The following is a 56,500-nucleotide window of genomic DNA, read 5'->3' as shown; positions in this document are numbered from 1 at the left end:
CAGCAGCAGTTGCCCGGCCTTGACCTGCTGGCCCGAGTCGAAGTGCAGGGATTTGACGATCCCTTCTACCTCCAGGCTCAGTTCCACACCCTGCAGGGCCTTGAGGCTGCCGACGGCGGGCAGGCGCTCCTGCCACTGGCGCTGTTCGGCCAAGGCTGCCGCTACGGTGATGGGCGGCTTGGGGGCAGTGAACATCTGGATCTGCTGGTAGATGGAGAAAGCCTTGTAGCCCCCCAAGGCCAGCACGATCAGCAGAACCACGGCCAACATGATCAGCATGCGGCGGCGCAGCATAGGTCCGGTTCCCTGGATACGGTTGTTATTAGCCTGGACACGACAACGGGCGATCCTGCCCACGTGTGGATGGGGGAAGTATTGACTGTTTTTTGATTGAAGGGGAGTGAATTGTCTGCACCGGCCCTATCGCCGGCAAGCCAGCTCCCACAGGTACACCGTAGGTTTCAGGACCTGTGGTGTACCTGTGGGAGCTGGCTTGCCGGCGATAGGGCCGGTGCAGGCAGCGGATCAATCAGACAAGATGCAGGTGATTGTCCCAGAAACCGGACGGCAGGTTCATCGGCTGCCCGACCAGCTCGGCCTTGCGGCAATCGTAGAAGCGGCAACGGCCCTGCCCGGAGGTGACGACAAAGCCGTCTTTCACCGCGCCAACCCCCGCGCAATCGGGCATGGGCGCGTCCAGCCGCACCGCGCCGCTGTCCAGGTCCCAGACGAACAGGCGGTTGGCCCTTGGCGCAGTCAGCGCCACCAGTCGCAGTTCGCTGTGGATGGCGACACTGGCAGTGTACTGGGCCATGGCCTGCAACTGGCGTTCCGGCACCGGGAAGGCCTTGAACGGCTCGCCCGGGCGTTTGATCGCCAACAGCTCGGCAGTTTCGTCGGCATCGCCCATGAACTGCTGGCAGGCAGCAATGGTGCCATCGCTGCCCACCGCCAGGTGGCGCACGCTGTTCATCTGCTGGGCCAAGGTTTCCTTGCTCAGCAGGGTACCGTCGCGCTGCATCAGCACCAGGCTTGGCTGCATGGCGTCGAGGTTCATCTCTACCCGGCTTTCGGCTTCGGTACGGATACCGCCATTGGCCACGATCAGTGTTTCACCATCGGGCAGCCAGGCGACCTCATGCGGGCCAATGCCGTGGGTCGGGATCTCGCCGGTGTGCACCAGGCGTTCGCCCTCGAAACGGTATACGCCAAGCACGCCGCGCCCCGGGTCGGTGGTGTCGTTCTCGGTGGCATACAGCCATTCGCCGCCCTTGTGTACCACCGCGTGGCCGTAGAAGTGCCGGTTAGGCTGCGAAACCACCGTTTGCAGCAGGCGCCCGTCGCGCAAGTCGACCAGGTAGCTTTCGGTACCGGGGCGGCGGGCGACGAACAAGGCGATCGGCTGCTCGGGGTGGTGGACGATGGCATGGCAACGCTGGGCGACCTGGGTGCTGAACACCTGGGTGCCGTCCAGGCGAAAACCGACGGCATAGTGCTTGCCGTCGCCATCGTCACGCGCCGAGAGCAGCAAAGGTTCGCTGCCTTTGTTGCGGAACAGGCTCCAGCCGCCCAAGGTGAGGGCGCTGAGCAATACGCTACCGAGTTTGAGTGCCTGGCGTCGCAGCATGATCAGTCACCGTCGTTGGCATTGAAGCCCAGCTGGATGTTCAGCGCCTTGGCCAGCTCGCCTTCGTGCAGGCGATGGACGGCGTTGAGGCTGTCGTAGAGCTGGTTGAGGGTTTGCTGGCCTGCGTCGTTGGCCAGCAGCTCACCGAGCGTTTTCTGGTTGTCGGCCAGCAGTTTGAGCGAGGTAGCGTAGGCGGCGTCGATCTTGTCTGCCAGCGCTTTCTGATCGCTGGGCAGGAGGCCGCGCAGGCCCTGGTTGTCGACCCCGACCCAAACGGTTTCGGCGGCCTTGAGGGTGGCCTCCAGGCTCTTCAGCGAATTGTGGCTGCGCCAGGCTTCGGCTTGCAGCGGCTGCGGGATGCCCTTGCTCTGGCGACCCATCGGCGCACCCAGCTTCTTCTTCAGGGTATCCAGGGCGGTGACCTGGGAGCGCAGCAGGTCTGCGATTGCCTCGTGAGAGTCTGCGTAGCGCTGGTTCGGGAACTTGGTCATCTGCGAAAGCATGCCGTCGGTGCTGTTCCAGCCCTTGAGGATCTCCTCGGCCAGGACCTTCTGGTGTTCACCGATGGCCACCAGCAGCGGGCAGTAGCGGGCTTTCTGCTCGGCAGTGGCGATGTCCGGCTTGCTGTCGAACAGGATGTACTCGTAGGCTGACAAGCCACGTACCACCACGCTGGCCTTGCCCAGAGTCGCGGCATCGACCGGCTTGTCGCCATTGACGAGCTGTTCGACCTGGCGGCCGACCAGGTTCTTCTTGTCGGGCCAGAACTGCACCTGCCAGGCGCGGTTGCCTTCGGCCAACGGGCCGACCAGCAGCGGCTGCAGCTCGGCCCAGGCCTTCTGCGCGTTGAGGAAGTCGGCGCGGGCCTTGGCCAGGTCTTCCTTGCCTTCGCAGTAGGCCAGGGCGCTGGCGGCCAGCGTGCGGTCGGCTTCGACCCAGCGGCTGTAGGTGGGCAGGATCACTTGCTTGGCGATGGCGGCGGAGGTCACGGCTTGCGGGTCCTGCGGCGAGCAGGCGCCGAGGGCGAGTGCGGCGAGGCTGGTGAACAACAGTTTGGGTCGGAACATGCCCGGCTCCTTAGCGCGTTTTAAAGTGAGTTCAGGAACGCCAGCAACGCAGTGCGTTGCTCGGCATTGAAAGTGAGTACGAAGTTGCGTGCCGCCTCGGCTTCACCACCATGCCAGAGCACGGCTTCAAGCAGGTTGCGGGCGCGGCCGTCATGCAGGAACTGGCTGTGGCCTGCCACTGTTTCGCTCAGCCCGATGCCCCACAGTGGCGCGGTACGCCAGTCTTGGCCGTTGGCGGCGAATTCGGTGCGTTCGTCGGCCAGGCCTGGGCCCATGTCATGCAGCAACAGGTCGCTGTAGGGGCGGATGACCTGGTTGGCCAGTTCTGGTTCGGTAGTCTCGGCAGCCGTGGTGAACTGCGGTGTGTGGCAACCCTGGCAGCCAGCCTGGTAGAACAGGTTCTTGCCCGCCAGCACCTGCGGCGCGCCCACATCGCGGCGGGCCGGCACGGCCAGGTTGCGGGTGTAGAAGGTGACCAGGCGCAGGATGTTGTCGCTGACTTCTTTCTCGCCGTTGGCGCCGTCGCCGTTGGGTGCGGCCAGGCAGTCGGCCTGGGCCGGGGTGCAATCATCGTGTGGCTGCAGGGTGCTGGTCAGGCCCATGTCACCGGCAAAGGCATGCACGTTCTGCTGGTTGACGTTGGGCTGACCGGCTTTCCAGCCGAAGCGGCCGATCACGGTCTTGCCCTGGGCATCGTCCCACACCCGGTTGGCCCGCCCGCGGATGCCATCGTGGTTGCGGTCGTCCGGGTCTTCGTTGGCCAGCAGGTCGGCTTCGGGAATGGCTTCGAGCAGGCCCAGGCCGATCATGGGCGGGGCGACCCGCGCCGAAAACCGCGTGTCGGGGTGCATCACGCCATAGCCGAGCTGAGTGATCTGCAGGGCAGGTTTGCGCAGTTCGACCTGGTGGCCGTCCTTGAACGACACGGTTTGCTGTGTATAGCTGACCCGCACCTTGCCTTCAGGCGCCACGCCGGGGATGGCCATGTCCTGCAGCTGGGTGCCGTACACCGGCTCCGGTACCACGCCGAGGCGCTCGATCACTTTGGCCAGGTAGGGCTGGTCGGGGATCGACAGGCGTACCAGCATGCCCACCGCGTTGCTGTCACCCGGCGCTGGCGGGTGGCCACGGCCATCGCGAACATGGCAGTTCTGGCAGGCATTGGTGTTGAACAGCGGGCCCAGCCCGTCGCGGGCGGTGGTGGTGGACGGCGCGATGACCCAGGGGTTGCGGAAGAAACTGTTGCCCACGGCGAAGTCCACGCGGCGCTCGGGCGAGAGGTTGGCCGAAGGCAGGGAATAGGCGTTGCGGTCAGCGCGCTGCACGGTCGCCTTGCCGGCCGACAATGCTTCGCCAGGCTCGGCCTGGGTGAAACGCGGGGCGTCGTCACAGGCGGCGAGGGCAAAGGCCAGCAGCAGAGGAGAGAGTCGGAACAGCGACGAGGACATCAAGGATCCTGGGCGTGAGCGAAAAACCGGCGTGCAAGCTTAGCAGGCCCAGGATCATTGAATAAGAGCAATTTGCGTTTGCTTGATGAAATCGTCGCTGCCGAGGGGGCTCAGGCCATCAACAGTTTGAACTCTCTGTTGACCAGGCTGATGATCAGGTTCTTGCTACCGCCATCACGGTTGTCGCCTGGGACCTCGATGACTTCTTCGCTGGCGTACTCCATGGATGAGGCGGTGAGGCACTTGATTGCATCCTTGTGCGCGGGCTGCCAGTAATCCTGAAATACCCAGATGTTGGTCTCGGCATTCGGGCCGAGGATCAAGCGCAAGGCCTTGTGGTTTTCACTCGATTTGCCGATCCAGGGCACGGCGAGCGAGCCATTCCATGCTTGCTGGGCGCCTATTGCCAGGCTCTGGCTGCGGTTTTCACCGTCGATCAGGGTCAGGGTATAGGGCGTGTTGTTGGCGATGGAGTGCAGGTAGGTGAGGCTGGCCATTTGGCGTTTCCTTCTAGTGTTGGATTTCCGGGCGTGGCAACGGGGCCGTCGGGGTGCGGTAGACGTAGGCTGCGAGCAGGGTGATCTCGTTGAAAGGGGGCGCGAGTTCAGCGGGCACGAAGCGGCCCATTGGCTGCAGCCCCTGGGCGAAGGCAACGGCCTCGAACATTTTGCGGTCGGTTTCGTTGGGGTCGTACAGGTAAACCTTGCCGGGGCGAGCAACGACCCGGCAGATTTCCTCGGCCACATGGTGGGTGATCGGAGCGCCCATCAGCGTTACGTGAGGGACTGCGTGATCGTCGAGGGGAAAGTCCGGAGCATCGTATTCGTATACGACAATCAGGTTGGGAATATGCCTACCCGTAAACGGCCCGTTGGAGATGAGCTGGCCCGCCTTGTTCAGGTTGTAGGCATGGGTGAATCCGGTAACAAGGTTCCTCCCATTTACACGCTGGACGATTCGGCCTTCGCCCCAGACATCAAGAATCTGCAGCACTTTGCCTCCTGTTTGGGTTGCTTGAAGGGCTACAGGATGGGCACTTGCGTGTACCTCAGGCAGCAGGAAGCGCTTTACCAGGCCTACAAATGAAAACGCCCGGCACTAGGCCGGGCGTTTGCGATGAGGCGCTACAGCAGGATCAGAACTCGTGGTCCGCAGTGTCCGGGTTCAGATTGGCAATGCCCAGCTTGCCAGCGGCCTGTTCAATCGAGCCGGTCTGTTTGACCAGGGCCGCGATGGCATCACGCACGATCTGGTTGCCGGCAGCATTGTCAGCTGCAATCAACTGGTCGTAGTGCTCGCCTTTAAGGGCGTGGTCGACCATCACCTGGATCTTGGCTTCAGTGGCTTCCAGGTCGGCCTTCAGGGTGGCGTCGGCAGCAGGATCGGCTTTGGCCACCAGCGACGACAGGCTCGGGCCGCTGACCTTGGTGCCGTCCGGGCGGGTGTACTCGCCCAGGTAGACATTGCGGATGCCCTTGGCGTCGTAGAAGTGCGAGTAGTGAGTGTTGTCGCTGAAGCAGTCCTGCTCGTCTTCCGGCGAGTTGGCTTCCAGCGAAACCTTCATGCGCTCACCCGCCAGTTCACCCAGCGACAGGCTGCCCATGCCGAACAGCATCTTGCGCAGGCCGTCGTTGACAGGCTCGGCTTCCAGCTTGGCGCGGTAGTTGTCGGCCACGTTCGGTGCCCAGTTGCCGACCATCTCTTCGAGGTCGGTGACCAGCAGGTCGGTGACCGCTTTCAGGTAGGTACGGCGGCGGTCGTTGTGGCCACCGGTAGCGCCTTGGCCTTCCAGGTAGTCGGACGCCGGGCGGTTGCCAGCGCCTGGACCGGTACCGTTCAGGTCCTGGCCCCAGAGCAGGAACTCGATGGCGTGATAGCCGGTGGCAACGTTGGCCTCGGAGCCAGCCAGCTCGTTCAGGCTGGCCAGTTTTTCAGGGGTAATGTCCTTGACGTCGACCTTCTCTTCGCCTACCTGGATCTCGGTGTTGGCGATGATGTTGGCACCAGCAGCCGGGTTGCCCAGGGCGTGCTCGTAGCTCTTGTCGACGTAGTCGATCAGGCCTTCGTCCAGCGGCCAGGCGTTCACCTGGCCTTCCCAGTCGTCGATGATGGTGTTACCGAAGCGGAAGGCCTCGGTCTGCAGGTACGGTACGCGCGCGGCGACCCAGGCTTGCTTGGCGGCTTTCAGGGTTTCGTCGTTGGGCTTGGCCAGGAACGCATCGACTGCGCTCTGCAGGGTCTTGGCGGTGCTCAGCGAGTCGCTGTACACGGCGTAGACCATTTCGGCGTAGTGCTTGACCACGGCTTTGCCGGCGGCTTCGTCAACAGCCCCAGGCGCAGCAGCGGTGGTGCTGGCGGCGGCAGGTGCCTGAGCTTGCGGCGCGGCGGCTTTGTCGTCCTTGCCTTCACCGCAACCGGCGAGAGCGATGGCAATGGCCAGCAGACTGGCGGAGGCCAGAGGCATTCGAATCATTGTTGGTTTTCCTGCGTCGTGTGGTTGGACCAAGGGGTGGGCCGTGCGCCGTGGCACGCGAAAGCGCAACATCATGCGAAAGATTTGCATTTGCTGTAAAGGGGCGGGCGCGCAATTCATGTAAATGCGGGTCACAGCCTGTAACCAGGCCTGCCAGCTCAGAGCATCGAAACCTGATTGCGCTGCGCCTGCTTGAGGAAGTGGGTCAGTTCACGGGCTGACAGCGGCTTGCTGTAGTGATAGCCCTGGCCCTCGTGGCAGCCTTGGGCAATGATGTAGGTTTCCTGTTCGGCGGTTTCCACGCCTTCGGCGATCACCTGCATGCCCAGGCTCTTGCCCAGCTGGATGATGGCGCGAACGATGGTGGCGTCGTCATCGTCGTCCAGCAGGTCCTGGACGAAGCTCTTGTCGATCTTGATCTTGTCCAGCGGCAGCGATTTCAGGTAGCTGAGCGACGAATAGCCGGTGCCGAAGTCGTCGATGGCAATCAGCGCCCCGGAGCGGCGCAGGCTCAGCAGGTGCTGGGCGGCAGTGCTGATGTCTTCCATCAGGCCGGTTTCGGTGACTTCCAGCTCCAGGCTGCGTGGCGGCAGACGGTAGGCCTGCAGCAGGTTGTTGACCACCCGTGGCAGTTCACTGTGGTGCAGCTGCACGGTGGACAGGTTGACCGCCATGCGCAGCTCGCTGAAGCCCTGGTCGTGCCATTCGCGCAGTTGCCGGCAAGCCTGGTCCAGTACCCATTCGCCAATGCTGATGATGCTGCCGTTCTGTTCGGCCAGCGGAATGAACTGGTCCGGTGGCACCATGCCCAGCTCTGGATGCTGCCAGCGCAGCAGCGCCTCGACGCCGACCACACGGTGGTCGCGGTAGCTGATCTGTGGTTGGTACACAAGGTACAGCTGGTTGCGCGGAAGGGCTTCGCGCAGGTCCTTTTCCAGCTCGCGGCGGCGGCGCATCTCGCTGTCGACGCTGGCAATGTAGAACTGGTAGCGGTTGCGCGAACGGGCCTTGGCCAGGGTCATGGTCTGTTCGGCTTTCTGCAGCAGCTTCTCGGTGCTGTCGCCGTCTTCGGGGAACAGGGTGATGCCGATGGTGGCGCGCAGACGGATCTGCTGGTGGTGGTCGAGGTCGAACGGCACTTCCAGGTCGTCGAGGATGCTCTGCGCCAGTTCGGCCGCCTCGTAGGGCTGCTCGATATTGGCCTGTACCAGGGCAAACTGGTCACCACCCAGCCGCGCCAGGGCGCCCAGGCGGCCGCTGTGGGCGCGCAGGCGGTCGGCCAAGGCCAGTAGCAGTTGGTCACCAACCTGGTAGCTGAACTGTTCGTTGATGCCCTTGAAATCGTCCAGGCCCACGCACAACACTGCCACACGGTGTTGCAGGCGACCGCCATCGACGAGGATCTTGTCCAGTTGCTGCTGCAGTTGCTGGCGGTTGGGCAGGCCTGTGAGGAAATCGTACTGGGCCATGCGCTGCAGGCTGTTTTCGGCTTCATGGCGTAGGTGAGTGTTGCGCTCGATCGACGCCAGCAACTGGTTGGCCGTGTTGACCCAGAGACCCAGTTCGTTCTTCTCGTGGCCTTTGAGCAGCGGGATCTGGTGCTGGCTCGGGCGGTCGGGGTTGATCTGGGTGAGGTGCTCGATGATCTTGGACAGCGGTTTGGTCAGCAGCCAGTGGTAGACCAGGTACAACACCAGGCCCATGGCCAAGGCCCGCAGTACGCCGGAAATGAAGATGATCACCGCGTTGATCAGGAAGTCTTCGCCGTAGGACGAGGTGTCGAGGGTAATGCTCAGGTCGCCGTAGTATTCGCTATAGGGGCCGCGGCCAACCAGTTGCGTGGTGTAGGTGCGTTCCTGGCCGAGGATCGGGTCGGTCAGCCAGCGCATGGGCATGTCCTGCAGCGGGCGGGACTTTTCGGCCAGCATGGTTTCGTTGGGGTGGCCGATGGACGCCATGCGCACCGATTCGTCCTGGAACAGGCCTTCCATCACCTGCATGCCCATTTCGCGGTCGAGGCTGTATACCGCCTGGGTGGAGGGGTCGCGGAACATGTCGAGGATGCGCTGGGCATCGTTGTTCACGGCCTGGCGGGTCTTGTAGGTGTCGTAGACAATTTGCGCACAGCTGAGCACGACGCCAACCGCCAACGCCGACAGCAGCACGACCCTGAGCAACTTGACCGACAAGCTGTTCCGCAATTCCAGCTTCAATGGGGTTTCCTTAATCCATGCGCATGGCATCATTTTGCCATCAACGATGACGATACACTATCGGCCGATCATGAGCAGTGTATCGGTTGCCTGACCCCGCAACTTGAGTGCGCTGCGTCAATCTTCCAGAGGTTTGATGTTAGCGCGCTATGCAGGCTGAGCAAGCAAAACCGTGCAGGCCTCTTCGCGTCTGATTCAGGCACAAAAAAACCCGGCACATGGCCGGGTTTTTTGATCAAGGCTGGATGACTCAGGCCTTGAAGGTCTTGCCTTCGAACTGCTCGGCAACGAAGGCCCAGTTGACCAGGTTCCAGAACGCCTCGACGTACTTCGGACGCAGGTTGCGGTAGTCGATGTAGTAGGCGTGTTCCCAGACGTCGCAGGTCAGCAGCGGGGTGTCGCCGCTGGTCAGCGGGCAGCCGGCGCCGATGGTGCTGGCCAGGGCCAGGGAACCGTCAGCTTTCTTCACCAGCCAGCCCCAGCCGGAACCGAAGGTGCCAACCGAAGTCTTGGTGAACTCTTCCTTGAACTTGTCGAAGGAACCGAAAGCGGTGTTGATGGCCTCAGCCAGGGCACCGGTAGGCTGGCCGCCGCCGTTTGGCGACAGGCAGTTCCAGTAGAAGGTGTGGTTCCAGACCTGAGCGGCGTTGTTGAAGATGCCGCCCGAAGAGCTCTTGACGATCTCTTCCAGGGTCTTGCCTTCGAATTCGGTGCCTGGGACCAGGTTGTTCAGGTTCACGACATAGGTGTTGTGGTGCTTGTCGTGGTGAAACTCCAGGGTTTCCTTGGAGATGTGCGGCTGCAGGGCATCGTGGGCGTACGGCAGCGGCGGCAATTCAAAAGCCATGGTGGATCTCCTGATTCAGGTCTAGTTCGCGGTTTGCGCAGGGCCGATCACGGGCGGCCCTATGAGCGTCGGCGAGTTTGTACTCTTTGCGACGCAAGGGGCCGATCATAGCACCAGCCCCGGCGCATAACCACGCAACAAAGATAGGGAATAGAGGTTCCAGAGCGGTTACACGATACCGACCGGTGGTGTCTGTTCAGGAAAAGATCAGTTGCGCCGCCACTGCGAACATCATCACCGCCACCATGAGCTCGAGCATGCGCCAGGTCGCCGGCCGTGCCAGCCACGGTGCCAGCCAGGCCGCGCCAATCGCCAGGGTCGAGAACCACAGCAGCGAGGCACTGGCCGCCCCGGCCACATAGGCGCCAGGCTCAGTCTGCTGGGCGCCCAGCGAACCGATCAGCAACACCGTATCGAGGTAGACGTGCGGGTTCAGCAGCGTCACCGCCAGGGCACTGAGCAGCACGGCACGGCGCGAGCGTACGCCCTGGCCCTGCTGATGCTTCAGGCTCTGGCTGGAACAGGCGCTGCGCAGCGCCTTGGCGCCGTACCAGACCAGGAACACGGCGCCGCCCCAACGCGCCACCGCCAGCAAGGTCGGGTTGTGGGCCAGCACCGTGGCCAGGCCGAATACCCCGGCAGCCACCAGGAGGGCATCGCAGACGATGCACAATGCTGCTACCGGCAAGTGATGCTCACGGCGCAGGCTCTGGGCGAGGACGAAGGCGTTCTGTGCGCCAATGGCCATGATAAGGCCGAAGGCCACCAGCATGCCGTTGAGATAGCTTTGCCACATGGCGTGCTCTCCATATAGAAGGAACCTTAAAGATGCTGGCCATTGTGGTGGGTTGCGCTGTATAAGAAAAACAAATAAAGCTGATCCGGCATTAGGAAAATCGATGTTCGACTACAAGTTGCTGGCCGCCCTGGCGGCGGTGATCGAACAGGGTGGTTTCGAGCGTGCCGCGCAAGTGCTGGGCTTGTCGCAGTCGGCCATCTCCCAGCGCATCAAGCTGCTCGAAGCGCGGGTCGGGCAGCCCGTGCTGGTGCGTGCCGCGCCGCCCAGCCCAACCGAAGTCGGCCGTCAGTTGCTCAACCATGTGCAGCAGGTGCGCCTGCTGGAACGTGACTTGCAGCGCCAGGTGCCGGCGCTGGACGAGGAGGGCATGCCGGAACGCCTGCGCATTGCGCTCAACGCCGATAGCCTGGCCACCTGGTGGGCCGGTGCGGTGGGCAACTTCTGTGCGCAGCAGAACGTATTGACCGACCTGGTCGTAGAAGACCAGGAAGTGGGCCTGAAACGCATGCGTGCTGGCGAAGTGGCGGCCTGCCTGTGTGGCAGTGAACGCCCGGTAGCCGGGGCGCGAAGCCTGCTGCTGGGGGCCATGCGCTACCGGGCATTGGCCAGCCCCGGGTTCATGGCGCGGCATTTCCCCCAAGGCTTTGTCGCCAGCCGCCTGGCCCGCACCCCGGCGATCGTGTACGGCCCGGATGATTTCCTGCAGCATCGCTATCTGGCCTCACTGGGCATCGAGGATGGTTTCCTGCACCACCTGTGCCCGTCATCCGAAGGCTTCCTGCGCATGACTGAGGCCGGGCTGGGCTGGGGGCTGGTGCCCGAATTGCAGGCCCGTGAGCAACTGGCCAACGGGCAGTTGGTGGAAATCTGCAGCGATACCCCCATCGACGTGCCGCTGTACTGGCATCATTGGCGCAATGGCGGGCAATTGCTCGCGCAACTGACCGACCACCTGCGGCACACCGCACGGCAATGGCTGGTGCCCTTGTAGCCACGGCTGGCGTCAGTTGCATCTGAAATCTGGCAAGACGGAGTCTTACATGCGAATTCTGGTCACCGGCGCGAGTGGCTTCATTGGCGGGCGCTTTGCGCGCTACGCCCTGGAGCAGGGCCTGGACGTGCGGGTCAGCGGCCGCCGCGCCGAAGGGGTCGAGCACCTGGTCAAGCGCGGCGCCCAGTTCATCCCTGGCGACCTGGGCGACCCCGAGTTGGCCCGCCGCCTGTGCCAAGGCATTGAGGCGGTGGTGCACTGCGCCGGCGCAGTGGGCAACTGGGGGCGCTACCAGGACTTCTACCAAGGCAATGTGGTCGTCACCGAAAACGTGGTCGAGGGCTGCCTGAAGGAACATGTGCGGCGCCTGGTGCACCTGTCGTCGCCTTCGATCTATTTCAATGGCCGTTCGCGCCTGGACATCCGTGAAGAGCAAGTGCCGCGCCGTTTTCACGACCATTATGGGCAAACCAAGCACCTGGCCGAGCAAAAAGTGTTCGGGGCCCAGGAGTTCGGCCTCGAAGTACTGGCGCTGCGCCCGCGCTTTGTCACCGGTGCCGGCGATGCCAGCATTTTTCCGCGGCTGATGCAGATGCAGCGCAAAGGCCGCATGGCGATCATCGGCAACGGTTTGAACAAAGTCGATTTCACCAGCGTGCACAACCTCAACGAAGCACTGCTCAGCGCGTTGTTCGCCGACGAGCGTGCGCTGGGCCAGGCCTACAACATCAGCAACGGCCAGCCGCTGCCGCTGTGGGACGTGGTCAACTACGTGATGCGCCAGATGCAACTGCCACAGGTGACCCGCTACCGCTCCTACGGCCTGGCCTATAGCCTGGCCGCGCTGAATGAGGCCGCTTGCATGTTGTGGCCGGGGCGCCCGCAACCGACCTTGTCGCGCCTGGGGATGCAGGTGATGAGCCGTGACTTCACCCTGGATATCAGCCGCGCCCGGCAGTACCTGGACTACCAGCCCAAGGTCAGCCTGTGGACGGCACTGGATGAATTCTGCGGCTGGTGGAAGCATTTGCCGCCTGGGCAGTGAGGCCGTCTGGCTGACAATGGTCATCAATGCGCCGCGCTTGCGGTTTATACTCGTGCCTCTGTGCGACTACCGCGGTTGAATGTATCCATGCGTAACCATGCTCACGATGACTACGATGATGTGCCTACCTTACGGGCGGGCACCGTTGATGATGACGAACTGATACCGGCGCACGTGGTGCGCAGCCGGCAGAAAGCCGCCCGTGGTGCCAGCACGGGGCCGTTGTGGGCGCTGCTGTGCGCTTCGTTCATCGCGTTGGCGGGCCTGGGCTGGTGGAGCTTCCAGCAGATCTCGCTGATGGAGCAGCAACTGGTGGCGACCCAGGAGAGCTTTGCCCGCATCAGTGAAGAAGCAGCCGGGCGCTTGCAGGCGATCAGTGGCAAGGTTGAGGCCAGCGAGTCCGGTGTTAATACCAGCAGCGAGGCGCTGAAGCTGCAGTTGCGCCAGTTGCAGCAAGGCGTAGCCGGGCAGACCGGCGACCTGGGTAAGCGCCTGGAGCAGGTGCTGGCCGATACCCGTGAACAGCAGAAGGCTGTGACCGAGCTGCAAAGCCAGCTGCAGGCGCAGTTGAAGCTGGTGAATGGCGAGCTGGCCGCGTTGCGTTCAGGGCAAGTTGATGGCGGCAAGCTGGATGCCCAGTTGAAGGGCCTGAACGAGCAGGTTGCCGCGCTGAAGGCCGCGCAGGTGGATGGCGGCACGCTGGACGGGCAGCTCAAGAGCCTGGGCAGCGATGTGGCGGCGCTGAAGAAGCAGGGCAACCCGAGCGCGGCAATCCAGGGCCTGGAACAGGATATTTTGGTGTTGAAGAGCCAGATCGACAACCGCCCGGCTGCGGCAGCGTCCGGTGGTGCGTCGGTGCAGGAATTCGATGCCTTCCGTGCGCAGACGACGCGCAACCTGAATACGCTGCAGAGCCAGATTCAGAACCTGCAGCAGCAGATCAACGCCCGGCCGTAACAGAGCGCGGGAGGGCTTTGCCCTCCTTTCGCGACACAAGGCCGCTCCCACAAGTTCGGCGCTACCTTGAGGGCTGTGCTTATCCCTGTGGGAGCGGCCTTGTGTCGCGATGGGCCGCAAAGCGGCCCCGGCAATCGTGATTACAACCGCGGATAATCGATGTACCCCACCGGCCCCTTGCCATAGAAAGTCTCTGGCCGCGCCTCGTTCAATGGCGCATCCGCCGCCAGCCGCGCCGGCAGGTCGGGGTTGGCGATGAACGGCACGCCAAACGCCACTGCATCGGCTTTGCCACTGGCCAGGGCCGCATTGGCGCTGGCCTTGTCAAACCGCTCGTTGACGATGTACGGGCCGCCGAATGCCTCTTTGATCAATGGGCCGATGCTGTCATCGGCTTCCCGCTCCCGCGAGCAGATAAAGGCAATGCCTCGCTTGCCCAGCTCGCGAGCCACGTAGGTGAAGGTTTCGGCGCGGTCGGCATCACCCATGTCGTGAGCATCGGCACGCGGCGCCAGGTGCACGCCTACGCGGTTTGCGCCCCACACTTCGATGGCCGCATCGGTCACCTCCAGCAGCAGGCGTGCACGGTTTTCCAGCGACCCTCCGTAGAGGTCAGTGCGCTGGTTGGTGCTGCTTTGCAGGAACTGGTCAAGCAGGTAACCGTTGGCGCCGTGAATCTCTACACCATCGAAACCGGCAGCCTTGGCGTTTTCGGCACCGCTGCGGTAGGCCTCGACGATGTCGTTGATTTCCTCGGTTTCCAGCGCGCGCGGGGTGGGGTAGTCACTTAGCGGGCGCACCAGGCTTACATGGCCCTTGGGCTGGATTGCGCTGGGGGCCACCGGCAGCTCGCCGTTCAGGTAGCTGGGGTGGGAAATACGGCCAACGTGCCACAGCTGCAGGAAGATGCGCCCGCCGGCGGCGTGCACGGCCTTGGTGACGTTGTTCCAGCCACGCACCTGCTCATCGTTCCAGATACCGGGGGTATCCGGGTAGCCGACGCCCATGGCAGTGACCGAAGTCGCTTCGCTGAGGATCAGCCCGGCGCTGGCGCGCTGTACATAGTATTCGGCCATCAGCGCATTGGGCACGCGGCCTTCGTCGGCACGGCAGCGGGTGAGCGGGGCCATGATGATGCGGTTGGGCAGTTGCAGGTCGCCCAGGGTGATCGGATCGAAAAGCGTGGTCATAGCGGTTACCTGCCTTGTCAAAGTGTTTGGCGCAGTTGTTCGAGGAATGCCTCAATGGTGGCTTCGTTGCGTTTGAAGAAGTGCCATTGGCCAATCTTCTGGCTGCTGATGAGCCCGGCGCGCTGCAAGGTGGCCAGGTGGGCGGAGACGGTCGACTGCGACAGGCCGCAGCGTTGGTCGATCTGCCCGGCACACACACCGTTTTCGGTGCTGTGGTACTGGTCGGGGAATTGCGTTGCCGGGTCTTTCAGCCAGCTGAGGATTTCTCGCCTGACCGGATGGGCCAGCGCTTTTATGATTTCGTCGAGATCAAGAGGCATGGGTGGAGGCTCGTTGTAGCGGTATATCGCGATAGAGCGAAATGTAAATCGGCTGTTCCCGATATCCAAATACCAAGAGGTTCTGAGCTGAGCGCGAATCGGTATATCGCGTTATAACGATATAAGGCGGAGCGGTGGTAGACTGCGCCCATGAACTACCTCGCACACCTGCACCTGGGCGGCCCGGCGCCGCAACAACTGCTTGGCAGCCTGTATGGCGATTTTGTCAAAGGCTCGCTGGAAGGGCGCTTCCCTCCTGCGCTGGAGGCGGCTATCCGGCTGCACCGGCATATCGACAGCTACACTGATCAGCATCCGCTGGTGCTGGCGGCACTGACGCGCTTTCCGCGCGAGCGGCGGCGCTTTGCCGGCATCGTGCTGGATGTCTTCTTCGACCATTGCCTGGCGCGGCATTGGGGCCACTACGCCGAGCAGCCACTGGCGCAGTTTACTGGCGCGTTTTACAGGGTGCTGCTGGCGGAGCCCGAACTGCCGGGGCGATTGGCGCGGATTGCGCCGTTCATGGCAGCGGATGACTGGCTAGGGGCGTATGGCGATTTTCCCACGCTGGAACAGGTGTTCAACGGCATTGCCCGACGCTTGTCGCGGCCTGAGGGGATGGCCGGGGTAATGGTGGAACTGGAGCGGCTGTATGAGCCGCTGCTGGCGGATTTTCGCGAGTTCTATCCCCAGTTACAGGCTTTTGCGGCGGCGCAGCGTAGGGCTGAGGACTTGTAGCGCCTGTGAGATCGAGCGCCGCCCGCGCGGCGCTCGATCTCACAGGCGCCAGCTTGCCCACGCCAGGCTCAGGCAGCCCGCGCCGGCCGCCTTGGCACTGCTTCAACTTCTTCAACCCCGAACAACGCCAAGTGAATCGCCTGCTGTGCTTGCAGCGCCAGCACCGCACGCTCCTTGCCCACGCTGCCGATAGGTGGCAGCAAGTGAATGCACACCTCGCCTCGCGGCTGGGCAAACAGGCGCATCAGGTGCGACACCAGATCATCGTCGCCAATGAACGGCGCAATCGGATCGATCTGGCCATCACGCAGATACTGGATAGCCACCGGCTGCACCGCCGCGCCCCGGTCGATGGCACCTGCCAACAGGCGGCCATGGAAGGTGCGCAAGTTGCGACCGCAGGTAGTGGTGCCTTCGGGGAAGATCAGCAGGGGGCGCGCCAGCCCCAGTTGCCCGGCGATCTGTTCGTGCAGGCGCTGGCTGTCGCCACCACCACGGCGAATGAACAGTGTGCCGGCTTTTTCCGCCAGCCAACCCGCCACCGGCCAATGACGCACTTCAGCCTTGGACAGGAACGACAGGGGCAGCAGCATGCCGAGCAGGGGGATGTCGGTCCACGAAACGTGGTTGCTGACCCACAGCATCGGCCGCTGCGGCAGTTCGCCGACTACACGCACGTTGAAGGGCAGGGCGGCGACCAGGCGTTTCATGAACAGGCAGGTCCAGCGCTGGCGGCGCTCAAGGGGAGCCTTGAAACCGAGGCGTTCGCCGAGGGCAATAAGACTGGCCATGAACATACCCAGCAACAGCACGAGCAGCAGTCGGGTCAGGCGGGCTACTACCCGCAGCTTCTGCATCAGACCGCCGCCTTGAAGTGCCGGGCGTAGCGCGGGCAGAGATTATCGCGCTTGAGCAGGATGAATACGTCGGCCACCTGGAAGTCCTCGTCCCAACAAGGCTCGCCGCAAATCTTTGCGCCCAGGCGCATGTAGGCCTTGAGCAGCGGTGGCATTTCGGCGATGACGTTGCCCGGCAACGCCAGGCTTGGCAGCGGGTTCTTTGGCTCGGCCCGCAGGTGCTCGTTGCACAGGTAGCGATCACGCAGGCGCTGCATCACGGCATGGGCCTGCACGCCGCCGTCCTGCATCGGGATGCTGGCACAGCCCATCAGGTAGCTGTAGCGGCCCTCGTTGAGCACCTCGGCCAGTTCACCCCACAGCACGGCGATGGTGCCGCCGTTGCGGTAGTCGGGGGCTACGCAGGTGCGGCCCAGTTCGAGGATCGGGCCCTGCAGCTGCAACAGGCCGTGCAGGCGGAATTCTTCTTCACTGTAGAAGCGGCCCAGGCTGCTGGCGGCCTGGTGGTCGAGCAGGCGGGTGGTGGCCACCAGCTCGCCTGTGCTCAGGTCGCGTACACCAATGTGGCGGCAGTGCACGTCGTAGTCGTCCATGTCCAGGCCGTGCTCGGCACCCTTGAGCTTGGCCTTGAATTCTGCGCTGAACACTTTGAAGCGCAGGGCCTGGGCCTCTTGCAGCGCCGCGGCGCCAACCAGGCGTTCGGCTTGCAGACGGCGTTCAGTGCTGTTGTCGCCAGAATGAGCGATCCGAGTCATTACGAGTCTCCATAAGCCAGCCATGAAGGGTTGCGGCCGGTCGGCTTTGTTGTGCAAAGTCAGCCTAGGTAGACGCGGTGTCACCCCTGTGAATCTTTGGTGATGCTTGCGTGACACCCCCCAAACCTTGACCAGAAAGCCCCAGCAAGGAGCCGTCCCATGGCCTGGTTGCAACGATTGAACGACCCGCTTCGCCACGCGCCGGCGGGCACTCTGGGCGAAACCTATGCCGCGCTGCTCGAGCGCCTCGGCCCGGTTGCCCCCTTCGAACTGGCGGCACTGGGCGGGCGCGCGATGGCCACGCCGGGCCTGGCTTTTCTGGTGGGTTACCAGGCCGCCTTGCGCGTGCTGTGGCCCAGTGCACCGTCCAGCCTCGGCGCGCTGTGCGCGACCGAGCGGCGCAGCGTGCGGCCGGCGGACATGCACACGCGCCTGGACGGCTTGCGCCTGACCGGCAGCAAGGACTTCGTCACCGCCGGGCTGGAGGCGGAGTGGCTGCTGGTGGCGGCGCGCAGCGAAACCGCAGGCGCGGCGCCACAATTGAACCTGGCGGTGGTGTACCCCGGGGAGCCCGGCGTGACCCTGGAGCCATTGCCGACCTTGCCGTTGATGCCGGAGGTGGGCCATGGGCGCTTGCTGCTGGAACAGGCGGCGTGCGAGCTGCTGGCCGGTGACGGCTGGGATGCTTATGTGAAGCCGTTTCGCTCGCTGGAGGACTTGTATGTGCTCACGGCACTGACGGCCTGGTTGTATGGCGTGGGGCAGGAAAGCGCCTGGCCGCAGGCTTTACGCCTGCAACTGCTTGGGCTGCTGGCCGGGTGTGCCGAGGGTAGCCGGCAGTGTGCCGACTGCACGGATGGCCATTTGCTGTTGGGTGGTTTGTTTGCGCAGTTCCAGGCGTTGCGGGGGGCGATCGACGCAGCATTGGCGGCAGGGCCGGTGCATTGGGCGCAAATCTGGCAGCGTGACCAAGGGGTGATGGCGTTGGCTGCGGCGGCGCGCGAGCAGCGCCTGAACAAGGCTTGGGCGGCTGCGGGATTGTCATGAAGGCCTGATAGGTTTTTGTGAACCGATGATCCCGGGGGGCCGCAAGGCGGCCCCAAAATTTCGAGCTGAAACACAATGCTGAAAGGTCTGCTATTGGTTCTTTGCCTGGCCTTGGCAACCGCCGAAGCCGAGGACTGGCCTGACCCTGACTGGCAGAACGATCCTGCCCGTTTCGACTGGCAAGCCGTCGACGCCTACGCCTTCCCCCCTCGCACTGCCCCCGACCGCAGCGGCATCCGCACCGACGCGCTGCTGATCATCCGCGATGGCCGTATCCTCCACGAGCGCTACACCGCCCCCACCACTGCCGCCACCGCGCACCTGACCTGGTCGGTAAGCAAGAGCGTACTCGCCACGCTGATGGGCGTGGCCCAAGGCGAAGGGCGCTTCCAGCTGGAAGATCCGGTCACCCGTTTCTATCCCGCCATGCGCGGCCATCCCGGCATACGCATGGCCGATCTGCTGCACTGGGCCAGTGGCCTGGACTGGCAGGAAGACTACGAATACGCCCCCCTCAAGTCATCAGTGGTGGCCATGCTATACACCCGTGGCCGCGAGGACATGGCGGCCTATACGGCGGCGCGGGGTGCGGCGGCCAGCCCCGGTGAGCGTTTTCTCTATTCCAGTGGTGACAGCAACCTGCTGGCGGCTGCACTGCGCGGCATGCTCGATGCCGGGCAGTACCCCGATTACCCCTGGCACGCGCTGTTCAGCCCGTTAGGTATCGACAGCGCGGTGTGGGAGCGTGACGGGGCGGGCACCTACGTGGGCTCTTCCTATCTGTACCTCAGCGCCCGCGACCTGGCGCGAATCGGCTTGCTGATGCAGCGTGACGGGCGCTGGCAAGGCCGGCAACTGCTGCCCACGGCCTGGGTGGCCTTCAACCGAACAGCGTTTACCCATGCCGAACCTGTGCCCGGTGAGGCCAACCCTGGCGGCCACTGGTGGCTCAACCGGCCGTTGGCCGGCGCCCAACGGCCTTGGCCGAGTGCACCCGAAGACGCCTACGCCGCCCTTGGCCACTGGGGCCAGGCGCTGTACGTGCTGCCCGCGCAAAAGCTGGTGATCGTGCGCTATGCCGATGACCGCGACGGCAGCTACCAGCACGACGAACTGCTCAAGCGGGTACTGGCGGCAGTGCCCCGGGAGGGCACATGAAGCGGGCCTTGTTGCTGGTGTTGCTGGGCCTTGTGTTCTGGGCCTGGCAGGAGCGTCAGGCGTTGGCTGATTTCCCCGGCATCCTCTCGGCCTACTCGGCCAAGGAATACTGCTCGTGCCGCTTCGTCATGGGCTTCGGGCAGGCCTACTGCCAAGGCTATGTAAAGCAATGGCTGCCGCTGAGCCTGCTGGAGGAAAACAGCCAGCAGCGACGAGTCACTGCCGAGGGGTTGGGGCGGCGCAATCAGGCTAGCTGGCGGGGCCCGCACGAGGGCTGCCGCTTGCTGCCATGAAGGCGGGCGGGTAAGGTTGGCGGCCTGGTTTCACGAGATCTGTCATGTTCAAGCTGCCCCGTCTGCTGCCCGCCTTGTTGCTGGCTTTGTGCCTGCCTGCCCACGCCAATTGGCACCTCGATGGCGAATCGTCGCGCCTGTCGTTCATTACCGGCAAAAACGGTGACACTGCCGAAGTGCACCGCTTTCTGGTGCTGCATGGCACGGTCGACCGCAAAGGCGTGGCGGGGCTGAGCATCGAGATGGATTCGGTGAGCAGTGGCATTGCACTGCGTGACGAGCGCATGCGTGAGGACCTGTTCGAGGTCGAGCGTTTTGCCGAAGCCAAGGTGCGGGCTCAACTGGACCTGCGGCCGATCAACGACTTGGCCAACGGTGCCCAGATCGAACTGCGCCTGCCGCTCACCGTTACCCTGCATGGCCAGTCGCACAGCTACAACGCCCTGTTGTTGGCCACCCGCCTGGACGAGCGGCGCTTTCAGGTCGTGACACTCGAACCCCTGGTGTTGCGTGCCGATGATTTCGGGCTGCTGCCAGGGCTGCAAACCTTGCGCAAGTTTGCCGGGCTCACGTCCATCAACCCGTCGGTGCCGGTTAGCGCGGTGCTGATTTTCACCGCCCGCTGACATGCCGGGCCCGGTCTTCCCCTGGCGGGATGGCAACCAGTTCGAACTGCTGATCGACGGCCCCGAGTTCTTTCCGCGCATGCTCGCAGCCATCGTGCGTGCCGAGTTCCAGGTTGACCTGGAGCTGTACCTGGTCGAGGCTGGCGCCTGTGCCGAGGCGGTGGTCGAGGCGCTGGAGCAGGCCGCACGGCGTGGCGTGCGGGTGCGCTGCCTGTTCGATGATTATGGCTCGCTGGCCTTCAACAGCGCCCTGCGCCAACGCTTGCTGGAGGCTGGTGTGTACCTGCGCTGGTATAACCGTCTGCGCTGGAAGCGCGGCTTGCGCAACCTGTACCGCGACCACCGCAAGCTGCTGCTGGTGGACGAACGCTGGGCGGTGGTGGGCGGCACAGGGGTTACCGACGAGTTCTGGACCCCGGGCGACGCGACCAGCGAATGGCATGAGGTGATGGTGCAGATTCAGGGGCCGGTGGTAACCGACTGGCAGTTGCTGTTCGACCGCCAGTGGGGCGCCAACAACCGCCGCACCGCCTGGCGCCCTGCCGAGGGCTTCGGCCTGCCCCGTTTGCCCAAGGTGCCTGCGCAGGGCCAGGGCATGGGGCGGGTAGCTTATGCCGACGCCCGCCAGCATCAGGACATCCTGCATTCGCTGGTGCGGGCGCTGAACAGTGGCAAGCAGCGGGTATGGCTGGCCACGCCATACTTTCTGCCGACCTGGAGCGTGCGCCGTTCTTTGCGCCGTGCTGCCAGCAAGGGGCTTGACGTGCGGCTGTTGCTGACCGGCCCACGCACTGACCACCCGTCGGTCCGCTACGCCGGGCACCGCTACTACCCCCGCCTGCTGCGCGCCGGTGTGCGGATTTTCGAGTACCAACCGTGCTTCCTGCACCTGAAGATGGTTGTAGTGGACGACTGGGTCAGCGTCGGTTCGTGCAACTTCGACCACTGGAACCTGCGGTTCAACCTTGAGGCCAACATTGAGGCGCTGGACCCGCCGTTGACGGCCGCGGTGGTGGCCAGCTTCGAGCGCGACTTTGCCTTGAGCGAGGAAGTCGACCTCGACCACTGGCATGCCCGCCCCCTGTGGCGCCGGGTTAAACAACGAATCTGGGGCTGGATCGACCGACTGGTAGTCAACGTGCTCGACCGCCGTGACTGACAGCGGCTATCGTGCATTGACTGTTTACGGTTAACCGAAGGAGTGGGTGCGATGACGGCGAAGAAGATTCTTATGCTGGTAGGCGACTACGTCGAGGATTACGAGGCGATGGTGCCGTTTCAGGCCTTGAGCATGGTGGGCCACACGGTGCACGCGGTGTGCCCGGAGAAACTGGCGGGGCAGACAGTGCGCACTGCCATCCATGATTTTGAGGGTGAGCAGACCTACAGCGAAAAGCCGGGGCACAACTTTGCCTTGAATTATGACTTTGTGCGGGTGCGGCCCGAGAGTTACGACGCCCTGCTGATCCCGGGTGGCCGTGCGCCGGAGTATTTGCGCCTGGATGAAAAAGTGCTGGCGCTGGTGCGGGCTTTTGACCAGGCTGGCAAGCCGATTGCGGCGGTGTGCCATGGTGCCCAGCTGCTGGCGGCGGCGGGTGTGCTGGAGGGGCGCGAATGCAGCGCGTATCCGGCGTGTGCCCCGGAAGTGCGTCTGGCGGGCGGCACGTTCATCGATATCGCCGTGGACCAGGCCCATGTGGATGGCAACCTGGTGACCGCACCGGCGTGGCCAGCGCACCCGGCTTGGCTGGCGGCATTTCTGAAGGTGCTGGGCACCCGTATTGCCTGATACGGCGTCTTCGCGGGGGAACCCGGTATTCGCCATGCACGGTGAACGCCGCCACCGCGCGACTGCCGCCGGCGTTGAACGCGGCCTAGTAGGCATTTACCCGCTCGGTAGCGGTCATGGAACAGTACCTGTCGTGTATGGAAAAGGCGGGTCGTTGCCTCGGATGATAGGGTTTCCCCTCAAGCCCGGCTTAGCCGAGCGCGTCATCCACATCGACAAAACGACCGCCAAGCATGGAAATACGCCTGTTGCACGGCGCCGCTATCGCGCCATACATCGATGACCTCGCTCGCCTGCGCCTGGCCGTAATGCGCGAATTTCCCTACCTGTACGACGGCAGCCCGGACTCTGACGTCGACTATCTGGCCAGCCATGTCCGCTCCGGGCGCAGCCTGGTCGTGCTGGCCGTGGACGACGGCCAGGTAGTCGGAGCCTCAACCGCTTTGCCGCTGATGGATGGAGCTCCTGAATTCCTTCAGCTGTTCCGGGCTCAGGGCCGCGATCCTGCGAGCGTCTATCTGTTCGGTGAGTCGTTTGTCCTGCCGCAGTACCGCGGGCAAGGCCTCGGGGTGCGTTTTTTTATCGAGCGTGAATCCTATGCGCACACACTTGCCGCGTTCGATTACTGCGTTTTCTGTGCCGTCGAGCGCCCGGGCGTGCATCCAAGGCGCCCCGCCGGTTACAAACCCTTGCAGGGTTTCTGGCGCAACCGGGGTTTTTTGCACGAGCCGTCGTTACGCACCACGTGTGCCTGGCGCGACCTGGGTGAGCAGGTCACTTCCGAGAAAATCATGTCGTTCTGGATGAAGGCACTGATGGTATGAATCTGTCGTCAGGGGCCAATGTCCAGCTTGCTTTCGCTGACATGGTATTTCAGTGCGTGGCCGCCATTGCTGACGAGGAATTCGACGTGGTACGGGTTGCCGTGTTGGTCGAGTAGCAGCCACACACTGGGCGCTTCATTGAGCGAGTTGTAATGCTTTGCGTAAAAGCGTCTGTAGTAATGATGAAGTGTCATGTGGTTAGGGCGCTGTACATAGGCTTCGCCTGAATCAGGGGAGACTGCCTCGAACGCTTCTCCCACCCCCAGGGCTGTTACTGTTGCCTCTTGGCTGTAGTCGTTAGTCAGCTGGAATGAGATAAGCGCGGGGTCATGATTGTGCCGCTCATAAAATGGCGTGTTCGAGGGCGTCTCCAGTGCGGTGCTCTCTACCATGATGAGTTTGGGATCGGCAAAACCAAAATAGCTGACTGTCTCTTCGACTTCGTCGTCCCAATGGCTATCGGCATTGTTCGACTTGTATTTGAAGGGCGTGCCCGGCTCAAGGTGGAACACCTTGTCGTGCGGTGGCGGTGGCGTGATGGACTCAATGACCACCGATGACACGAAGGGGCTGGTGTTGGTTATGGCGTAGGTATTCTCATCTTTCAACATTAATGCGTAGATCTGGGTGAGCGTGCCGCCAGGGCGTTGGGACGTGACGTAGAAGATGCGGCGAATGCTGTTTGCGGTTTTTTCGGTGAGCGCGCTGGGGGCGCCTCCGTAGGCGGCATGATAAACAAACCGTTTATCGCGCGCCTTGGACGCAAACAGGTCGGGGTGATCCAGCAGGCGTGGTTCGCCGTCTTCATCAATTAACACCAGCGACAGGCTATTGAGGCTCTCTTCGCTGAGGGTTTCCCCTTTACGTGGCTCCAGGGTGACAGTCACTTCCACTTGCTGCCGACCATTGGCATAAAGGCGATTGGAGCTTGAGGTGATATCCAGGCGAAAGCGGGTGAGCCATTGGTTGTCGAGCTTGAACCCTTTCATTTTGAGACACTCGTTGATGGGGGAGTGCCCAGTTAAAGCCATTCCAATCGCTACCGGATGGTACATAAATGAATCAGTTCAGCGTTTGCCCCCTGTTGCAGCAACACTGAAACGGCGATTTTTTGCCTATGCCCTGGACAAAAAAAACACCCTGCGAAAGCGTAGCCATCGCAGGGTGTTGGTTTCAATCGCGAGCAACCGACCTTCGAGAAACGGTTACTCAAGCCTCAAGGCTGCCTCACTTAACTTCTACTGCCAGGCTTTCGGCGATCTTGCTCTGCCACAGGGCAGGGCCTGTGATGTGCACCGATTCACCATTGCTGTCTACCGCGACGGTAACCGGCATGTCCTTGACCTCGAACTCGTAGATCGCTTCCATGCCCAGCTCGGCGAAGGCCAGGACCTTGGACTTGCGGATGGCCTGGGCCACCAGGTAGGCAGCGCCGCCAACGGCCATCAGGTACACGGCCTTGTTGTCCTTGATCGCTTCGATGGCGGTCGGGCCACGCTCGGACTTGCCGATCATGCCCAGCAGGCCGGTTTGCTCGAGGATCTGGCGGGTGAACTTGTCCATGCGGGTGGCGGTGGTCGGGCCTGCAGGGCCCACCACTTCGTCACCGACCGGGTCAACCGGGCCTACGTAGTAGATGAAGCGGCCTTTCAGGTCCACCGGCAGCGCTTCGCCACGGTTGAGCATTTCGACCATGCGCTTGTGTGCGGCGTCGCGGCCGGTGAGCATTTTGCCGTTGAGCAGAATGGTCTCGCCCGGTTTCCAGCTGGCGACTTCTTCAGGGGTGATGTCGTCGAGGTTGACGCGGCGGGCACTTGGGCCGGCTTCCCAGACGATTTCCGGGTAGGCGTCCAGCGATGGCGCTTCCAGCTCGGCCGGGCCGGAGCCATCGAGCACGAAGTGGGCGTGACGGGTGGCGGCGCAGTTGGGGATCATGCACACCGGCAGCGACGCGGCGTGGGTCGGGTAGTCCATGATCTTGACGTCGAGCACGGTGGTAAGGCCACCCAGGCCCTGGGCGCCGATGCCCAGTTGGTTGACCTTCTCGAACAGCTCCAGGCGGATTTCTTCCAGGCGGTTCTGCGGGCCACGCGCTTTCAGTTCGTGGATGTCGATGGATTCCATCAACACTTCCTTGGCCATGACGGCGGCCTTCTCGGCGGTACCGCCGATGCCGATGCCGAGCATGCCAGGCGGGCACCAGCCAGCGCCCATGGTCGGGACGGTCTTCAGCACCCAGTCGACGATCGAGTCGGACGGGTTGAGCATGGCCATCTTCGACTTGTTTTCCGAACCGCCACCTTTGGCTGCCACATCGACTTCGACTTTGTCGCCAGGGACGATCGAGTAGTGGATGACTGCCGGGGTGTTGTCCTTGGTGTTCTTGCGAGCACCGGCCGGGTCGGCCAGGATAGAGGCGCGCAAGACGTTTTCGGGCAGATTGTAGGCGCGGCGCACACCTTCGTTGATCATGTCGTCGACGCTCAGGGTGGCGCCATCCCAGCGAACGTCCATACCGACGCGCACGAACACGGTGACGATCCCGGTGTCCTGGCAGATCGGGCGGTGGCCGGTGGCGCACATGCGCGAGTTGATCAGGATCTGGGCGATGGAATCGCGCGCAGCAGGCGATTCTTCACGCAGATAGGCCTCGTGCATCGCCTGGATGAAATCGACGGGGTGGTAGTACGAGATGAATTGCAGGGCGTCGGCGACGCTCTGAATCAGGTCGTCTTGCTTGATCACGGTCATGCAGCGCGCTCCTCTTAAAGACGGGAACATTCATAAAGACGCTCGACGGTGCCGACCAGCATGTCGAAACGCCTTGCAAGGCGCCGGCAGGTCAGGCCGACGGAAAAAGGCGCGGCAGTATAGCGCGCATCCGTCCCGGGCACACCTTCGGCCGGTCTGGACGATGGTCGGCAGCGGGCAGGCACTGTTCTTGCTGTCTCGGTCGAGAGATAGGATGCTTGACGGGGGCCGCAAAGCGGGCCCGGCAAAATAAAGCGCCAGGAGAGAGAGCTGACAATGCCCGAAATTTGCGTGGGCGAGCGCCGCTGGGCGGTGCCCACTGGCAGCAACTTGCTCGATGCCTTGAACGAGGCCGGCCTGAATGTGCCCTACAGCTGCCGGGCCGGCAGTTGCCATGCTTGCCTGGTGCATTGCCTGGAGGGGCAACCGGCGGATGCCTTGCCTGAGGCACTGGCGCTGGATAAGCATGCACAAGGCTGGCGCCTGGCGTGCCAGTGCCGTGTAGTGGGGGACCTGCGCGTAGCGGTATTCGACCCTCTGCAGGACGGCATCCCCGCTCAGGTGTGTGCGCTGGACTGGTACGGTGATGTGTTGCGCCTACGCGTGCGTCCAGAGCGAGCGCTGCGTTATCAAGCCGGGCAGCATGTGCTTCTGTGGAACGGTTCGATCGCCCGGCCGTATTCACTGGCAAGCCTGCCGGGCGAAGACGACTTTCTCGAATTTCATATCGACTGCCAGCGGCCTGGTTTATTTTGCGACAAGGCTCGCAGCCTTGATGTTGGCGACGTACTGCGGTTGGGTGAGCTGCGGGGTGGGGCGCTGCATTATGAGCAGGACTGGCACGCGCGGCCGCTATGGTTGCTGGCGGCGGGTACCGGCCTCGCACCGTTATTGGGCATCCTGCGCGAGGCGCTGCGTCAAGGGCATCAGGGGGATATCCGGGTCATGCACGTGGCGGCGACGGCGCAGCAGCATTACCTGACTGCGCCCCTAGCCGCGTTGGCTGTGGAACACCCGAATGTGAGCGTGGAGTTTATCGTTGCCGAGCAGCTGCAAGCTTGGCTGCAAGGCTTGCGCCTGTCGTCGCGGCACACCGTGGCCTTGGCATGCGGTGCACCGGGGAGGATCGAGGAGTTTGCGCGGCGCTTGTTCATTGCCGGGTTGCCGCGAAACCAGTTGTTTGCCGATGCTTTCGTTGACCGCGCGCCACCGTGACGCCCGCTCGTGGGCGAAGCATGCTGCCGTAAGCTATTGAGGAAAATACAGCCTGCCGGTCGCCAGCTCTCTGTCGGGAGTCGCGGAAAACGGCCCGGTCTGGCCCATCAGTTGGCGCCATCTTGATATTTGCTGCCTGGGTAGATTGCTGGTCTGAGCTGTCACTTCAAGGGACTGCATGAAACCGGCACGATGTACCCAGATGGGTCTGTCATAGCCATGTACCGGCCGCTGCAGCACATTGGCGATGCGTTGTGCTGCTCCACTCTTGCCGCCATAACAGGCCAGCAAGACGATAGGTTGGTTGTCGGCCATGCCGGCGAGGCGCGGTGCGATTTCCCGCAGTGCAACACGTACGGCATCTTCCATCTGGCCTGCGCCGTTCATCAACTGGCCAGCCTTGCTGCCGTGGGTTTCGAAGGCACGGATACCTTGCCCCACGAAGTTGTAATGCATGGCAACGTCGTTGGCCATGCCGTCAGCCGAGTAGATCACGGCGGTGTTTTGTACCTGCCGGGGGGCGGGCGTCATCGGGTTGGCGAACGCACGCTTGGCATTAGCCCTGCCAGGTGAGCGGAGCGCTTTGCTGGCGACTTTGGTCGAGCCAGGCGCCATACCGATTACGGCACTGGCCAAGCCAGTACCCAGTGATATCCAGCCCAGTACGTTGGCGGCTTTTTCGTCCGCGCCACTGGCTTGCATCGTCATGCTGGCGATACCGGTGCTCAGGGAGATAGCGTTCAGTGCGGCATTGCCGATTGCCAGCGCCGCACTGCCGGTCAGCGCACTGCCGCCATACAGGGCGACAATGGCGGGCACGGCGGCGCCCAACGTGCTGATTGCGGCCGCTGCGCCTATCGCCAGGCCTACGCCTGCGATCGTCCAGCCGACCCAGCTGTGACCATCGGGGTCGATGCGGTTGACCGGATCACCGGCGCAGTACGCGTAGGCATTGAGCCCACCACGGTCGAACGGGCTATCACTGTCGGGGCTGAGGAAGGTCATCAGGACAGGATCGTATGGCCGGTAGCCGGCAGGGATGTACCAGCCCGTCAGCGGTTCGCGGCGCAGCCCGGCAAAACCGAACGGAGCTTGCTGGTCGTTTTCGGGTTCGGCGCCATGCGGGCTGTAATGGCACTGGCGCAGTCGCTCGTCGACTTGCAACCGTACGGTGCCTTGGCCATCGCAGCCAAGCAGGCGGATGGTGGACTCCCCGCCATCCTTGCAGCTCACGGCAAACACTTCGGCGCCGTCACCAATCAGCCCCAGGCGCAGCTCACCGTGCTGTTCGTGGGTCAGTTGCCCGGCGCTGTAAAAACTGCGTACCCGGCCATGGTCCAGTTCACGTTCGCAGAGGTTACCGCTGGCGTCGTAGTGGTAATGGCAGCTAGAGCCACTGTGCTCGACCTGTACCAAGCGGTCGGAGCTGTTCCAGGTCAAGGTGCGGCCCATACTGTCGGCGATGAGCCGGCCACAGGCGTCGTACGTCAGTTCGATGCGGGCTGGCCAGCTTGGGTGGGAGTGGGTAACCGCGCTGAGCTGGGTCGGATCGTTCGCCACGTAGCTGAACTCAGCCGCGTCCTGGCTACCGTCGGCAAAGGTGCTGACCACTCGCTGATAACCATCCAGCGGGTTGAAGGTATAGCGTTGTTCGACGATGGGATTGCCGAACGGGTCGAGTGGCGCGCCGTCGGCGCTGGAGCGGTAGCGTACCAAGCGGCCCCGCCGGTCGTAGTCGAAATACTCTTCGGCGCCGTTGATGCTGCGCTGGATCACTTGGTCGAGGGCTGAATAGGCCAGCGTCAGGGTGATGCTACGCTCCCCCTCGGTATCGCTCACGGTGTAGACGCTGCGCTGTTCTCGGCCCATGGTGTCGTAGCTGATTCGCCGGGTCAGGCTCCGCGCACGGGCAGGGTCGTGGGTGGTAATGCTCAGCGGGCGGGAGAGGGCGTCGTAGCTGAACTCGGTTTGTACGCCGTCTACCTCAAGGCGCTGCAGGCGCCCGAACCTGTCGAGATGGCGATGGTGTTCGGCTCCCGCAGCGTCGGTGAATCCCACTGGCAACCCGTTGAGCGAATGGCGCCAATGGGTGGTGTGCTCGACCTCGTCGAGGCACCAGCTGTCGCGCAAGGGCAGCCCGGAAGGCGTGAGTTTCCAGCTGAGGCTGCCGAGCCCGCCGCGGGCGTTGGTCGGAATGCCGAGCGTGGCATGATAGGTCAGCTGCTGCTCGGCTTCGCCGTCGGCTGCGGTGCCTAGCAGGGCATTGCCCAACTGAGGCTCGTAGCGGTAGGTCACGTGCTTGCCATCGGCCAAGGTGTTGGCGACGGGCGGCAGCTGGCCTGGGCGGTAGTGATAGTGGGTGGTACGCCCGGCGACCTGCACCGAGCGCTGCCGGCCGAGCCCATCGAAGGTCTGGCGGCCGAGTATCCAGGCGGTTTCGCTCATTGCCTGCGCCTCACCGACGCTCGAGCTGACAGCAATGCTTTGCGGGTGATGGCCATCACTGTGCTCGGCGAAGGTCCAGGTCACCACTGTATTGTCCGGCAGGTGCTTTTCGATGATGCGTGAGTAGGCGTCATGGCGCAGGCGGGTGACGATGTCGGGTGAGCCTTCTACCTGGATGCGCTGCTCGATGACCCGGTCGAGGCCGTCGCGCAGCAGTAGCAGGGTGCGGGTGTGTCGCCCGCGGGTATCGTAATCCTGCTGTTCCACCGGGCTGCCGGCAGCGTTGTGCGAGATGACCTGGCGCGGCCCCTGTAACTTGCCTGCCGCTTGCCACTGTTCGCTGCGGCGGGTGATGGGGTCGTGGTGGAGGTGCTGTTCGATGCCTTCCAGGCTGGTCACCTGGCAGGCGTGGCCCCAGTCGTCGTAGCGGACTGTGCGGGTCAAGGTGAGCAGGTTGTCGGCCTTGAGCCAGTCCAGTGAGGTCTGGCTGACCAGGCGTCCGAGGGCATCGTACTGGTTGCGGCTTGTTTCGCGGAACACGCCCGGGCTGTTATCGAGGTCTTCAAGGTGAATGCTCACGACCCGGCCTTCGCCGTCGAGCCATTGGCGCTGTCGGCGGCCGGTGATATCGACCTGCTCGATCAATACCGGATTGTACTGGCCGTTCGGCCTGGCTTGCCTGGCGAACTCGTCGTTGAGGTGATAACGGGCCAGGCGCTGGGTCTGGTAAGGGCTGCCTGCTGCGGACCTGGTGCATACCACACGGCCTAATCGGTCATATTCATAACGGGTAATGGCACCGCTGTCGTGCCGCTCCCAGAGAGTCTGGCCGGTGAGCATCGATTGTGCATGAGCGGTGCTGGAGCGGTTTTCTTCATCGTTCTCAAAGCCCTGCAGGGTGACTTCGGTCACCAGTGCATCCGCGGTGGCACTGTAGCTGTAAAAGGTAGTTGTGCATTTGCCGTCGAGGGTGACGACGCTCTTTTCTTCCCGGCCATACGTGGTACCTGCAGTGGTCAGGTAGAACTGCCGGGTATGCTCGATCACCCGGTTCTCGGGGCCTTCGAGCTGCTCGCTGGCCACCAGTATGTGGGGCAACGCGCCTTCGATCAGCGAAGGTAGCGCCTGGTAGGTATAAGTAGTGGCCAGAACAGGGGCTGCGCCTTTGGCGATGACGGGGATAACGGTCTTTTTTTTCAGGAAACGTACCCGGCCGAGTGCGTCTGCGGGGCAGCCTTCGGCACCTTCTGCCGGGTAGTATTCGTAACATTCCTCGACGCCGCTGGGGAATAGCACGCGCAGAGGGTTGCCGAAGTCGTCATAGACATAGCGGGTGCTCTCGCTGCGGCTTTGGCCGGGCCGGGAATGATCCAGATAGGTGACCGATACTTCGTGGGGCAACTGGCACCAGGCCGGTTGCTCCTCCCAACTGAGTGCCGGATCGACGCCGTAGAGCGTTTGCTCGCGCGTTTCACAGTGCCCCCGGCGGGTCACTTCACTTACCTGCAGGTGGAAACGGTCCCAGGTGCGTTCGACTGTGGCCAGAAGCATGCCCTGGCCATCGGTCTGTTCTTCCACCATCTGGTATTGATAGTCGCTGTTGACCTGGTAGAGGTTGTCCCGCCCGCTATGCCATTCGAACGCCTGGTCGCTGCCATAGCCCAGGTGGTTGTGATCGCCGATCCACTGGTAGCTGCGTTGGAGCTCACTGCCCGGGCCAGCACTGGTATGGGTCCATCCCATGACGCGGGGCAGGAATGCCAGGGGGCCGCCTTCGGGCATGCGCAGGCCTTCACTGTCCTGGGACCAGTGGACGATGTCACGGGCACCGAGAGGGCCGATAAAGCGACGTGGCAAGAGGAGCTGCGCCTGCCCCGGCACGTTCAGGGCGTCGTACTCGATTTCGAATGGCTGGTCGATGTCGGGGAGGTACAGCTGGCTCAAGCGCTCATTGCTCAGCAGCGCCCTCAGAGTAGCGGCGTGGGCCGTTTGTGGATTGAGCACGAAACGCAGTTCACTGGCTTCGGTTTCCAGGGCCAGCAATGTACGGGTTTCATCGCGGATCCTGGCCAGCGTCGATATACCGTCGGCGAAGGGCATCCAGTCGAAATACAGGCGGCGCCGATCGTGTCCCAGGAAGTGGTGTAACTCATCATGGCTCTGGCCACTGAGTTTGCCGTTTAGTTGATCACGGCCGACAGCTTGGCCTGTGGATTATCGCTGACTGCCTCAAAGGCCTCCAACTGCATGTAACGCCGTTGCAGGCACCACTCGTCGTTCTGCTCCAGCAGCATCGCGCCTACCAGACGCGTAATGGCCGGATCGTTGGGGAAAATCCCCACGACGTCGGTGCGGCGTTTGATTTCAGCGTTGAGCCGCTCAAGCGGGTTGGTGCTGTGCAACTGCTGTCGATGAGCCTTGGGAAACGCCATGTGCGCCAGCACTTCATCCTCGCAACCATCCATGAGCGCCGCGATCTTGGGGTATTTTTCGCGTAGCTGATCTGCGACCAAACGCCATTGCTGATGGCATTCGGCACGGCTGTCCTGGGCGAAGACCGTGCGCAGTAGAGCCGCCACCATGGTGCGCTGACCTTTGCCGACGTGGGCCATGGCATTACGCATGAAATGCACACGGCAGCGCTGCCAGGTCGCATTGAAGACCTTGGATACAGCTGCTTTCAGGCCTTCGTGGGCGTCGGAGATGACCAGCTTCACGCCCCGCAAGCCACGTCGCATGAGGCTGCGCAGGAAGTCTGTCCAGAACGGCTCAGCCTCTGACGGCCCAACCCGCATGCCCAGGACTTCGCGGCCACCGTCGGTGTTCACGGCCACGGCGATTATTACGGCGACCGAGACGATGCGTCCGGCCTCCCGCACTTTGACGTAGGTGGCATCGATCCAGAGATAGGGCCAGTCGCCCTCAAGCGGGCGGTCAAGGAAGGCGTGAACGCGCTCATCGATCTCACCGGCTAGCCGTGAGACCTGGCTTTTAGAGATACCGGTCATGCCCATGGCCTTGACCAGCTCGTCCACCGAACGCGTTGAAACGCCTTGGATGTAGGCCTCCTGGATGACTGCCGCCATGGCTTTCTCAGCGGTGCGTCGAGGTTCAAGGAAACCAGGGAAATAGCTGCCTTGGCGCAGCTTGGGAATCTTAAGGTCGACGTCGCCTGCGCGGGTTTGCCAAAGACGATCGCGGTAGCCATTACGGCTATTTGTCCGGTCTGGGCTTTTGACATCGAAGCCCGCGCCGCACAGGCCTTCGACGTCGAACTCCATCATGCGCTGGGCAACGAACTGGATCATTTGCTTGAGCAGATCAGCGTCTGCCCCTTTCTCAACCAACTCGGTCAATGCGATAGTGGGCTTGGTCATCGTGGTTTCTCTGGTGAGTGTTTGGTCTTCGCAAACTCAACGTTAGCCAAGAACCACGATGACCATCCTCTTTGGCCCGCAGGGCACCTTCGGCTGGTTCAGTTACACCACTTCCCGGGACACGATCGCGGCGCCCTTCGGGTGAGCGCATCTCCTCAAGCAAGTAGCGGGTGCTGTCGTCCTGTTGGCGAAGAATCTCGCTTTCGCCGGTTTGCTTGTCGACCCGAAAATTGCCATCGGCTTGACGCGTGACTGTGAAGGTTGGCAGTTTCTGATCGAAGAATGCCAGCCGGCCACCACTGCACGGGTCGGAGTTGATCAGATCAATGGCGAACTGCTCGCCTGAAGACAGGCTCAGACGCGGGTTATCCTGATCAAGGTTGATTTCCGATAGCCCCAGGCTCCAGCCCAGGCCATAGCCACGGTTACAGGAAGAGGCCAGGGTGCTGAAAGCCAGTGTCACGCTCAGCGTTGGCCCGCACAGCTGGTTGGCGGGAGGCACGGGCAGGGCAATGGCCAAGCAGAACTGGCCTGTTCGGTTGTCGACAGCGGTCTTGAAGCAATCAAGAAAGTTGCCGGCTTGGGAGTGTAGTGGAGCGTCACGCATGATCAGGCTCTCGTCATCGAAGTGAAGAGGCCCAATTCAAGGACACGTGGCGAGCTGGCTGGCGCTAGATAAGTCTTTGAGAGGCGAGATGCGTGGCGTTGAAAAAAGCCCCGACAGAAGCTGTACGGGGCTCTTGTAGCACGCGACCTGCGAGCAGCTGATCAGCCGACCAGAGGATCACCGACATGCAGGATCTTCATGCCGTTGGTGCCGCCGATGGTGTGGTAGCTGTCACCTTTGGTCAGGATCACCCAGTCACCCTGTTGCACCAGGCCACGCTTGAGCAGCTCGTCGACTGCCGCCTGGCTTACCTTGTCGGCCGGCAGCGAGGCCGGGTCGAAGGCGATCGGGTACACGCCGCGGAACATCGAGACGCGAGCCTGGGTCGCGCGGTGCGGCGACAGGGCGAAAATCGGCACGTGCGAACGCAGGCGCGACATGATCAGCGGGGTGTAGCCGCTTTCAGTCAGGGCGATGATCGCCTTCACGCCCGGGAAGTGGTTGGCGGTGTACATGGCCGCCAGGGCGATGCTTTCGTCGCAACGTTCGAAGGTGGTGTGCAGGCGGTGGCTGGACTTCTGGTTGGTCGGGTGCTTTTCGGCACCTTGGCAAATCCGCGCCATGGCCTGTACGGCTTCGATCGGGTAGGAACCGGCAGCACTTTCGGCCGACAGCATCACCGCATCGGTGTTGTCCAGCACGGCGTTGGCCACGTCGGACACTTCAGCGCGGGTCGGCATCGGGTTCTGGATCATCGACTCCATCATCTGGGTCGCCACGATCACCGCCTTGTTGTTGCGGCGGGCGTGCTGGATGATCTTTTTCTGGATGCCGATCAGCTCGGCGTCGCCGATTTCCACACCCAGGTCGCCACGGGCAACCATCACCGCGTCGGAGGCGGCGATCAGCTTGTCGAGGGTCTCGTCGTCGGCAACTGCTTCGGCCCGTTCGATCTTGGCCACCAGCCAGGCGCTGCCGCCGGCCTCGTCACGTAGCTTGCGTGCGTATTCCATGTCGCTGGCATCACGCGGGAAGGAAACGGCCAGGTAGTCCAGGTCCATTTCCGCGGCCAGCTTGATGTCGGCCTTGTCTTTTTCGGTCAGGGCCGGCGCGGTCAGGCCGCCACCTTTGCGGTTGATGCCTTTGTGGTCCGACAGCGGGCCACCGATGATCACCACGCAGTGCAGGGCGTCTGCAGTGGCGGTTTCGACGCGCATGACCACACGGCCATCGTCGAGCAGCAGTTCGTCACCGACGCCGCAGTCCTTGACCAGGTCGGGGTAGTCGATACCGACGATGTCCTGGTTGCCTTCGGTCAGCGGGTGGGCGGTGGAGAAGGTGAACTTGTCACCGATCTTCAATTCGATGCGCTTGTTGGCGAACTTGGCGATGCGGATCTTTGGACCCTGCAGGTCGCCCAGCAGCGCGACATGGCGGCCGTTCTTGGCGGCGATGTCACGGATCAGGCGAGCGCGGGCCTTGTGCTCGTCCGGGGTGCCGTGGGAGAAGTTCAGGCGTGCCACGTCCAGGCCGGCAAGGATCAATTGCTCGATCACTTCCGGCGAGTTGCTGGCGGGGCCAAGGGTGGCGACGATTTTGGTACGGCGGATGGTCATGCACAGACTCCTATAGTGAAGCGCAGCGAAAGGCTACTCCTGAATCTCGCTGTAGTCATTGTTCCGTTGCACTACCTGCGACCAAGACAGGGTGGCATTTGAACGGTCGGGGTATGCTTGCAAAAGCCTGTGAAGATTTGTTGGCGATGGCCGATACACAGGCATCAAAGGAGATCCCCATGCGAGCCCTGATCGTTTTAGCCCTGGCGGCCAGCGCCGTCGGCTGCACCCGCTGGTCCATGGACCACCACCTGAACAATGCCTACCGCGCCTACGACCGTGGCGACTGCGCACGGGTCATGCTGGAGCTGTCGCAGGTCGATCGCACCAGCCGTTCGCGGCCGTTCATCCACCCCGAGGTGTCGCTGCTGCGTGGCCAGTGCCTGGAGCGCCAGGCGCTGTACGTGGATGCCGCGCAGACTTATCAGTACCTGATCCAGAAATACCCGGGCAACGAGTACGCCTATCGTGCCCGGGCACGCCTGCAGACCCTTGAAAAACTCGGGCATGCCCGTAGCGGCGAAGCGGCTGTGGCCAACCCGGTGACCACCGCACCTTGGCGATAACACCAAGGTGTGGTTTATTTCACGGGATTTGCTGCGCGCCCTGCGCTAATCTGTAACTCAGCTGTTACAACAACCGCCAGTACCTTGTATTCCTGGCACCAGGTACGGAATACACACGCGATCATGTTCAACAAGCGCCACATCGAGCGTCATCAGCTGCCTTGTATCCTCAAGGTATTCAACCGTTTTACCGGTCAGGAGATCGGCCAGCTGGGTAATGCCTCCGAGGATGGGCTGATGGTCATCAGCCAGCTGCCTGTGCTGGTAGGGCCCGATTACGAACTGCAATTGCGCTTGCCGCTGGTTGGCGGCGGGCATCAGTTCGTCAACCTGACCGCCAGTTGCCTGTGGTGCCGCGAAGACCAGACGCCAGGCCACTACGATTCCGGCTTCATGCTGTTGCAGGCGCCTCGCGAATTCGACGAGTTCGTGCGCTCACTGCGTGATTATTTCAGTTTCCTGCCTGCCAACGCTTCTGTCTGAGGCTGCGCTAGAATCGGGTCGACCTTGATACAGGACGACCCCGTGACCTCAAGCATTTTCTGGCACGACTACGAAACCACCGGCATCAACCCGCGTTGCGACCGGCCGCTGCAGGTGGCCGGCGTGCGCACCGATTTCGACCTTAACGAAATCGATGAGCCGATCAGCCTTTATTGCCGGCCTTCCGATGACATCCTGCCACACCCGGCGGCTTGCCTGGTGACTGGCATTACCCCGCAGTTGCTGGCCGAGCAAGGCCTGTGCGAGGCCGAGTTCATGACCCGGGTGCATGCGCAACTGGCACACCCGGGCACCTGTGGTGCTGGCTACAACACCCTGCGTTTTGACGATGAAGTGACCCGCTACAGTTTGTACCGAAACTTTTTCGACCCCTATGCCCGGGAGTGGCAGGGCGGCAACAGCCGCTGGGACCTGATCGATATCGTGCGAACCGCCTACGCGTTGCGCCCTGACGGTATTCAATGGCCGCAACAGGATGGGCGCACCAGCCTGCGCCTGGAACTGTTGAGCAAAGCCAATGGCATTGACCATGGGCATGCCCACGAAGCGCTTTCCGACGTGCGGGCAACCATTGCGCTGGCCCGTCTGATTCGGCAGAAACAACCCAAGTTGTATGAGTGGCTCTTCCAGTTGCGCAGCAAGCATAAAGTGATGGAGCAGATCCGTTTGTTGCAGCCACTGGTGCACATATCCGGGCGCTTTTCGGCGGCGCGTAATTACCTGGGTGTCGTACTGCCATTAGCGTGGCACCCACGTAATCGCAATGCGCTGATCGTCTGCGACTTGCATCAGGAACCCCTACCGTTACTAAGGGAAAGTGCCGAGGTTCTACGCCAGCGCTTGTATACCCGTCATGAAGCACTGGCCGAGGGTGAATTACCGGTGCCGCTCAAACTGGTACAGATCAATCGCTGCCCGGTACTGGCGCCACTGTCGGTATTGCGCCCGGCCGACCAACAACGATTAGGCCTGGACTTGACGTTGTTACAATTGCGCGGCGAACAGTTGGCTAATCAACAGGCGCAATGGCAAGACAAGCTGGCGCACATCTACGGCAAGGAAGACTTCACCCCGACAGAAGACCCGGAACAACAGTTGTATGACGGTTTTGTAGGGGACCGAGACCGCCGCTTATGTGAGCAAGTGCGTATGCTGGAACCCGCGCAGTTGGGCCGTGGGCAGTGGATGTTCGATGACCCGCGTTTACCGGAATTGCTGTTCCGCTATCGGGCGCGCAACTTCCCCGAAACCTTGACCAGCGAAGAGCGTCAGCGCTGGTATGGCTTTTGTCAGCAGCGCCTGAGCGACCCGCAGTGGGGGGCGCCCAATACGCTGGGCGACTTCGAACAGGCGCGTCAAAAAGCCTGGGAAGGCGCTGACGAGGCTGGGCGGCGTGTGCTGGAAGCTTGGCAACTGCACGCCCGGCAACTGCAGGAACAATTTGCAATTGGCTGACAGCGGGGCAACAAAAACGCCGGCAATGTGCCGGCGTTTTTGTTGCGACAAGCAAAAGGCAAATGCGGACAATCAGTCCAGCAGGGTTGCCCAGCTCTCAACCACATCACCACCCCAAGTGGCTTTCCACTCTTTCAGGGTTTTGTGGTTGCCGCCTTTGGTTTCGATGACTTCACCGTTGTGCGGGTTTTTGTATTGCTTGACCTTGCGCGCACGTTTGGTGGCAGTAGTCTTGACCGCACCGCGAGGTGCCTTGCTCAGTTTCGACTCTGGGTCGAGCAGGGCAATCACGTCGCGCAGCGACTTGGAGTACTCGCCCATCAGAGTGCGCAGTTTGCCTTCGAACTCCAGTTCTTTTTTGAGCTTGTCATCCTGCGACAGGTTGGCCAGGCGGGCCTGAAGTTCCTTGATGGCTTCTTCGGTAGCGCGGTACTCGTTGATCAGGGACATGGAGTGTTCCTTAATGCGTGTTCAGAAATGTGTGGAGCAATAATAGACAGGCGATAGTCGCAAGTAAACATGATATTGGGCGATTAACTGTTAATTAAGCTGTGACAATATTTCTCTACGTGAACAAAAATTTACTTAAAAACCCTGTTTTTCCACGTGTCTGTCAGGCAATGCCTGCGCTGTGTATGGCGACCGGCATACGCCATCGTGGCTGCGATCAATACTGCGTTTTTTCTGGCGTGCCGCTAGAATAGGCGCCTTTGCGAAGTTCTGGAGTCTCATTCATGCGCACCTATCGTCTGGTGATCGCCTGCCCCGACCGTGTCGGCATCGTGGCGAAAGTCAGTAATTTCCTGGCCTTGTACAATGGCTGGATCAACGAAGCCAGTCACCACTCTGACGAGCAGAGCGGTTGGTTCTTCATGCGCCATGAAATCCGCGCTGAATCCCTGCCGTTCGGTATCGAAGCCTTCCGCGAGGCGTTTGCGCCGATCGCCGAAGAGTTCTCCATGACCTGGCGCATTACCGACTCGGCGCAGAAAAAGCGTGTGGTTCTGATGGCCAGCCGAGAGTCGCACTGCCTGGCCGACCTGCTGCACCGCTGGCACACTGATGAACTGGACTGCGAGATCCCTTGCGTGATTTCCAACCACGACGACCTGCGCAGCATGGTCGAGTGGCACGGCATTCCTTTCTTCCACGTGCCGGTTGACCCCAAGGACAAGGCCCCGGCCTTTGCCGAAGTGTCGCGCCTGGTTCAGGAGCACGCCGCCGATGTGGTGGTGCTGGCCCGTTACATGCAAATCCTGCCGCCGCAACTGTGCCGGGACTTTGCTGAAAAAGTGATCAACATCCACCACAGCTTCCTGCCGTCGTTCGTCGGTGCCAAGCCTTACCACCAAGCCGCCCTGCGTGGCGTGAAACTGATCGGCGCGACCTGCCACTACGTCACCGAAGAACTGGACGCCGGCCCGATCATCGAGCAGGACGTGGTGCGTGTCAGCCATGCCGACAGCATCGAGGACATGGTCCGCTTTGGCCGTGATGTAGAGAAGATGGTGCTGGCCCGCGGCCTGCGTTATCACCTGGAAGACCGGGTGCTGGTGCATGGCAACAAGACTGTCGTTTTCGATTGATGATGCAGGGGCGCAAAGCGCCCCTGCAATCTTGAAAGGAACACTGATGGCCACACAACGCAACACCCCCAATGCCTCACCACCTCCCACTCTCGGCGAAGGTTGCCTGGCCCGCTACGACCCCGAAGCCCTGGATGATACTGACGGCACCGACTTCCCCGGCGCTGCCGAACTCTGGCAACAGCTCAACCCGCCTGACGCCGCCAGCGCTCCAGTAACGGACGCGCCAGCAGGCACACGAACACCGGCCCACCCGCCAGCAGGTAAAAGTAATAAGTAACCGCCCGCCATATCAGGATGGCCGCGGCGGCGGTAGAGCCGCCCACCCATGGCGTCAGCAGGCTGGCCGAGGTCAGCTCGGCGGCACCGGCGCCGCCTGGCAGCAGGCTGAGCTGGCCGGCGCTGAGCGACAGCATCTGCACCAGAAAACTGGGGATCCAGGCCAGGTCCACCCCCAATCCCCTCAAGACAAGGTACAACACGCTGTAGCGCAGAGCCCAGTGTGCACAGGTCAAGGTGAACACCAGGCTGAGTGTGCGCTTGGGCAGCTGCCAGGTTTGCGTCAGCGCTTGCACGAAGTGCAACAGCTTGCGCGCCCAGCGACGTTTGCGCCGCTGGCTCATGCCCAGGCGCCGCAGCAGCCTGCCGTTCAAGCGCATGACCTGACGGCGATAGCGTAGCAGCCCGACCACCCCGGCCAGTGCTGTGCACAGTAGCAGCGCACTGCCCAGCAACATGCTTTCCTGGCTGCGGCCCAGGCTGTGGAACAGCGCGTAGCCAGCTATTGCCAGCATGGCGCAGAAGAAGAACACCAGATCGTTCAACTGGTCCATGGCGAATACAGCGCCGCTGCGTGCCGCGCTGATGCGGTCACGTGCCAGGAGGGCCATCAGGGTCAAGGGCCCGCCGCTACCACCGGGGGTGGTGCAGATGGCAAATTCGGTGGCCATTATCACGCCCAGGCTACGCAGGGGCCCAAGCCTGGCTCCCTGCTGGCCGAGCAACAGGCGCAAGCGAATGGCGTTGATGGCCCAGCACAGCAGAATCATGCCCAGCAGGGTGAGCATCAGCACAGGATCGAAGCGTTGTAGCCTCGGCAGCAGCTCGCTGCCACCGAGCAGGATCGGCACGAGCACCGCCGCCAGCAGTGTCAGGCCCAGCCAGGCCAGGCGGTTCATGCGCTTGCCTTGCGGTCCAGCCAGGCCGACTTGGTCAGGGGCTCGCGGCCTTGAGCCAGCAAGCTGCGCAAGGTGTTCAGCCAGTAGTCCCGGGATGAACGGTGGCGCATGTCCACCGGGTGCAGGCCCAGGCGCAGGGTCTCGGCATTGCGCCACCGGTGGCATTGCCAGTCGCACAGCACCCTGGAAAGCCCTCGGCGCCACGCGCTGCGGGCACTCCACACCAGCCCCGGGGCTTCGATCGCGGTGAAGTCCGGCAAGCGGTACAGGTGCTGCGGCGTGCTGGTGTAGCGCAGGGGAAGGCGGCGCAGGGCCTGGCGGGTGCCTTCGCTCATCAGCCAGGCCGGCGCTACAAAGCCTGCTACAGGCCAGCCTTGCTGGTGGAACAGTGCCAGGCCGCGCTCCAGCCGTTGCAGGGCCTGCTGCTGGTCCAGGCCGTAGAATTCACCTTCGTGGGTGTAGATACGGCGCATGAAGTAGTCGCCGGGTGTGCGGGGCGGTGGGCTGTTGTCGGCATGGTAGTAGCCGTGCAAGGCCAGTTCATCGCCCTGGGCCAGGCGCCGGTCAAGGAGGCGGCAGAAGGTGGGCGAACGCAGCAGCAGGTTGCGCTGGTGAAAGTCTGGCACCACAAGCCAGGTCATGGGGACGCCGCCGAGGGTGTCGACGGCTTCGACGAAGGGTTGATAGTCTGGCCAGGTCTCGGGCGCGACGTCATGCAGCACCAGCATCAGGCTGCGCGACGCCGGCCATGCCTCAGCCATGGGCGCGCACCTGCAGTGGGTGGCCGAGCACCGCGTGGTAGTGCTGCAGGAGGCCGCACACCACGTTGTCCCATGAATAATGCTGCTCCACATGGCGGCGCGCCTGCGCCCCGAGTATACGTACGCCGGCCTCGAACGCCTCGCGCACGGCTGCCGCCATGGCGTGGCCATCATTGGGGCGGCACAGGCGGCCGCACTGTTCGTTGACGATTTCACTGAAGGCACCGGCGCGTACAGCCACCACCGGGATGGCGCTGGCCATCGCTTCAAGAATGACCAGGCCAAAGGTTTCCTGGTCCCCGGCGTGCACCAGCAAGTCGGCACTGGCCAGCAGCCGGGCAACTTCCGGCGCGGGGCAGAAGTGGTCGATCACGCTGACGTTGCGCGGCACATTGGCCGGCATGTTCGAACCCACCAGCAGCAGGTGGTAGGGGCTACCCAGCTGCTGCATGCAGTCGAGCAGCACTGGCAGGTTCTTTTCCCGCGAGCCGCGGCCGGCATAGATCAGCAGGCGGCTGGTGTCAGCGATGCCCAGTTGCGCGCGCAGGTGCGGGTCGCGCTGGTCTGGGTTGAAGGTGGCCAGGTCCACCCCCAGGCGCTGCACATGCACATCGCGTACACCCAGGCGGCGCAGTTTGTCGGCCATGACCTGGCTGGGCGCCAGCACCCGGTCGAAATTGCCATATAGCTTGCTGACGTAGGCCTCGACATTGGGCGTGAACCAGTTGCCCATGCGGTTGCTGACCAACAACGGCAGGTCTGAATGATAGAAGCCGATCACTGGCACATCGAGTTGACGCCGGGCCTCCAGCGCAGCCCAGGCGGTCAGATAGGGGTCGCCGACCTCGATCAGGTCGGGCTTGAGCCGTCGCAGTTCATTGCACCAGGGGGCCAGGCGCACCGGGAAGCGGTAACCCTTGCCGAATGGCAGAGGCGGGGCGGGCACCTGATAGATGCCATCGGCGTGCTGTGCACTGGCACCGGGTATCAGCAGGCTGTGGCGTACGCCGTGAATGGCGTCGAGGCGGCGGTGTTTGGCATCAAGATAGGTTCGTACGCCGCCGCTGGCCGGGGCATAGAACATGGTGATGTCGGCGATGTGCACGATCAGCATCCCTCCAGGATCATCTTCGGGCTTGTCATCCGGCGATGACGCGCCTACAGGTTGACCTGTGTGAAGGATAGTTTGTTCGATCGGGGTTTGGCGGCCCAGGGCTGAGGCGGGTGTTGGTTTCTTTGTGGGCACGCCCGCTGCCGCAGAGACTGCACAGACCTTGAGGTTTGTGTCAGCCGTTGCGGGAGCGGGCGTGCCCGCGAAACAGTGTCTTAGATGCGGAAACTGCCCACCAGGTGCTTCAGGCGGCCGGCCTGCTGCTCAAGGTCCGAGCAGGCGCGCAAGGTGGCTTGCAGGTTCTCCACGCCTTCCTGGTTGAGCATGTTGATCTCGTTGATGTCCATGTTGATTGCCTCGACCACGGCGGTCTGCTCTTCGGTGGCGGTGGCCACCGACTGGTTCATGCCGTCGATCTCGCTGATGCGTACGGTAACGCTGTCCAGCCGCTCACCGGCCTGGTTGGCGATCTGCACACTGTCCTGGCTGTGGCGCTGGCTTTGGTCCATGGTCTCGACCGACGCGCGGGCGCCCACCTGCAGCTCTTCGATCATGGTCTGCACTTGCTGCGCCGATTCCTGGGTACGGTGCGCCAGGTTGCGCACTTCATCGGCTACCACGGCAAAACCACGGCCGGCTTCACCGGCGCGGGCCGCTTCGATGGCGGCGTTCAGCGCCAGCAGGTTGGTTTGCTGGGAAATGCTGGTGATCACTTCGAGGATCTGGCCAATGTTGACGGTCTTGTTGTTCAGCGTCTCGATGTGACCGCTGGAGCTGACGATCAGGTCGGACAGGCGGTTCATTGCCGCAATGTTGCGCTCGACCACCTGTTGACCCTCTTCGGCCAGCAAGCGAGCCGAGCTGGCGTGCTGCGACGCCTGAGCAGCGTTGCCGGCGATTTCCTGGGCGGCGGCGCCCAGTTCGTTGATGGCGGCGGCCACGCTGTTGGTACGGTTGGACTGTTCGTCAGAGTTGGTCATCGACGAGTTCGAGGCGCTGATGACACGCAGGGCCACTTCGTTGACCTGCTCGGTGGCCGAGGACACTTCGGCGATGGAGCTGTGAATACGCTCGACGAAACGGTTGAAGGCGGTGCCCAGGATGCCGAACTCGTCGTGGTTGTGAATGCGCAGGCGTTTGGTCAGGTCGCCTTCACCCTCGGCGATGTCTTCCATGGCGCGGGTCATGGTATGCAGCGGCTGCATCAGCACGCTGATCAGCAGGCCAAGCAGGCCGATGATGATCACCACCGCCACCACCGTGGCGATCACCGCCGAGGTGCGGAAAGTGCTCAGCATCGAGAAGGCCTTGTCCTTGTCCACTGACAGGCCGATGTACCAGTTGGCCGAAGGCAGGCCGGTGATCGGGGTGAAGGTCAGCAGGCGGGTCTGGCCTTCGCTCTGCACTTCGGTCAGCTCACCGGTCAGCTTTGGCGTGTGCTGCGGGAACAGGTCCGACAGCGACTTCATCACCAGGTCTTGGTCAGGGTGCACCAGGATCTTGCCCTGGTCGTTCACCAGGAAGGCGTAGCCCATGCCGCCGAAGTTCAGCGAGTTGATGATCTGCACCAGGCCGTCCAGGGCCAGGTCGCCCCCGACCACGCCGACACTGCTGGAAACCTTGCTGAGGATGCCAATGACCATCTTGTTGGTGGTCATGTCGATGTACGGTTCGGTCAGTGTCGCGCCGGTGGCGTTCATGCCGTCCTTGTACCAGGGGCGGGTGCGCGGGTCGTAGCCATCGGGCATTTTTGCGTCCGGGCGCACGCTGAAGCCGCCGTCCACCTTGCCCAGGTAAACGGTGAGGAAGCTGGAAATCAACGCATTCTGGCCCATCAGGGTTTCGGCGTTGGTTGGGTTTTGGGCAATGTTCTGTGCCAGGTTTTCCACCAGCTTGATACGGCCATCGAACAGGTTGCGGATGTTGGTCGAAGTGGAGGCGCCCATTTCAGCGAGATAGTTTTCCAGGTCCGCGCGGATCGCATTACGCTGGAGGTAATCGTTGTAGAGCGTGAACAGGCTGAAGGCGAGTATCACGATCAATGATGCTGCCAAAAGAATCTTGTGGCTGAAACGAAGGCTTTTGTTCATGGCGTAATCGGTTCCGCTAAGGTGTTAAATCAGGCGTTCGCACGGGTGGAGCCGCAAAGCAGTGCAACATCCCGAAAAGTCCCTTTTCGGTTGTTCCTCTCTAATTAAGGCGAATATCACCCAAAGGTATCGGCCGAATTAAGGCAAAGCTTGAGCAGAGGATTGCAGAGATGTCGGAAACTTCGACCATAGTTGTGGGTGCTGGCCCAGATGGCCAGCCAGTCGGGCAAGCGATGCGGCTGGCCAACCGCCATGGCCTGGTGGCGGGCGCGACGGGTACTGGCAAGACCGTGACCTTGCAGCACCTGGCAGAAGCGTTCAGTGACGCAGGGGTGGCCGTATTCGCGGCCGATGTCAAAGGTGACCTGTGTGGGCTGGGGGCTGCCGGCGCGCCGCAGGGCAAGGTGGCCGAACGCATCGCCGGCATGCCGTGGCTGGGGCACACGCCTCAGGCCTACCCGGTCAGCCTCTGGGACATCGCCGGGCAGTCCGGCCACCCGCTGCGCACTACCCTCAGTGAAATGGGGCCGTTGCTGCTGGGCAACCTGCTGGAACTGACCGACAGTCAGCAGGCGGCGCTGTATGCAGCTTTCAAGGTGGCCGACCGTGAGGGCCTGTTGCTGCTGGACCTCAAGGACCTCAAGGCGCTGCTCGCGCACCTGAAGGACAACCCACAATTGCTGGGGGAAGACAGTGCGCTGATGACCACGGCCTCGACCCAGGCGCTGTTGCGGCGCCTGGCGACCTTGGAGCAGCAGGGCGCCGAGGCGCTGTTCGGCGAGCCGGCATTGCAGCTCGAGGACCTGCTGCGGCCAGATTTGGATGGCCGTGGGCGCATCCACCTGCTCGACGCCAGCCGGCTGGTGCATGAGGCGCCCAAGGTGTACGCGACTTTCCTGCTGTGGCTGCTGGCCGAGCTGTTCGAGCAGTTGCCCGAGCGTGGAGATGCCGACAAGCCGGTGCTGGCCTTGTTCTTCGATGAAGCGCACTTGCTGTTCAACGGTACGCCAAAAGCGTTGCAGGACCGCCTGGAGCAGGTGGTGCGGCTGATCCGCTCCAAGGGTGTGGGGGTGTATTTCGTCACCCAGTCACCGGGTGACTTGCCGGATGCGGTGCTGGCCCAGTTGGGTTTGCGCATACAGCATGGCTTGCGGGCGTTTACCGCCAAGGAGCAGAAGTCGCTGAGGGCGGTGGCCGATGGCTTTCGCCCGAACCCGGCATTCGACACCCTGGCGGTGCTGACCGAGCTGGGGATTGGCGAGGCGTTGGTGGGTACCTTGGAGGAAAAGGGCACGCCTGCCATGGTGCAGCGGGTGCTGATTGCGCCGCCGCAGTCGCGTATCGGGCCATTGAGTGCGGCCGAGCGAGCTGCGCTGATTGCTGCTTCGCCGCTGGTGGGGCGCTATGACAAGCCGGTGGACCGTGAGTCGGCCTATGAGAGGCTGACCCAGCGCAAGGGCGAGGCGTTGGAGCCGGCGCCGCAACCGAAGGTGGACGAGGAGAGCTTTGCCGACAAGGCCGGCGACTTCTTGCAAAGTGCGGCGGGGCAGGCGATCAAGTCGGCAGTGCGCCAGGCGGCCAATCAGTTGGGGCGACAGCTGGTGCGAGGGCTGATGGGATCGTTGCTGGGGGGCAAGAAAAGGTAGTTTGCCTGTACCGGCCCTATCGCCGGTACAGGAATGACTCCTGTGAAAAAGGCGCCCATGAGGCGCCTTTTTCTATTGCGGTGTCACTCAGCCAATGGCTTTGGATGCCAGCCAGAACAGGCCGGCGGCCAGGCCCATCGAAGCCGGCAGGGTCAGGACCCAGGCCAGCAGGATGGTCTTCACCGTGCCGCCTTGCAGGCCGCTCTTGTTGGCAACCATGGTGCCGGCTACACCGGACGACAGCACGTGTGTGGTCGATACCGGCAGGGCGAACACGTTGGCCATGCCGATGGCGCAGGCGGCAGTGATTTGTGCCGACATGCCCTGGGCATAGGTCATCCCCTGCTTGCCGATTTTTTCGCCAACGGTGAGTACCACACGCTTCCAGCCAACCATGGTGCCTAGGCCCAGAGCCAGGGCGACGGCCACGATCACCCAGAATGGTGCGTATTCGGTAGTGGCGGTCAGGTCTTTGCGGAGTTTTTCCAGGTCGGCCTTTTCACGGGCCTCGAGGCCCGGCAGCTTGCCGACCTTTTTCGCGGTGTCATCCAGGCACAGCAGGTAGCGGCGCACTTCAACACGTTTGTCGGCATCCAGGCTGTGGTAGTCGGTCACGCCCTGAAGCGAAGACTGCAGCGCGGCGATGGTCGGCTCGGTCTGCTGCGGGTTGCAGCTGAACTTCTCCGGCAGGTCGCTGGACTTGGCCTTGCCCAGTGCCAGGAATTCGCCCAGGGTGGCGGCGTTGCGCTGGTAGAACTGGCTCATGTGCAGGGTAGCGTCGCGGGTACGCTCGATCTGGTAGGTGGTGCTGTTCAGGTCGAGGACGAACTTGGCCGGGACAATACCGATCAGCACCAGCATGATCAGGCCGATGCCTTTCTGGCCGTCGTTGGAGCCGTGCACGAAGCTCACGCCCATGGCCGAAACCACCAGTACCATGCGGTTCCAGAATGGCGGGTGCTTCTTGTCGTCGAGTTTGCGACGCTGGTCGGGGGTTTTGTGCATCTTCGACAGCGGGCGCCACCACTTCAGGCCGATCAGCACCAGGGCCGCCACGGCAAAGCCGGCCATTGGCGAAACCACCAGCGACATGGCGATGTCGATCGCCTTCTGCCAGTTGACGCCATCACCCAACGGAATGTCGTTGATAAGGGCGTTGGCCAGGCCGACACCGAGAATGGAGCCGATCAGCGTGTGCGAACTCGAGGCCGGGATGCCAAAGTACCAGGTACCCAGGTTCCAGGTGATGGCGGCAGCCAGCAGCGAGAAGACCATGGCCAGGCCGTGTCCGGTGTTCACATTGATCAGCAGTTCTACCGGCAGAAGGTGCACGATGGCATAGGCCACCCCCACACCGCCGAGCAGAACGCCAAGGAAGTTGAACACACCGGAGAAGAACACGGCGAGGTGCGGCGGCATGGCTTTGGTGTAGATGACTGTAGCTACCGCATTGGCGGTGTCATGAAAGCCATTGATGAACTCGAAGGCGAGTACGAAGGTCAAGGCGAGCAGCAGGCTCACCAACACCCAGGCATCCAGTCCGCTGAATAAATCGATCATGAAGGTTGTCTGGCGGGTATAGGGGGGCGGGATTATGCCAGAAAACCTTGGCAATCGATGCACCTGCTACAGACCGATGGCAATCTTCATGGCGTGAGCATGGGATGCGCACTGCGGTAATCAGGCAGGAAAATGTCTGCTAAAAAGCGCAAAGCCTGGCGAAATCAGGCAAAAAAGCGAAGAAATGGCCGTTTCGTCATCATTCAAACGGTCGTATGAAATTTGTGAAAATCCATTTCATCTTCGGTCAGGCGGTAAAGATCGACCTCGCCCGGGCTGGCCGGGCGACGACGCGCTGGCGTGGTCCCGGGTCAGGGATTGTCGCTGCGCAGTTCCTTTTCAATGCGTTCAAGTTCCTGGTTGAACGCCTGGTCGCGCACGCTGGCACGTTTGCGCCAGGGTTTGCGTTCCGGATCCGGTTGTGCGGCGTAAGTGGTGACTTCACCACCGTAAACATCCTTGTAACGTTCAGCCTGGCGCTCGAGTTCTGCGCGCAGTTCATCTTTCGTCACATGCAGTACCTGAATTAAGTGTGATGACGTTTGTTATGCGATGTGCAGCGTGCACATGCCTGGCTGGCCGCAACGGCTAGATACAGCGGAATAAGCCGCTGCCATGCTAGCGCCCGGGCCTGCGCAATGATTATAGCAACCGATAATTCGCCGAACATCGTTATTTACCGAACCCTGACAGGACCTGACGCAACGAGTGGCAGGGGCGGAAAAAGTTCGGACGCTTCGTACAAGTTTGAAAGGCATGACGGATAAAAGTTCGCCGCAATGCCAGGGCGACGCCAGAATGAAAAACGGCCTCGCCAAGAGGCGAGGCCGTTGCCTGGGGACTTCTACGGTGGGTACCTGACCAGTCTCTCCAAAGAAGCCACAAGTGGCATGAGAAAGGTATAAGCAAACGTGTCAGCGGTCAATTGCGATTATCGGCCGTTTGTTCGATAATCGAACGAGTGGGCGTTTTTTTTTGAGGTGTGCGATGAGTGACGAAACCCTGGTCAATGATTCGGTCAATCCAGAACCGGCGCGACCCCCATCGGCCGCCATGGCCCCGCCGATCGTGGCTTCACCGGCCAAGCGCATCCAGGCGTTTACCGGCGATCCAGACTTCATGACCTCCCTGGCACGTGGCCTGGCCGTGATCCAGGCCTTTCAGGAACGCAAGCGCCACCTGACCATCGCCCAGATCAGCCACCGCACCGAAATCCCCCGAGCCGCGGTGCGCCGTTGCCTGCACACACTGATCAAGCTGGGTTACGCCACCTCCGACGGGCGTACCTATTCGCTGCTGCCCAAAGTGCTGACGCTGGGTCACGCCTACCTGTCGTCTACGCCACTGGCGATCTCTGCTCAGCCTTATCTCGACCGTATCAGTGACCAATTGCACGAAGCCGCCAACATGGCCACCCTTGAAGGCGACGACATTCTTTATATAGCCCGTTCGGCCACGGTGGAGCGGCTGATATCGGTCGACCTGTCGGTAGGCGGGCGCCTGCCGGCCTACTGCACATCCATGGGGCGCATCCTGCTGGCGGCCATGGACGACACCAGCCTGCGTGAATACCTGGAGCGTGCCGACCTGAAGGCGCGTACCAGCCGTACCTTGCATGACCCCGAGTCACTGTTCGCCTGCATCCAGCAGGTCCGCGCCCAAGGCTGGTGCGTGGTGGACCAGGAGCTGGAGCAGGGGCTGCGTTCGATTGCCGTGCCGATCTACGATGCATCGGGGCAAGTGTTGGCGGCGTTGAACGTGAGCACCCATGTGGGGCGGGTGACACGCAGTGAGCTGGAACAGCGCTTCCTGCCGATCCTGCTGGCGGCCAGCCGGGACCTTTGCCATCAGTTGTTTGGCTGAGATTGAAGGGGGCCGCGGAGCGCCCCCCTTTGACATTTAGAACAGGCAAAACGGTTTCTTGTGCGATAAACGCACAGTGTCGCTCCGGGCGAATTGCGCCACCGCCGCCCGCTGATTAATGTCTCTCGCAACGGTCGGCCATGCCGACCGAACAAAAAATACAAGAGGCACTTACCATGAATACTGTCCACTTGCTGCTGCGGCCGCACCCGCACGCAGTACCGTTGTATCCAGGCTGACGCAGGCCATATTCCCCCAATCATCGTCCTCTGTGCCGGTTGCCCGTGTGCAGTGGTCTGGCTGTGCCCAACATTCTGGACAACAACAATGAACCAAGCGCAAAACAACGTCGGCAAAAGCCTCGACGTTCAGTCGTTCATCAATCAGCAGCCGCTTTCCCGCTACCAGTGGCGGGTCGTGTTGCTGTGCTTCCTGATTGTCTTCCTCGATGGCCTGGACACTGCCGCCATGGGCTTCATCGCCCCGGCGCTGTCGCAGGAGTGGGGCATCGACCGGGCGAGCCTTGGCCCGGTGATGAGCGCCGCATTGATCGGTATGGTGTTCGGTGCCCTGGGCTCCGGGCCGTTGGCTGACCGCTTCGGCCGTAAAGGCGTGCTGGTGGGCGCGGTGCTGGTGTTTGGCGGTTTCAGCCTGGCCTCAGCCTATGCCACCAACGTCGACCAGTTGCTGGTACTGCGCTTCCTGACCGGCCTGGGTCTGGGCGCCGGTATGCCCAATGCAACCACACTGCTGTCCGAATACACCCCCGAGCGCCTCAAATCGCTGCTGGTGACCAGCATGTTCTGCGGCTTCAACCTGGGCATGGCCGGTGGTGGCTTCATTTCCGCCAAGATGATCCCGGCCTATGGCTGGCACAGCCTGCTGGTAATCGGCGGCGTGCTGCCACTGCTGCTGGCGCTGGTGTTGATGGTCTGGCTGCCGGAATCGGCGCGGTTCCTGGTGGTGCGCAACAGGGGTACCGACAAGATACGCAAGACCCTTTCGCCCATTGCGCCGCAGGTGGTGGCCGAGGCGGGCAGCTTCAGCGTGCCAGAGCAAAAGGCCGTAGCCGCCCGCAGCGTCTTTGCGCTGATCTTCTCCGGCACTTATGGCCTGGGCACCATGCTGCTGTGGCTGACCTACTTCATGGGCCTGGTGATCGTCTACCTGCTGACCAGCTGGTTGCCAACCCTGATGCGTGACAGCGGCGCGAGCATGGAGCAGGCCGCATTTATCGGCGCGCTGTTCCAGTTTGGCGGCGTGCTGAGTGCCGTGGGTGTGGGCTGGGCCATGGACCGCTACAACCCGCACAAGGTGATCGGCATTTTCTACCTGCTGGCCGGGGTGTTTGCATACGCCGTGGGGCAGAGCCTGGGCAACATCACCGTGTTGGCCACCTTGGTGCTGATTGCCGGTATGTGCGTGAACGGCGCGCAATCGGCAATGCCATCGTTGGCAGCACGCTTCTACCCGACCCAGGGCCGTGCCACGGGTGTATCGTGGATGCTGGGTATCGGCCGCTTTGGTGCAATTCTGGGGGCCTGGAGCGGCGCTACGCTGTTGGGCCTGGGCTGGAACTTCGAACAGGTACTGACGGCGTTGCTGGTGCCAGCGGCACTGGCGACCGTAGGTGTGATCGTGAAGGGGCTGGTAAGCCACGCCGACGCGACCTGAATAGCGAGGGGGCGCGTGCAGCGCTCCCAGCAGGTAGATAGGTAGCAGCGTAACAAATGGTTCGATAATCGCACGGATAGTCGATTATCGGATTGTAAGCCTACCGTCAGTCTCCTTAATCTGGGCTCATCGAAGCACCCTGACCAGTAGCCTCCACACGTACCGCCGCGGCCCATGGCCAGTGGCAGGAGAAGCCTAATGCGCGACGTATTTATCTGTGACGCCATCCGCACCCCCATCGGCCGCTTCGGCGGCGCGCTGGCGAGTGTGCGTGCCGACGACCTGGCCGCCGTGCCACTCAAAGCGCTGATCGAGCGCAACCCTGCCGTGCAGTGGGACCAGGTTGATGAAGTGTTCTTCGGCTGCGCCAACCAGGCCGGTGAAGACAACCGCAACGTGGCGCGTATGGCGCTGCTGCTGGCCGGCCTGCCGGAAAGCATCCCGGGTGTCACCCTGAACCGCCTGTGCGCGTCGGGCATGGATGCCATTGGTACCGCCTTCCGCGCTATTGCAAGCGGCGAAATGGAGCTGGTGATTGCTGGCGGTGTCGAGTCGATGTCGCGCGCACCGTTCGTCATGGGCAAGGCTGAAAGCGGCTATTCGCGCAACATGAAGCTTGAAGACACCACCATCGGCTGGCGTTTCATCAACCCTCTGATGAAGAGCCAGTACGGTGTGGACTCCATGCCGGAAACGGCCGATAACGTCGCCGACGACTACCAGGTTTCGCGCGCTGACCAGGACGCTTTCGCCCTGCGCAGCCAGCAGAAGGCTGCAGCGGCCCAGGCTGCTGGCTTCTTCGCCGAAGAGATCGTCCCGGTGCGCATTGCGCACAAGAAGGGCGAAACCATCGTGGAGCGTGACGAGCACCTGCGTCCGGAAACCACGCTGGAGGCGCTGACCAAGCTCAAGCCGGTCAATGGCCCGGACAAGACAGTCACCGCTGGCAACGCCTCGGGCGTGAACGACGGTGCTGCGGCGCTGATCCTGGCGTCGGCGGAAGCCGTGAAGAAGCACGGCCTGACCCCGCGCGCCCGCGTGCTGGGCATGGCCAGCGGCGGTGTTGCACCACGTGTGATGGGCATTGGCCCGGTGCCAGCGGTGCGTAAGCTGACCGAGCGCCTGGGGGTGGCGGTGAGTGATTTCGACGTGATCGAGCTCAACGAAGCCTTTGCCAGCCAAGGCCTGGCGGTGCTGCGTGAGCTGGGTGTGGCCGACGATGCACCGCAGGTGAACCCTAATGGCGGCGCGATCGCCCTGGGGCACCCGCTGGGCATGAGCGGTGCGCGCCTGGTGCTGACTGCGCTGCATCAGCTGGAGAAAAGTGGCGGGCGCAAGGGCCTGGCGACCATGTGTGTAGGTGTCGGCCAAGGTCTGGCGCTGGCCATCGAGCGGGTTTGACCTGTACCGGCCCTATCGCGGGCAAGCCCGCTCCTACAAGGAACCACGCTCTCCCTGTAGGAGCGGGCTTGCCCGCGATAGGGCCGGTAGCTTCGACATAAGGCCAATTGCCAGCCAGATAGCGGAACGAGTGTGTTACCAGGTATGTCTAGACTTACCTAGTACCCTCCAGGAGTAAACCCGTCATGACCTCAACCTATTACACCGGCGAAGAACGCAGCAAGCGCATCTTCGCTATCGTCGGTGCCTCATCAGGCAACCTGGTGGAATGGTTCGACTTCTACGTCTACGCCTTCTGCGCAATCTACTTCGCCCCGGCTTTTTTCCCCTCCGACGACCCGACCGTGCAGTTGTTGAACACGGCCGGCGTGTTCGCCGCAGGTTTTTTGATGCGCCCCATCGGTGGCTGGATCTTCGGCCGCCTCGCTGACCGACATGGTCGCAAGAATTCGCTGATGATCTCGGTGCTGATGATGTGCTTCGGCTCTTTGATGATCGCCTGCCTGCCCACCTATGGCAGCATTGGCACCTGGGCGCCAGCGTTGCTGTTGCTGGCCCGCCTGATCCAGGGCTTGTCGGTGGGGGGGGAATACGGCACCACCGCCACTTACATGAGTGAAGTGGCCCTTCGTGGCCAGCGCGGCTTTTTTGCTTCGTTCCAGTACGTCACCCTGATTGGCGGCCAGTTGCTGGCGGTGCTGGTGGTGGTCATCCTGCAACAGCTGCTGACCGAAGACGAACTGCGGGCCTGGGGCTGGCGCATTCCGTTCGTGGTGGGGGCCATTGCCGCCCTTATCTCGCTGATGTTGCGCCGTTCGCTGCACGAAACCAGCAGCGCCGAAACCCGCAATGACAAGGATGCAGGCTCGATCGGTGGCCTGTTCCGCAACCATGCAGCGGCCTTCATTACCGTGCTTGGCTACACCGCTGGTGGCTCGCTGATCTTCTACACCTTCACCACCTACATGCAGAAGTACCTGGTCAACACCGCTGGCATGACGGCGAAAAACGCCAGCTACGTGATGACCGGCGCGCTGTTCCTGTTCATGGTGCTGCAGCCGTTCTTCGGCATGCTGTCCGACCGCATCGGCCGGCGCAATTCGATGCTGCTGTTCGGCGCCCTCGGTACCCTGTGCACTGTACCGCTGCTGATGGCGCTGAAAACCGTCACCAGCCCGTTCATGGCCTTCGTACTGATCAGCCTGGCATTGTGTATCGTCAGCTTCTACACCTCGATCAGCGGCCTGGTGAAGGCGGAGATGTTCCCGCCACAGGTGCGTGCACTGGGTGTGGGCCTGGCCTATGCAGTCGCCAACGCGGCATTCGGCGGCTCTGCCGAGTACGTGGCCCTGGGCCTGAAGACCCTGGGTATGGAAAACACTTTCTACTGGTACGTGACGGCCATGATGGCAATTGCCTTCCTGTTCAGCCTGCGCCTGCCCAAGCAGGCCGCGTACCTGCACCACGATGACTAAGGACGTGGCATGACCAACCAACTGTTCGACGCCTACTTCACCGCGCCGGCCATGCGCGAGATTTTCTCCGACCGTGGCCGCCTGCAGGGCATGCTCGATTTCGAAGCCGCACTGGCCCGTGCCGAAGCCGCTGCCGGGCTGGTCCCGCACAGCGCCGTGGCTGCCATCGAAGCGGCATGCCAGGCCGAGCGCTATGACGTTGGTGCGCTAGCCAATGCCATCGCTACCGCTGGCAACTCGGCAATCCCGCTGGTGAAGGCGTTGGGCAAGGTGATTGCCAGTGGCGTGCCCGAGGCCGAGCGCTATGTGCACTTGGGCGCCACCAGCCAGGATGCGATGGACACCGGGTTGGTCCTGCAGTTGCGCGATGCCCTCGACCTGATCGAAGCCGACCTGGGTAAACTGGCCGATACCCTGTCGCAGCAGGCCTTGAAGCATGCTGATACGCCGTTGGTAGGTCGCACCTGGTTGCAACATGCCACCCCGGTGACCCTGGGCATGAAACTGGCCGGCGTGCTGGGTGCATTGACCCGTCACCGCCAGCGCCTGCGGGAACTGCGCCCGCGTTTGCTGGTGCTGCAGTTTGGCGGCGCGTCGGGCAGCCTGGCCGCCTTGGGCAGCAAGGCGATGCCGGTGGCCGAGGCCCTGGCCGAGCAGCTGAAGCTGACCCTGCCTGAACAACCCTGGCACACCCAGCGTGATCGCCTGGTGGAGTTTGCCTCGGTGCTGGGCCTGGTGGCCGGCAGCCTGGGCAAGTTCGGCCGCGATATCAGCTTGCTGATGCAAACCGAGGCTGGGGAGGTGTTCGAGCCTTCTGCGCCGGGCAAGGGCGGCTCTTCGACCATGCCGCACAAGCGCAACCCGGTGGGCGCTGCGGTGCTGATTGGTGCGGCTACCCGTGTGCCGGGGCTGGTGTCGACGCTGTTCGCTGCCATGCCCCAAGAACATGAGCGCAGCCTTGGCCTGTGGCATGCAGAATGGGAAACCCTCCCGGATATCTGCTGCCTGGTCTCCGGCGCGCTGCGCCAGGCCCAGGTCATTGCCGAGGGCATGGAAGTGGACGCAGCGCGCATGCGCCGTAACCTCGACCTGACCCAAGGGCTGGTGCTGGCAGAAGCGGTGAGTATTGTGCTTGCCCAGCGCCTGGGCCGCGACCGTGCCCACCACCTGCTCGAACAATGCTGCCAGCGCGCGGTGGCCGAGCAGCGCCACTTGCGTGCTGTGCTGGGTGACGAACCGCAGGTCAGTGCCGAGCTGTCTGCCGAAGAACTTGATCGCCTGCTCGACCCTGCCCATTACCTGGGCCAGGCCCGCGTCTGGGTGGCGCGCGCCGTATCCGAACATCAACATTTCACTGCCTGAAGGAGACTGCTGTGGCGCATTTGCAACTGGCCGATGGCGTTTTGAACTACCAGATCGATGGCCCGGAAAACGCCCCGGTGCTGGTCCTGTCCAACTCGCTGGGCACCGACCTGGGCATGTGGGACACCCAGATTCCCTTGTGGAGCCAGCACTTTCGTGTACTGCGCTACGACACCCGTGGCCACGGTGCCTCGTTGGTCACGGAAGGCCCCTACAGCATCGAGCAATTGGGTCGTGACGTGCTGGCGCTGCTTGACGGCCTGGACATTCAGAAAGCGCACTTTGTCGGCCTGTCGATGGGTGGCCTGATTGGCCAGTGGCTGGGCATCAACGCCGGCCAGCGCCTGCACAGCCTGACCCTGTGCAACACCGCCGCCAAGATCGCCAGTGACGAGGTGTGGAACCCCCGTATCGACACCGTGCTCAAGGGTGGCCAGCAGGCCATGGTCGACCTGCGCGATGGCTCTATCGCCCGCTGGTTCACCCCAGGCTTTGTCCAGGCCCAGCCTGAGCAAGCCCAGCGCATTTGCCAGATGCTGGCGCAAACCAGCCCGCAAGGTTATGCCGCCAACTGCGCAGCGGTGCGTGATGCCGATTACCGTGAACAACTGGGCCGCATCCAGGTGCCCGCGCTGATCGTTGCCGGTACACAAGACGTGGTCACCACCCCTGAGCATGGCCGCTTCATGCAGGCCGGTATCCAAGGTGCCGAGTACGTAGACTTCCCGGCAGCGCACCTGTCCAACGTCGAAATCGGGGAGGCGTTCAGCCGCCGTGTGCTCGACTTCCTGCTGGCTCACTGAGGAAAACGCCATGGATGAGAAACAACGTTACGACGCCGGCATGCAAGTGCGCCGTGCGGTGCTTGGCGATGCCCACGTGGACCGCAGCCTGGAAAAGCTCAATGACTTCAATGGCGAGTTCCAGGAGATGATCACCCGCCACGCCTGGGGTGATATCTGGACCCGCCCGGGCCTGCCCCGTCACACCCGCAGCCTGATCACCATTGCCATGCTGATCGGCATGAACCGTAACGATGAGCTGAAACTGCACCTGCGCGCGGCGGCCAACAATGGCGTGACCCGTGACGAGATCAAGGAAGTGCTGATGCAGAGTGCCATCTATTGCGGCATTCCGGCAGCCAACGCCACGTTCCACCTGGCTGAGTCGGTGTGGGATGAACTGGGTGTCGA

Annotated in this window: 51 protein-coding genes and 1 pseudogene (2 of these 52 only partly in view); 24 read left to right on the top strand and 28 right to left on the bottom strand. The window is 62.5% G+C overall.

The window, feature by feature from the left end; genetic code table 11:
• The 10 genes from OZ911_RS23515 to OZ911_RS23470 all read right to left on the bottom strand — a co-directional run.
• Window positions 1-294: the 5' portion of an efflux RND transporter periplasmic adaptor subunit gene (locus OZ911_RS23515; RefSeq protein WP_016488928.1), read on the bottom strand. The gene continues 855 nt to the left of window position 1, outside the view; 294 of the gene's 1,149 nt are visible here — the first part of the coding sequence; it begins with the start codon at window positions 292-294; its stop codon lies off the left edge, out of view.
• Between the two features lie 235 nt (window positions 295-529).
• A complete protein-coding gene (locus OZ911_RS23510; protein ID WP_016488927.1) occupies window positions 530-1,627 on the bottom strand; it encodes a DUF1513 domain-containing protein in 1,098 nt (365 codons plus the stop codon).
• A gap of 2 nt (window positions 1,628-1,629) precedes the next feature.
• Window positions 1,630-2,694, bottom strand: a complete 1,065-nt coding sequence (locus OZ911_RS23505; RefSeq protein ID WP_016488926.1) for an imelysin family protein — start codon at window positions 2,692-2,694, stop codon at window positions 1,630-1,632.
• A 20-nt stretch (window positions 2,695-2,714) separates the two neighbouring features.
• Entirely contained in the window at window positions 2,715-4,142 is a 1,428-nt protein-coding gene (locus tag OZ911_RS23500) for a di-heme oxidoreductase family protein (RefSeq protein ID WP_016488925.1), read from the bottom strand.
• Window positions 4,143-4,252: 110 nt separating this feature from the next.
• On the bottom strand, window positions 4,253-4,639 hold the full coding sequence (locus OZ911_RS23495) for a hypothetical protein (RefSeq protein ID WP_016488924.1): 387 nt from the start codon (window positions 4,637-4,639) through the stop codon (window positions 4,253-4,255).
• A 13-nt stretch (window positions 4,640-4,652) separates the two neighbouring features.
• Window positions 4,653-5,135, bottom strand: a complete 483-nt coding sequence (locus OZ911_RS23490) for a hypothetical protein (protein WP_024717456.1) — start codon at window positions 5,133-5,135, stop codon at window positions 4,653-4,655.
• A 142-nt stretch (window positions 5,136-5,277) separates the two neighbouring features.
• Complete coding sequence (locus OZ911_RS23485; protein ID WP_016488921.1) at window positions 5,278-6,615, bottom strand: imelysin family protein; 1,338 nt, start codon at window positions 6,613-6,615, stop codon at window positions 5,278-5,280.
• A 158-nt stretch (window positions 6,616-6,773) separates the two neighbouring features.
• Window positions 6,774-8,828 (bottom strand): putative bifunctional diguanylate cyclase/phosphodiesterase, encoded by a 2,055-nt coding sequence (locus tag OZ911_RS23480; RefSeq protein WP_016488920.1) that lies wholly within the window; start codon window positions 8,826-8,828, stop codon window positions 6,774-6,776.
• A 250-nt stretch (window positions 8,829-9,078) separates the two neighbouring features.
• On the bottom strand, window positions 9,079-9,675 hold the full coding sequence (locus OZ911_RS23475; RefSeq protein WP_016488919.1) for a superoxide dismutase: 597 nt from the start codon (window positions 9,673-9,675) through the stop codon (window positions 9,079-9,081).
• Between the two features lie 196 nt (window positions 9,676-9,871).
• Window positions 9,872-10,471 carry a LysE/ArgO family amino acid transporter gene (locus tag OZ911_RS23470; protein WP_023047339.1) on the bottom strand — a complete coding sequence of 200 codons (600 nt, stop codon included), beginning with the start codon at window positions 10,469-10,471 and terminating at the stop codon, window positions 9,872-9,874.
• A gap of 103 nt (window positions 10,472-10,574) precedes the next feature.
• Here OZ911_RS23470 and OZ911_RS23465 point away from each other — a divergent pair, with 103 nt between their 5' ends.
• From OZ911_RS23465 to OZ911_RS23455, 3 genes are all read left to right on the top strand, one after another.
• Complete coding sequence (locus tag OZ911_RS23465; protein WP_016488917.1) at window positions 10,575-11,465, top strand: LysR family transcriptional regulator ArgP; 891 nt, start codon at window positions 10,575-10,577, stop codon at window positions 11,463-11,465.
• Window positions 11,466-11,514: 49 nt separating this feature from the next.
• A complete protein-coding gene (locus OZ911_RS23460; RefSeq protein ID WP_023047338.1) occupies window positions 11,515-12,510 on the top strand; it encodes an NAD-dependent epimerase/dehydratase family protein in 996 nt (331 codons plus the stop codon).
• Window positions 12,511-12,597: 87 nt separating this feature from the next.
• Window positions 12,598-13,467, top strand: coding sequence for a hypothetical protein (locus tag OZ911_RS23455; RefSeq protein ID WP_016488915.1), 870 nt, complete (start codon window positions 12,598-12,600; stop codon window positions 13,465-13,467).
• Window positions 13,468-13,607: 140 nt separating this feature from the next.
• Here OZ911_RS23455 and OZ911_RS23450 read toward each other — a convergent pair whose 3' ends face one another.
• On the bottom strand, window positions 13,608-14,657 hold the full coding sequence (locus OZ911_RS23450) for an alkene reductase (RefSeq protein WP_016488914.1): 1,050 nt from the start codon (window positions 14,655-14,657) through the stop codon (window positions 13,608-13,610).
• A 17-nt stretch (window positions 14,658-14,674) separates the two neighbouring features.
• Window positions 14,675-14,977: an ArsR/SmtB family transcription factor gene (locus tag OZ911_RS23445; protein WP_016488913.1), complete on the bottom strand. Its 303-nt coding sequence runs from the start codon at window positions 14,975-14,977 to the stop codon at window positions 14,675-14,677.
• Window positions 14,978-15,127: 150 nt separating this feature from the next.
• On the opposite strand from OZ911_RS23445, the gene OZ911_RS23440 reads away from it, so the two are divergent.
• A complete protein-coding gene (locus OZ911_RS23440) occupies window positions 15,128-15,715 on the top strand; it encodes an acyl carrier protein phosphodiesterase (protein ID WP_268968487.1) in 588 nt (195 codons plus the stop codon).
• 68 nt (window positions 15,716-15,783) lie between these two features.
• On the opposite strand, the gene OZ911_RS23435 is transcribed toward OZ911_RS23440, so the two are convergent.
• Window positions 15,784-16,572, bottom strand: coding sequence for a lysophospholipid acyltransferase family protein (locus tag OZ911_RS23435; protein WP_016488911.1), 789 nt, complete (start codon window positions 16,570-16,572; stop codon window positions 15,784-15,786).
• The gene (gene olsB, locus OZ911_RS23430; RefSeq protein ID WP_016488910.1) at window positions 16,572-17,327 is read right to left on the bottom strand and encodes an L-ornithine N(alpha)-acyltransferase; all 756 of its coding nucleotides are present in this window, start codon (window positions 17,325-17,327) and stop codon (window positions 16,572-16,574) included. The genes OZ911_RS23435 and olsB overlap by 1 nt, the downstream gene beginning before the upstream one ends.
• Window positions 17,328-17,486: 159 nt before the next feature.
• On the opposite strand from olsB, the gene OZ911_RS23425 reads away from it, so the two are divergent.
• The 7 genes from OZ911_RS23425 (at window position 17,487) to OZ911_RS23395 (ending at window position 23,064) form a co-directional block, all read left to right on the top strand.
• On the top strand, window positions 17,487-18,374 hold the full coding sequence (locus OZ911_RS23425) for an acyl-CoA dehydrogenase middle domain-containing protein (RefSeq protein WP_060517499.1): 888 nt from the start codon (window positions 17,487-17,489) through the stop codon (window positions 18,372-18,374).
• A 75-nt stretch (window positions 18,375-18,449) separates the two neighbouring features.
• On the top strand, window positions 18,450-19,532 hold the full coding sequence (locus OZ911_RS23420; RefSeq protein ID WP_016488908.1) for a serine hydrolase domain-containing protein: 1,083 nt from the start codon (window positions 18,450-18,452) through the stop codon (window positions 19,530-19,532).
• On the top strand, window positions 19,529-19,825 hold the full coding sequence (locus OZ911_RS23415; RefSeq protein WP_023049229.1) for a hypothetical protein: 297 nt from the start codon (window positions 19,529-19,531) through the stop codon (window positions 19,823-19,825). The genes OZ911_RS23420 and OZ911_RS23415 overlap by 4 nt, the downstream gene beginning before the upstream one ends.
• Window positions 19,826-19,869: 44 nt before the next feature.
• Entirely contained in the window at window positions 19,870-20,451 is a 582-nt protein-coding gene (locus OZ911_RS23410) for a YceI family protein (RefSeq protein ID WP_023049230.1), read from the top strand.
• 1 nt (window position 20,452) lies between these two features.
• The gene (locus OZ911_RS23405; RefSeq protein WP_016488905.1) at window positions 20,453-21,610 is read left to right on the top strand and encodes a phospholipase D-like domain-containing protein; all 1,158 of its coding nucleotides are present in this window, start codon (window positions 20,453-20,455) and stop codon (window positions 21,608-21,610) included.
• 51 nt (window positions 21,611-21,661) lie between these two features.
• On the top strand, window positions 21,662-22,240 hold the full coding sequence (locus OZ911_RS23400; RefSeq protein ID WP_016488904.1) for a DJ-1/PfpI family protein: 579 nt from the start codon (window positions 21,662-21,664) through the stop codon (window positions 22,238-22,240).
• A gap of 233 nt (window positions 22,241-22,473) precedes the next feature.
• Entirely contained in the window at window positions 22,474-23,064 is a 591-nt protein-coding gene (locus OZ911_RS23395) for a GNAT family N-acetyltransferase (RefSeq protein ID WP_023049231.1), read from the top strand.
• 8 nt (window positions 23,065-23,072) lie between these two features.
• Here the strand turns inward: OZ911_RS23395 and OZ911_RS23390 are convergent, their stop codons facing one another.
• Window positions 23,073-24,053 (bottom strand): hypothetical protein, encoded by a 981-nt coding sequence (locus OZ911_RS23390; protein WP_070086905.1) that lies wholly within the window; start codon window positions 24,051-24,053, stop codon window positions 23,073-23,075.
• 238 nt (window positions 24,054-24,291) lie between these two features.
• Window positions 24,292-25,815 (bottom strand): fumarate hydratase, encoded by a 1,524-nt coding sequence (locus OZ911_RS23385; protein WP_016488901.1) that lies wholly within the window; start codon window positions 25,813-25,815, stop codon window positions 24,292-24,294.
• Between the two features lie 276 nt (window positions 25,816-26,091).
• Here OZ911_RS23385 and OZ911_RS23380 point away from each other — a divergent pair, with 276 nt between their 5' ends.
• Window positions 26,092-27,030, top strand: a complete 939-nt coding sequence (locus OZ911_RS23380; protein WP_023049233.1) for an iron-sulfur-binding ferredoxin reductase — start codon at window positions 26,092-26,094, stop codon at window positions 27,028-27,030.
• 33 nt (window positions 27,031-27,063) lie between these two features.
• Here the strand turns inward: OZ911_RS23380 and OZ911_RS23375 are convergent, their stop codons facing one another.
• The 4 genes from OZ911_RS23375 to pyk all read right to left on the bottom strand — a co-directional run bounded on the left by OZ911_RS23375 (window position 27,064) and on the right by pyk (window position 35,075).
• Window positions 27,064-31,575: an RHS repeat domain-containing protein gene (locus OZ911_RS23375; protein WP_268968485.1), complete on the bottom strand. Its 4,512-nt coding sequence runs from the start codon at window positions 31,573-31,575 to the stop codon at window positions 27,064-27,066.
• Window positions 31,576-31,655: 80 nt separating this feature from the next.
• Window positions 31,656-32,852, bottom strand: coding sequence for an IS256 family transposase (locus tag OZ911_RS23370; RefSeq protein WP_087534779.1), 1,197 nt, complete (start codon window positions 32,850-32,852; stop codon window positions 31,656-31,658).
• The gene (locus OZ911_RS23365) at window positions 32,815-33,459 is read right to left on the bottom strand and encodes a hypothetical protein (protein ID WP_268968484.1); all 645 of its coding nucleotides are present in this window, start codon (window positions 33,457-33,459) and stop codon (window positions 32,815-32,817) included. Before OZ911_RS23365 ends, OZ911_RS23370 begins: the two co-directional genes overlap by 38 nt.
• Before the next feature lie 161 nt (window positions 33,460-33,620).
• A complete protein-coding gene (pyk, locus tag OZ911_RS23360) occupies window positions 33,621-35,075 on the bottom strand; it encodes a pyruvate kinase (RefSeq protein WP_016488898.1) in 1,455 nt (484 codons plus the stop codon).
• A 179-nt stretch (window positions 35,076-35,254) separates the two neighbouring features.
• Here pyk and OZ911_RS23355 point away from each other — a divergent pair, with 179 nt between their 5' ends.
• The 3 genes from OZ911_RS23355 to sbcB all read left to right on the top strand — a co-directional run bounded on the left by OZ911_RS23355 (window position 35,255) and on the right by sbcB (window position 37,600).
• Window positions 35,255-35,641 carry a tetratricopeptide repeat protein gene (locus tag OZ911_RS23355; RefSeq protein WP_016488897.1) on the top strand — a complete coding sequence of 129 codons (387 nt, stop codon included), beginning with the start codon at window positions 35,255-35,257 and terminating at the stop codon, window positions 35,639-35,641.
• Window positions 35,642-35,764: 123 nt separating this feature from the next.
• The gene (locus tag OZ911_RS23350; protein WP_016488896.1) at window positions 35,765-36,124 is read left to right on the top strand and encodes a PilZ domain-containing protein; all 360 of its coding nucleotides are present in this window, start codon (window positions 35,765-35,767) and stop codon (window positions 36,122-36,124) included.
• A 42-nt stretch (window positions 36,125-36,166) separates the two neighbouring features.
• A complete protein-coding gene (gene sbcB / locus OZ911_RS23345) occupies window positions 36,167-37,600 on the top strand; it encodes an exodeoxyribonuclease I (protein WP_023049235.1) in 1,434 nt (477 codons plus the stop codon).
• Between the two features lie 72 nt (window positions 37,601-37,672).
• Here the strand turns inward: sbcB and mvaT are convergent, their stop codons facing one another.
• Window positions 37,673-38,050: a histone-like nucleoid-structuring protein MvaT gene (gene mvaT, locus OZ911_RS23340; protein WP_012273998.1), complete on the bottom strand. Its 378-nt coding sequence runs from the start codon at window positions 38,048-38,050 to the stop codon at window positions 37,673-37,675.
• 284 nt (window positions 38,051-38,334) lie between these two features.
• Here mvaT and purU point away from each other — a divergent pair, with 284 nt between their 5' ends.
• On the top strand, window positions 38,335-39,186 hold the full coding sequence (purU, locus tag OZ911_RS23335; protein WP_016488894.1) for a formyltetrahydrofolate deformylase: 852 nt from the start codon (window positions 38,335-38,337) through the stop codon (window positions 39,184-39,186).
• 185 nt (window positions 39,187-39,371) lie between these two features.
• Here purU and gpgF read toward each other — a convergent pair whose 3' ends face one another.
• From gpgF to OZ911_RS29060, 5 genes and pseudogenes are all read right to left on the bottom strand, one after another.
• On the bottom strand, window positions 39,372-40,364 hold the full coding sequence (gene gpgF, locus OZ911_RS23325) for a glucosaminyl phosphatidylglycerol flippase (protein ID WP_070086934.1): 993 nt from the start codon (window positions 40,362-40,364) through the stop codon (window positions 39,372-39,374).
• Window positions 40,361-41,125: an N-acetylglucosaminyl phosphatidylglycerol deacetylase gene (gene gpgD / locus OZ911_RS23320; protein ID WP_016488892.1), complete on the bottom strand. Its 765-nt coding sequence runs from the start codon at window positions 41,123-41,125 to the stop codon at window positions 40,361-40,363. Before gpgD ends, gpgF begins: the two co-directional genes overlap by 4 nt.
• On the bottom strand, window positions 41,118-42,239 hold the full coding sequence (gene gpgS, locus OZ911_RS23315; RefSeq protein WP_016488891.1) for an N-acetylglucosaminyl phosphatidylglycerol synthase: 1,122 nt from the start codon (window positions 42,237-42,239) through the stop codon (window positions 41,118-41,120). Before gpgS ends, gpgD begins: the two co-directional genes overlap by 8 nt.
• Window positions 42,240-42,451: 212 nt before the next feature.
• Entirely contained in the window at window positions 42,452-43,216 is a 765-nt protein-coding gene (locus OZ911_RS29065; RefSeq protein WP_371262295.1) for a methyl-accepting chemotaxis protein, read from the bottom strand.
• 141 nt (window positions 43,217-43,357) lie between these two features.
• Window positions 43,358-44,182, bottom strand: a pseudogene (locus OZ911_RS29060) (cache domain-containing protein); the annotation flags it as partial.
• A 314-nt stretch (window positions 44,183-44,496) separates the two neighbouring features.
• Between OZ911_RS29060 and OZ911_RS23305 the strand changes: the two are divergent.
• Window positions 44,497-45,972: a helicase HerA-like domain-containing protein gene (locus OZ911_RS23305; protein WP_023048374.1), complete on the top strand. Its 1,476-nt coding sequence runs from the start codon at window positions 44,497-44,499 to the stop codon at window positions 45,970-45,972.
• Between the two features lie 87 nt (window positions 45,973-46,059).
• Here the strand turns inward: OZ911_RS23305 and OZ911_RS23300 are convergent, their stop codons facing one another.
• Both OZ911_RS23300 and OZ911_RS23295 read right to left on the bottom strand, forming a co-directional pair.
• Window positions 46,060-47,532: an inorganic phosphate transporter gene (locus tag OZ911_RS23300; RefSeq protein WP_024717454.1), complete on the bottom strand. Its 1,473-nt coding sequence runs from the start codon at window positions 47,530-47,532 to the stop codon at window positions 46,060-46,062.
• Window positions 47,533-47,843: 311 nt separating this feature from the next.
• Window positions 47,844-48,044: a hypothetical protein gene (locus OZ911_RS23295; RefSeq protein ID WP_016488886.1), complete on the bottom strand. Its 201-nt coding sequence runs from the start codon at window positions 48,042-48,044 to the stop codon at window positions 47,844-47,846.
• A gap of 475 nt (window positions 48,045-48,519) precedes the next feature.
• On the opposite strand from OZ911_RS23295, the gene pcaR reads away from it, so the two are divergent.
• The 7 genes from pcaR to pcaC all read left to right on the top strand — a co-directional run.
• A complete protein-coding gene (gene pcaR, locus OZ911_RS23290; protein ID WP_016488885.1) occupies window positions 48,520-49,395 on the top strand; it encodes a pca regulon transcriptional regulator PcaR in 876 nt (291 codons plus the stop codon).
• A 327-nt stretch (window positions 49,396-49,722) separates the two neighbouring features.
• Window positions 49,723-51,069, top strand: coding sequence for a 4-hydroxybenzoate transporter PcaK (pcaK, locus tag OZ911_RS23285; protein WP_016488884.1), 1,347 nt, complete (start codon window positions 49,723-49,725; stop codon window positions 51,067-51,069).
• 198 nt (window positions 51,070-51,267) lie between these two features.
• Entirely contained in the window at window positions 51,268-52,470 is a 1,203-nt protein-coding gene (pcaF, locus tag OZ911_RS23280; RefSeq protein WP_016488883.1) for a 3-oxoadipyl-CoA thiolase, read from the top strand.
• A 185-nt stretch (window positions 52,471-52,655) separates the two neighbouring features.
• Window positions 52,656-53,945, top strand: a complete 1,290-nt coding sequence (locus tag OZ911_RS23275; RefSeq protein WP_016488882.1) for an MFS family transporter — start codon at window positions 52,656-52,658, stop codon at window positions 53,943-53,945.
• A gap of 9 nt (window positions 53,946-53,954) precedes the next feature.
• Window positions 53,955-55,307: a 3-carboxy-cis,cis-muconate cycloisomerase gene (locus OZ911_RS23270; protein ID WP_070086944.1), complete on the top strand. Its 1,353-nt coding sequence runs from the start codon at window positions 53,955-53,957 to the stop codon at window positions 55,305-55,307.
• An 11-nt stretch (window positions 55,308-55,318) separates the two neighbouring features.
• Window positions 55,319-56,110, top strand: a complete 792-nt coding sequence (pcaD, locus tag OZ911_RS23265) for a 3-oxoadipate enol-lactonase (protein ID WP_016488880.1) — start codon at window positions 55,319-55,321, stop codon at window positions 56,108-56,110.
• Window positions 56,111-56,120: 10 nt separating this feature from the next.
• On the top strand, window positions 56,121-56,500 hold the 5' portion of the coding sequence (gene pcaC, locus OZ911_RS23260) for a 4-carboxymuconolactone decarboxylase (RefSeq protein ID WP_016488879.1). 16 nt of this gene lie beyond the right edge of the window; the window shows 380 of its 396 coding nt (coding positions 1-380); the start codon lies at window positions 56,121-56,123; its stop codon lies off the right edge, out of view.

Origin of the sequence: Pseudomonas fortuita, from assembly GCF_026898135.2 — a bacterium.
Classification (GTDB): domain Bacteria; phylum Pseudomonadota; class Gammaproteobacteria; order Pseudomonadales; family Pseudomonadaceae; genus Aquipseudomonas; species Aquipseudomonas fortuita.
The sequence above is the reverse complement of the archived record's forward strand: the minus strand, read 5'-3'. Positions and strand labels throughout refer to the sequence as shown.

What these genes read in the sequence shown, in the direction of transcription:
- OZ911_RS23510 (WP_016488927.1), bottom strand. Translation starts at nt 1,627, where the DNA reads ATGCTGCGACGCCAGGCACTCAAACTCGGTAGCGTATTGCTCAGCGCC.
- OZ911_RS23505 (WP_016488926.1), bottom strand. Translation starts at nt 2,694, where the DNA reads ATGTTCCGACCCAAACTGTTGTTCACCAGCCTCGCCGCACTCGCCCTC.
- OZ911_RS23500 (WP_016488925.1), bottom strand. Translation starts at nt 4,142, where the DNA reads ATGTCCTCGTCGCTGTTCCGACTCTCTCCTCTGCTGCTGGCCTTTGCC.
- OZ911_RS23495 (WP_016488924.1), bottom strand. Translation starts at nt 4,639, where the DNA reads ATGGCCAGCCTCACCTACCTGCACTCCATCGCCAACAACACGCCCTAT.
- OZ911_RS23485 (WP_016488921.1), bottom strand. Translation starts at nt 6,615, where the DNA reads ATGATTCGAATGCCTCTGGCCTCCGCCAGTCTGCTGGCCATTGCCATC.
- OZ911_RS23475 (WP_016488919.1), bottom strand. Translation starts at nt 9,675, where the DNA reads ATGGCTTTTGAATTGCCGCCGCTGCCGTACGCCCACGATGCCCTGCAG.
- OZ911_RS23470 (WP_023047339.1), bottom strand. Translation starts at nt 10,471, where the DNA reads ATGTGGCAAAGCTATCTCAACGGCATGCTGGTGGCCTTCGGCCTTATC.
- OZ911_RS23465 (WP_016488917.1), top strand. Translation starts at nt 10,575, where the DNA reads ATGTTCGACTACAAGTTGCTGGCCGCCCTGGCGGCGGTGATCGAACAG.
- OZ911_RS23460 (WP_023047338.1), top strand. Translation starts at nt 11,515, where the DNA reads ATGCGAATTCTGGTCACCGGCGCGAGTGGCTTCATTGGCGGGCGCTTT.
- OZ911_RS23455 (WP_016488915.1), top strand. Translation starts at nt 12,598, where the DNA reads ATGCGTAACCATGCTCACGATGACTACGATGATGTGCCTACCTTACGG.
- OZ911_RS23450 (WP_016488914.1), bottom strand. Translation starts at nt 14,657, where the DNA reads ATGACCACGCTTTTCGATCCGATCACCCTGGGCGACCTGCAACTGCCC.
- OZ911_RS23445 (WP_016488913.1), bottom strand. Translation starts at nt 14,977, where the DNA reads ATGCCTCTTGATCTCGACGAAATCATAAAAGCGCTGGCCCATCCGGTC.
- OZ911_RS23440 (WP_268968487.1), top strand. Translation starts at nt 15,128, where the DNA reads ATGAACTACCTCGCACACCTGCACCTGGGCGGCCCGGCGCCGCAACAA.
- OZ911_RS23435 (WP_016488911.1), bottom strand. Translation starts at nt 16,572, where the DNA reads ATGCAGAAGCTGCGGGTAGTAGCCCGCCTGACCCGACTGCTGCTCGTG.
- olsB (WP_016488910.1), bottom strand. Translation starts at nt 17,327, where the DNA reads ATGACTCGGATCGCTCATTCTGGCGACAACAGCACTGAACGCCGTCTG.
- OZ911_RS23425 (WP_060517499.1), top strand. Translation starts at nt 17,487, where the DNA reads ATGGCCTGGTTGCAACGATTGAACGACCCGCTTCGCCACGCGCCGGCG.
- OZ911_RS23420 (WP_016488908.1), top strand. Translation starts at nt 18,450, where the DNA reads ATGCTGAAAGGTCTGCTATTGGTTCTTTGCCTGGCCTTGGCAACCGCC.
- OZ911_RS23415 (WP_023049229.1), top strand. Translation starts at nt 19,529, where the DNA reads ATGAAGCGGGCCTTGTTGCTGGTGTTGCTGGGCCTTGTGTTCTGGGCC.
- OZ911_RS23410 (WP_023049230.1), top strand. Translation starts at nt 19,870, where the DNA reads ATGTTCAAGCTGCCCCGTCTGCTGCCCGCCTTGTTGCTGGCTTTGTGC.
- OZ911_RS23405 (WP_016488905.1), top strand. Translation starts at nt 20,453, where the DNA reads ATGCCGGGCCCGGTCTTCCCCTGGCGGGATGGCAACCAGTTCGAACTG.
- OZ911_RS23400 (WP_016488904.1), top strand. Translation starts at nt 21,662, where the DNA reads ATGACGGCGAAGAAGATTCTTATGCTGGTAGGCGACTACGTCGAGGAT.
- OZ911_RS23395 (WP_023049231.1), top strand. Translation starts at nt 22,474, where the DNA reads ATGGAAATACGCCTGTTGCACGGCGCCGCTATCGCGCCATACATCGAT.
- OZ911_RS23390 (WP_070086905.1), bottom strand. Translation starts at nt 24,053, where the DNA reads ATGAAAGGGTTCAAGCTCGACAACCAATGGCTCACCCGCTTTCGCCTG.
- OZ911_RS23385 (WP_016488901.1), bottom strand. Translation starts at nt 25,815, where the DNA reads ATGACCGTGATCAAGCAAGACGACCTGATTCAGAGCGTCGCCGACGCC.
- OZ911_RS23380 (WP_023049233.1), top strand. Translation starts at nt 26,092, where the DNA reads ATGCCCGAAATTTGCGTGGGCGAGCGCCGCTGGGCGGTGCCCACTGGC.
- OZ911_RS23375 (WP_268968485.1), bottom strand. Translation starts at nt 31,575, where the DNA reads ATGCCCTTCGCCGACGGTATATCGACGCTGGCCAGGATCCGCGATGAA.
- OZ911_RS23370 (WP_087534779.1), bottom strand. Translation starts at nt 32,852, where the DNA reads ATGACCAAGCCCACTATCGCATTGACCGAGTTGGTTGAGAAAGGGGCA.
- OZ911_RS23365 (WP_268968484.1), bottom strand. Translation starts at nt 33,459, where the DNA reads ATGCGTGACGCTCCACTACACTCCCAAGCCGGCAACTTTCTTGATTGC.
- pyk (WP_016488898.1), bottom strand. Translation starts at nt 35,075, where the DNA reads ATGACCATCCGCCGTACCAAAATCGTCGCCACCCTTGGCCCCGCCAGC.
- OZ911_RS23355 (WP_016488897.1), top strand. Translation starts at nt 35,255, where the DNA reads ATGCGAGCCCTGATCGTTTTAGCCCTGGCGGCCAGCGCCGTCGGCTGC.
- OZ911_RS23350 (WP_016488896.1), top strand. Translation starts at nt 35,765, where the DNA reads ATGTTCAACAAGCGCCACATCGAGCGTCATCAGCTGCCTTGTATCCTC.
- mvaT (WP_012273998.1), bottom strand. Translation starts at nt 38,050, where the DNA reads ATGTCCCTGATCAACGAGTACCGCGCTACCGAAGAAGCCATCAAGGAA.
- purU (WP_016488894.1), top strand. Translation starts at nt 38,335, where the DNA reads ATGCGCACCTATCGTCTGGTGATCGCCTGCCCCGACCGTGTCGGCATC.
- gpgF (WP_070086934.1), bottom strand. Translation starts at nt 40,364, where the DNA reads ATGAACCGCCTGGCCTGGCTGGGCCTGACACTGCTGGCGGCGGTGCTC.
- gpgD (WP_016488892.1), bottom strand. Translation starts at nt 41,125, where the DNA reads ATGGCTGAGGCATGGCCGGCGTCGCGCAGCCTGATGCTGGTGCTGCAT.
- gpgS (WP_016488891.1), bottom strand. Translation starts at nt 42,239, where the DNA reads ATGCTGATCGTGCACATCGCCGACATCACCATGTTCTATGCCCCGGCC.
- OZ911_RS29065 (WP_371262295.1), bottom strand. Translation starts at nt 43,216, where the DNA reads ATGACCAACTCTGACGAACAGTCCAACCGTACCAACAGCGTGGCCGCC.
- OZ911_RS23305 (WP_023048374.1), top strand. Translation starts at nt 44,497, where the DNA reads ATGTCGGAAACTTCGACCATAGTTGTGGGTGCTGGCCCAGATGGCCAG.
- OZ911_RS23300 (WP_024717454.1), bottom strand. Translation starts at nt 47,532, where the DNA reads ATGATCGATTTATTCAGCGGACTGGATGCCTGGGTGTTGGTGAGCCTG.
- pcaR (WP_016488885.1), top strand. Translation starts at nt 48,520, where the DNA reads ATGAGTGACGAAACCCTGGTCAATGATTCGGTCAATCCAGAACCGGCG.
- pcaK (WP_016488884.1), top strand. Translation starts at nt 49,723, where the DNA reads ATGAACCAAGCGCAAAACAACGTCGGCAAAAGCCTCGACGTTCAGTCG.
- pcaF (WP_016488883.1), top strand. Translation starts at nt 51,268, where the DNA reads ATGCGCGACGTATTTATCTGTGACGCCATCCGCACCCCCATCGGCCGC.
- OZ911_RS23275 (WP_016488882.1), top strand. Translation starts at nt 52,656, where the DNA reads ATGACCTCAACCTATTACACCGGCGAAGAACGCAGCAAGCGCATCTTC.
- OZ911_RS23270 (WP_070086944.1), top strand. Translation starts at nt 53,955, where the DNA reads ATGACCAACCAACTGTTCGACGCCTACTTCACCGCGCCGGCCATGCGC.